This is a genomic window from Gardnerella sp. KA01001, from assembly GCF_049244025.1.
Taxonomy (GTDB): domain Bacteria; phylum Actinomycetota; class Actinomycetes; order Actinomycetales; family Bifidobacteriaceae; genus Bifidobacterium; species Bifidobacterium swidsinskii.
The window spans coordinates 519,042-576,712 of sequence record NZ_CP058366.1 but is presented as its reverse complement, the minus strand read 5'-3'; the positions used below and the strand labels follow the sequence as shown (position 1 = coordinate 576,712).

Genomic DNA, 57,671 nt, shown 5'->3' with positions numbered 1-57,671 from the left:
AGTAAGAACCCATCAGCAAAATTCTCTAGACAAAAAATCATCACACTAAACGATCACAAAACGATCAAGCGACTCCAACAAAAGGAGCCGGTTGAAATTGATAAAAGCAAAAAATCGAAACAAAAAAGTTTCGCATTTTACTCGCGTCCACTATCCAGTTCTCAAACCACCACAACACCACAAAACCCAAGCCAAACACTCAAAAGCATCAACCTGAAATCCTGTGAGTCAAGGACCGCAACCCCAAACAAAGGGGGGTGGCAATCCGGGAACCCAAAAGCATGCCCAACAAACTCATCAAAAACGTTAACTATTGTTTTCCACACCAGTAACCACACTCAACCGAGCGTGCACAAAAACTCCGTAGAAAGGAGGTGATCCAGCCGCACCTTCCGGTACGGCTACCTTGTTACGACTTAGTCCCAATCACGAGCCTCACCTTAGACGGCTCCATCCCAAAAGGGTTAGGCCACCGGCTTCGGGTGCTGCCCACTTTCATGACTTGACGGGCGGTGTGTACAAGGCCCGGGAACGCATTCACCGCGACGTTGCTGATTCGCGATTACTAGCGACTCCGCCTTCACGTAGTCGAGTTGCAGACTACGATCCGAACTGAGACCGGTTTTAAGGGATCCGCTCCATGTCACCATGTCGCATCCCGTTGTACCGGCCATTGTAGCATGCGTGAAGCCCTGGACGTAAGGGGCATGATGATCTGACGTCATCCCCACCTTCCTCCGAGTTAACCCCGGCGGTCCCCCGTGAGTTCCCGGCATAACCCGCTGGCAACACAGGGCGAGGGTTGCGCTCGTTGCGGGACTTAACCCAACATCTCACGACACGAGCTGACGACGACCATGCACCACCTGTGAACCTGCCCCGAAGGGAAACCACATCTCTGCAGTCGACAGGCACATGTCAAGCCCAGGTAAGGTTCTTCGCGTTGCATCGAATTAATCCGCATGCTCCGCCGCTTGTGCGGGCCCCCGTCAATTTCTTTGAGTTTTAGCCTTGCGGCCGTACTCCCCAGGCGGGACGCTTAACGCGTTAGCTCCGACACGGAACCCGTGGAATGGGCCCCACATCCAGCGTCCACCGTTTACGGCGTGGACTACCAGGGTATCTAATCCTGTTCGCTCCCCACGCTTTCGCTTCTCAGCGTCAGTAACAGCCCAGAGACCTGCCTTCGCCATTGGTGTTCTTCCCGATATCTACACATTCCACCGTTACACCGGGAATTCCAGTCTCCCCTACTGCACTCTAGCCCGCCCGTACCCGGCGCAGACCCACCGTTAAGCGATGGGCTTTCACACCAGACGCGACGAACCGCCTACAAGCTCTTTACGCCCAATAATTCCGGATAACGCTTGCGCCCTACGTATTACCGCGGCTGCTGGCACGTAGTTAGCCGGCGCTTATTCGAAAGGTACACTCACCCGAAAGCTTGCTCCCAATCAAAAGCGGTTTACAACCCGAAGGCCTTCATCCCGCACGCGGCGTCGCTGCGTCAGGGTTTCCCCCATTGCGCAATATTCCCCACTGCTGCCTCCCGTAGGAGTCTGGGCCGTATCTCAGTCCCAATGTGGCCGTCCGCCCTCTCAGGCCGGCTACCCGTCGAAGCCTAGGTGGGCCATTACCCCGCCTACAAGCTGATAGGACGCGACCCCATCCCATGCCACTAAACACTTTCCCAACAAGACATGCGTCAAGTTGGAGCATCCAGCATTACCACCCGTTTCCAAGAGCTATTCTGGAGCATGGGGCAGGTTGGTCACGCATTACTCACCCGTTCGCCACTCTCACCAACCAGCAAGCTGGTCAGATCCCGTTCGACTTGCATGTGTTAAGCACGCCGCCAGCGTTCATCCTGAGCCAGAATCGAACCCTCCACGAAAAAACTTCAATGAAGAGCCAACAAAAGGCTCCAATATTAAAAAGAAAAAGACGAGACATTCTTTAAGGAAAGAACATCCCAACAAAAACCTCACCACCATTTAACCATCTCTCAGGCACCCTGCAATCTGCAAGGCAGGCAATGAACTGGCAATAATTAACTAATAAGTAGTACAGACACGCTCTTGAGTTCTCAAACCACCACCACACCAGCCGGCTCATCAACCTCAACCGAGGAGAACCAGCCGCGCTGAGCAGCAAGAGATAAACTTACACCAACCCACGCTAAAACGCAAACCCACCAAAAACAAACACCCCAAAACCATTGAAAACAAGCCAAAACACCGGCGTGTCGAAAACCACGAAAAAACACCAAAAAAGCATGCTATCTGATATTGAATCTATAAAAACTTTTTAAAAAATAATAGATTTCTTAAAAAAATACACAAAAATAGGATAAAAATACGCAAAAAATCAATAACGCTCACGCATCAACACGCATATTAAAGATTTCTGCCAGACCTGCAATATCTGGCTCACCATATTTCGCAACCAATTGCATCCAACGATTAGCATTGTCTTCACCAAATCGCGCAGCCTTGCGACGATAAGAATCGACTGTCAAAAAACGAGGAGGTATCGATTTGCTGTTATATTTATCCGCAACCATAACAATTTCTTGCTCAACTGTTTGCGGAATATAGTCTTCAGCAGGAAGAGACAAATTTTGCGCAATAACTTGCTCTCGAGTTAAGCCAACTCCAGTATGATTGCGCGCAAATTGCGCAGCATCCTCACTAAAACCATTATCAATTAAATATTTATATCCGCGCAAGCCATGCAAAATATAATTCGGACCATCAAAGCGCAATATACCACCAGCGTTGCTACTGCCATCACTTTCAAGCACAAAATACGTGCCAATATCGTGCAACAATCCACCTATTAAAGCTGCGTATTCATCAATATACTGTTTTGGAGCTAAGCCACCACTAAGCGCAGGTAATATTGCATAACTATCTCCGACAAGCTCCTGAAGGCAATTTTTTGCTATTTCAGCACGCTTACGCAAAGTTTCACTCATTTGAGCAGCACGATTTTCAGCGGACAAAAGCATATTGCAATGATGAGCAATTTGCCAAGCAATTGTTGAGATTACAACACAATGACCGTGAATAAGCTCATAAGCAGCAGAAGATGGTGCAGTTGCACTATGCAATTTCTCTACTTCACCAAAATCAGGTAAATCAGCGAGTTTTATCGAGTTGCAATTAAGTATACTTTCTGCACCATTTTCCATTTTAAGGCTCTTCCTTAAGATTCTTACTTAAGATTATTTTTTGCACTCTTTTCAGTTGCTGCACTCTTTTCAGATTTCACACTATTCGCATCATTGGCACGAGCAGCATCCTCCACAGCCTGCACAACAGCATGCGTTACATTCGCTGCATCGATATTTGCCCCATCTTTATTAAGCTTCTCCACGCTAACTTTTTTTGTCTCTTTAATTGGAACTGGGCTAATTTTCCCAGTATTGGCAAGTTTTTCGTTAGCAAACATCACATTAGCAGCAGCAATATCTCGTGCGTTCATAACAGCAGTCTGCTCAGCATCAGTAGGTCTGATATCTTTCACAACGTGAATATTAGTTTCAAGCGCTGAGGCACCTTGCAAAGATTGAACTGCTCGCTGAGAACAGTCTTCACGCTTCAAACGCGGAGGTCTGCGAGTAGAAATAAACAACGGCTGCACTTCAACAACCGGATTGTAAGGAGCCAAACCAAACCATTTAACAGGCGTACCAGCAACATGTCTAATTGCATATTTCATCTTTAAAGATAACGCTCCACGCACAGAAATATTAGATTCCGGCATCAACGCTTTGTGCAACAGAACATATCGAATTGGTCCAATATCTGGATCTGCATCAACCTTCGGATACACGGATTTTTGCTGAGGAAGTTCGCCCGTGTGCGACAAGTCATGCATAATTTGGTGAAGATACGCTGGTATAGAAGGCGACACTTTAAATCCGAGTTTAATTTTTACGCGGAATAAGTAGTCCGTACCGAAATTCTCTACACAATACTCACGAGTAAACGGAGCGTCATCTGTTTCTACAGAAACAGCCCACCAAGCTCTAGCACGCTTTGGATGGTCGGCAAAAATAGAGAAGAAGATTCCAGTATCGAGACGCTTCATTTCACAATCGGAAGTCAAATACACAATATTGTCAGCGAAATACGGAATACGGAAATCTCCGTGCAACTTATCTAGCACAGGTAGGAAATCTTTCGGTTTCATGTGCAAACGTTGCGAACGCTCAATTTTAGTTCCATCTTTCCAAGTGACCATAATGATCAAAATTGAAACACCGAGCAGCATAGTAAACCAGCCACCGTGCATGAATTTCGCCATGGAAGCCACAAAGAACATCATCTCAATCATGAGGAATACGATTGCAAATATGAAGGCACCAAATCGCTTCTTCTGATACCACATGTGCACTGTAAGCAAAATAGTCGTAGCAAGCATAGTTAGAGTTAAAGCTAAACCGTATGCGCCAGAGATATGTTCAGAATCGCGGAATACTGCAAGAACCGTAATAGTGGCAACACACAGCACAACATTCACAACTGGAATATACAGCTGTCCACGAGTTCTAGCAGGATATCGCACTTGCAAATGTGGCATCCAATTTAGGCTTGTTGCCTCAGAAACCATTGTGTATGCGCCTGTAATCAGCGCTTGAGAAGCAATAATGCCAGCAGTAACCGAAAGAATAACGGCAACATATCGCACATTCGGTTCAAGCATTTGGAAGAACGGGTTCAAACCTTCTATTGACCATAATGCTTTATCGTTTTGATTTTTCAACATCCAAGCGCCTTGCCCAAAGTAATTCAGCAGCAAAGCAATTTTAATAAACGGCCAGGTTGCGTACACATTGCCTCTACCAACATGACCCATATCAGAATATAACGCTTCAGCACCGGTAGTAGAAAGGAAGATCACACCCATAACCGCTAATCCCTGCACATTATGCGTGCTAAACAGGAATTTTATGCCATAAATCGGGTTAAGTGCTTCAAAAATAGTCCAATCTTGGCCAATGTTCATGACACCAACCAGCGCAAGGAAAGCAAACCAAAGCATCACAACAATGCCAAATACTTTGCCAATTCGCTCGGTTCCGCGTTGCTGTACAGAGAAAAGTATGACGATTATAATAACCGTAATCATCATCGACAAATTCTCATTTTCTAAGAATATTGGCTTAAACACTGCAATAGTGCGCAAACCTTCAACTGCTGAAGAGATGGAAACTGCAGGAGTCAGCACAGAATCTGCCAAAAACGCGGCTCCACCAATCATTGCCGGTATTGCAAGCCACGCGCCTTTTTTACGTAGAAGCGAATATAAAGCAAAAATGCCGCCTTCGCCTTTGTTGTCTGTTCTCATTGCAACAAATACGTATTTTACGGTTGTAATTAATGTGATTGACCAGAACAGTAGCGAAAGCATTCCGTAGATAGTCGCGCGATTTATGTTTTGTAAGCCGCCTTGACCTGCTAAAAATGTTTGCGCAGTATAAAGCGGAGAAGTACCAATATCGCCATAGACAACGCCAAGAGCAACAATTGCCATTCCCAATGTAAAACGATCGGAACTGGTTTGCAATTTTGCCCACCATCTACCTAACGGACCTCGTACTGCACTAGCAACAAGCTTTTCTGCTTCTTTTACCTCTTGCGCTTGCTGCTGAGCTATTACTTTGCGCTCTTCGCGTGTTGTCGTTTTTTTTGACACCTGAGGAGCCTTAGTAAACGAGGCAGCTCGCAATATAGCATCCTTAGTACCTTTTAAGGATTTAGTGCTTTTCTCGGAATCTTTCGCGCCGTTGCGAGGATCCTTTGTACTATCGTTTGATGGTACAGTAGTGCGTGACTTAGTCATGCTTAATTGTTCCTCCATATATGAGGTTTCTTCTTGATGCCAACAAGAAGTCGCATAAACCTCACACCTCACAGTTTTATTTCCGTACTTGGATATTGTATACAACAATAGTGCATCGCGCAAAAAATATTAAAAAATCCTTGAAAATTAAGGATTTTATATTCCTAAAATTCGTAAATTTTTCGCGTATTTTCGCGTGTAACTTTCGCTGCTTGCAATAACGATATATTTAGAACTTCAGAAAGTGTTTCTAGCGTATAAGGAACCATATAAGGCGCGTTTGGCCGTCCACGATACGGCATTGGCGTTAAATAAGGCGCATCCGTTTCAACAGTTATATGGTCTTCGCCAATAATTCGCGCAGATTCGCGTAATTCATCATTGCCTTTGTAACTTATAGTTCCAGAAAAACTTGCGTACCAACCGTGCTCTTTCAATATTTCGGCTAAATCCACACCACCAGCATAACTGTGAAATACTGTTCGCTCAGGAGCGCCATCTTTTAGTAAGACTTTTACTACGTCTTCATGCGCATCACGATCGTGAATTTGTAAAGGTAAATTCAGCTCTTTTGCGAGCGCAATATGGTCGCGAAAAGCCTCTATTTGTGCTTCTCGCGCAGGCTCTCCCGTACGAAAGTAGTCTAAGCCAGTTTCGCCTATTGCCACTACTTCTTTTGGATGAGCAATTACTAGCGAGCGCAAATGTTGCATAGCTTCGTCAAATGGAATATCGTGATACGGCTTGTAAACTATTGGCAATCCGTCAGGACCTTTAGCTCCTTTGTGACCGTGTAATACTGCTTCGTTTGGGTGTATTGCTATTGCTGCGCGAACTGAATTTTCATGCGTTTGAGCAAACTTAATCGTCGGCTCCCAATCTGGATATTCACATCCGACTTCTAGCATGTGCGAAACGCCTGATGATTTTGCTTGAGCAACTAAGTCGTCTACAGTAGGTTCCGCTATTACATCGCGGCCTTTTTCTGCTAATTCTTGATTTAGATTATGCGCAAAATCCACAACGCTAAGCATGTGCGTATGATCGTCTGCAATTGTTATTCCTTCTTGTAGCAGATTTTCCCATACTGCAGATTGCGTTGCTAAAGCCGGCGCCCAATTATGTTCGCGATGATGTTTACTCATATTTTTAAGTCTACTCGCAAACTCAACTGTCAATTTTTATTGAATGATAAGTATTTATAAAACTGCTTTGCGAATTGCATCATATTGCGATTTTACAAGACGATAATACGCTCCTCTTGCCTCCATAAGCTCGTTATGAGTGCCTTTTTCAACAATTTCTCCATGATCGATTACACAAATCAAATCCGCATTCTCAATCGTCGAAAGCCTATGCGCTATTACAAAAGATGTGCGATTTTTAAGTAATTGAGCTAATCCTGCTTGTAATGCTTCTTCTGTACGAGTATCAATATTACTTGTTGCCTCATCTAGAATAAGAATTCGCGGATTCGCAAGCAATACTCGCGCAAACGATATAAGCTGACGCTGACCTGCAGAAAGAGTGGCTCCGCGCTCTTCAATTTCAGTATCGTATCCGTTCGGTAATCCTTCAATAAATTCGTGAGCATGAACTGCACGCGCTGCAATCTCAATTTCTTCATCAGTGGCATCGAGCTTTCCATAACGGATGTTCTCGCGTACGGTTCCACTGAAAATAAAACTATCTTGCAACATTACGCCCATTTGTTTTCTAAGAGATGCGAGCGTTACTGAACGTACATCGTACCCGTCTATAGTAATCGAGCCTTCTGAAACGTCGTAGAATCTAGAAAGAAGACTTACGAGAGTTGTTTTTCCTGCACCAGTAGGTCCCACAAGAGCTACAGTAGTGCCAGGATTAACATGCAAATCAACCAAGTTTAATATTGGCCTTCCATCTTCTTCGTAACGGAAAACAACGTCGTTTACGTCTACTTTTCCTTCGATTTGAGGCAATTGAATAGCATCTGGCTTATCTACGATATTTGGCTTAATTCGTAGAGTTTCAAAAATTCGTTCCAAATAAACTGAGCACGTTACAAGTTGCGTATAGAAGTTTCCAATATTTACTACTGGATCCCAGAAAGTAGTCGAATACCAAACAAATGCTATAAGTGTTCCCGTGCTCACGTTCATTGCACCTAAGTTTGCTATGCCAGAGTAATACAAAAGCGCTATTGCTGCAGTCTCAATAATTGAAGCACCAGGCCAAAGTAACATTTGCACTCTAACGTTTCGCATCCAAGCACTTCTTACTTCTGCTTGTTGCTCTTGGAAAGTAGCGTATGCTGTAGCTTCTCGCGCAAAAGTTTGCGTTGTTTTTACTCCTGCGATTGATTCGTGCAAATACGCATTTAAATTACTTTGTTTATTTGATAATTTTTTAGACGCTTTTCTTTGCAAAATTTGTAAAGTTCGCGTCCAAATTATAAATATTGGGAATAGCGCTAAGCTCCACAAAGCCATTCGCCAATCTATAACAAACATTGTTATTAATGTAATAATAAGCACAAAAACGTCGGAAAATACGTTAATTAAACCAGACGAAAGCGTGTCAGAAAGCGTATTGATGTAGTTTACGATGCGAATCAGAATTTTCCCATGCGGACGCGAATCAAAATAATCAAAAGATAATGATTGAACATGCGTAAAAATATCGCGTCGCATGTCTTTGATTATCATCTGGCCGATGCGCGTAATTGCTAAAGTTCTGTACGCTAAACCAAGCTCATACAATATAATGAGCAGTGCGAATACGGCAATAATTGTATATAAATAATTGACGTTTTTCTGAGACAATACAACGTCGATTAGCGTTTTCGTAATCATTGGCATCGCTGTCATAATGATGCTGCCGCTAATAACTACCATAATTACGAATAGAAGTTTAGTAGCATACGGCTTCATATATTTTCTAACGCGCATAAGTTCGTGCACGTTTATGTGTTCTTCTTGACCTTCGTCTTCACGATAAGTATTACGTTGTGCCATTTCTACTCCCCCTTCGTTTCGAATCCTGCAGACCTGCCAGTTTTAAAGCCAAGTTGCTTTCTATAGATCTCCCAATACCTCCCGTGCGCTGCAACAAGCTGAGCATGCGTGCCGCGTTCAATAATTTTCCCGTGATCTAGCACAACAATCATGTCTGCATCTTTAACGGATGAGATTCTGTGCGCAATAGTGATTATTGTGCGCGTGCCATCAAGCTTTTTCAGCTCCTGCTGAATATGCTCTTCCGTTTCCATATCTACAGCAGAAGTTGTATCGTCCATAATCAAGATTGCAGGATTATTTGCCAACGCTCTAGCTAAGCTCAAACGCTGCTTTTGCCCACCAGAAAGACCTACCCCACGCTCGCCTACTACTGTTTCATAGCCTTCTGGCATATCCATAATAAAATCGTCTGCTGCAGCAATTGTTGCCATCGTGCGAATGGTATTATCTAATTCCTTACAATTTTCTTTAGTTTGAGGTAATCCAAAACTAATATTTCCTGCAATAGTGTCCGAAAATAGGAATGTTTCCTGCGCAACTATGCTAACTTGGTTACGAACAGTTTCTAACGGCCATTCGCGCACGTCTTTTCCGTCAATTAAAACACGACCACGCGTAGGATCATAGAATCTTGCTATAAGACTTACGAGAGTTGATTTGCCGGAACCAGTTTCACCAAGAATACCCAGTTTGCTTCCAGCAGGAACGTCTAAATCAATATCTTTTAAGATTGGAGAGTCTTGATCGTCTGGGAATGAAAAATCAACATGCTCAAAAGTAATTTTACCTCTAATTTTAACGGTTTCGTCCGCTTCTTTTGGATGTCTAATATGCGATTCTTGCGTAAGAAGTTTGCGAATATTCACGCATCCTGCGTTAAAACGCTGCCAATCATTAATAAGCCAGCCCACCATTCGTACAGGCATGTGTAGCATCCAAAGGAAGCTATTAAAAGTGACGAATGCACCTAAAGTCATGTTGCCATTCAAAACAAGCCATCCGCCGAAACCAACTGTTATAAGCTCAAGCACAAAACCCATGCCATCGAGCCAAGGCATGTATTTTTGAGTATTTTTTGCAAGCGTAATATTGCAATTAAAGTAGTCTTCGTTGCACTTATCGAATTTCTTAGTTTCGTAATCCTCACGCACGAAAGCTTTTACTACGCGATTCCCCTCGATATTTTCTTCCACCATTGAATTCATGCGCGCAAAGGATTCACGAATTGCAAGGAATTTCGGTCTAGCTTTTTTGCCCATAATTTTTGCGAGCAGAAACAAAAATGGCGTAATTGACATAAGTGCTAAAGCGAGCTTCCACTGAATTGAAAACATTATAACCAGCGCTAGCACGAACATTACTACACAATCTAACGCCATATACGAAACCCAACTTAAAATATGACGAATCGCGTCAGTATCCGATGTCATACGACTCATAATGTCGCCTGTGCGCGTGTGATTAAAGTACGTAAAATCGAGAGAATGAAGCTTTTCGTACTCGTCGCTCACCAGGCGATACACGGCATTTTGACCAAACTTTTCCATTAAAAGCTGGTAAATATACCTTGAGCCAACGCGAACAATCATCATTGCTACCATCAAAACGCATACGCTTATAAGCAAATTATGCTGTTTGCCAATAATGATTTTGTCTACAATAAAGCCCGAAAGCAACGGCATTGTCATTGCCATCGTGTCATTGATAATAAATAGAAAAATAGCAAGCCAAACTTTCCACATGTCCGGCTTACAGTATTGCAATACCCAGCGCACGTTACTCGCATCTTTGCGTTTATTCGGATTGACGTACATGCGCCAGCTTCTCCTTTGTTTCCGATTTTGCTTTTTGAGACTTAATTTTAAATTTATACTATTTTCTCACATTAGCATACACAAAAAGATGTGGCGTGTAGCCAAAAGACTACACGCCACATGCTATAAGTTAAGCAATCAGCTTAGTAAACTTGCGCGAATTATCGCTACAAATTTACTTACTTCTGCCAGCCCATATCCTCTGGGTAGGTGCTTGCGTAACCAGCAGGGCCGTTGTTAGCAAAGCCCTTCTTGAACACCTGGTAAATAGGAGGAGCAGAAACTGGAAGAGTTCCGTAGAGTGCGAGAGCTGCAGACTCTGCCTTGTTTGCATAATCAGTCTGTTCCTTGTAATCGTAGGTCTTGCCAATCTTGTTGAGCATAGCATCAATCTTCTTATTGCCAACGAGACCGAGGTTGGAATCGCTATCAGACTTGTAAACCTGGCTTGCTGCAGACAAGAAGCTCAATGGAGATGTGGACTGCCATGCCAATGGAAGCACCTGGTACTCGTGCGAAGCAACAACCTCGGAGAACTTAGCAACAGCATGGTTCACAGTCTTGCACTTAATTCCAGCCTTCTTCATCATGGCCTGGAATGCGTTAGCAAGAGCTGCCTGAGTAGAATCATCGCCGAAGAAGGTGAAGGAAATCTCAAGAGTCTTGCCATTCTTGGCGTAGTAGCCATCCTTGCCCATCTTGTAACCAGCAGCTTCAAGGGTCTTCTTAGCGTTTTCGGTGTTGTACTTGCCGTCAGCAGGAAGATTGTTCTTGTAGCCAGCCTGGAACATGGAGAGAAGCTCAGAACCTGGCTGCTCGCTCTTCCAGTTCATGCCCTGGAACTGAATCTTGTTGTAGGTAGCAACGTCGAATGCCTGAACAACAGCCTTACGAACTGCAAGCTCGTTAAGTGGCTTGGACTTAGCGTTGAAGTTAAGCACGCGAACCTTGGTGCTGTAGCCGTAACGCAGCTGAGCGCCCTTAACGCTACGAGCAGACTTGATTGCGTCCTTAGAAGAAATGGTATCGGTTACAGCATCGATTTCACCGTTCTGGAAAGCGTTCAAAGCTGCAGTATCTTCCATACGCTTTACAACGACCTTATCGAGCTTTGCCTTCTTACCCCACCACTTTGGATTGCGGGTGAAAACAACCTGATTTTCGGTTGCGGATTCAATCTGGAATGGACCTGCACCCCACTCGTTGTGAGGATTGTTTACCCAACCCTGGTTGAAGGTCTTAACGTCACCGGCCTTTGGATGAACCAGTGGAGCGAAAAGCATTTCCCATGTTGCGCATGGCTTCTCATAAGTCACTATAACCTGCTTTGGAGTGGAACCTTGTTCAACACTCTTGATGCAGTCATAGCCTTCAGTACTTGGGACGGAGTATTCCTTGTTCTTTCCGTTCAAAGCCTGCCAAGTAGCCTTAAATGCGGTGTAATCAATATCAGTGCCGTCATTCCACTTGGCCTTTGGGTTCAAGTTGTACTGAACAACGAGTGGCTTATCGCTAACCTTCTTGACGGAAGTGATGTAGTCAGGGTTGTACTTAAGCTTTTCACCCTTAACGGTGTCATAAGCCATAAGATTTGGCTGGTAGAAGCCCCACAAAGTATTCATGTAACCAGAGTTACCGTCGTTAGAAGCGTAATTCCAGTTTGGACCGAGAACAGGAAGAGCAACGGTGTAAGTGCCGCCGTCCTTAACGTTGTCACGTGACTGTGGATTATCGTAACGCTTGTTGACATCTGGCATTGGAAGTTCGCCAGTGTAAGAAGTGTCAACACCAGCAGCTGGCTCTTCAGTCATACCTGCTTTACCAGCATTGTTAGTAGCACCGCCGCAAGCGCCGAGCAGCATTGCAACAGAAAGTGCAGCTGCGGCAAATACAGTCAGTTTACCTGCATTTGTATTTTTCATGATTCCTCTCATTCCCCGGATGATGTCCGTCTTCCGGTATGTTGTATGAGTATATACAACTCTATGACATTCGACAAATCGTTTTCACAAAATATTGATTTTTTTCTTTTCAACTTTATGAAAATTAGGCAAAAAAGAATAATTTATTATCTATAATGAGCAAAACAGAAAATTTTTTAGTTTATTTTGGCTAAAAAACAAAATATATTACGTTTTTTAAATTTATGTTACACAATAAAAAATCGCGCATGTTGTAATAAACATGCGCGACTAAGTAATTTATTCAGATTGATGAAGATTAACTAAAATCAACAAGTCATGAATTACCTAACATCGTCAAAATTATCTTCTTCAGAAAGAATAATACGCTTACGGTTCTTCTCAATTGTAGGATCCGGAATTGGCACAGCGCTAATCAAAGCCTGAGTGTAAGGGTGCTTTGGATTATCAAACACCTCATCCGTTTCACCAGATTCAACAATTCGACCGTGATACATAACAGCAATACGGCTAGAAATGTGACGAACCACAGCCATGTTGTGAGCCACGAACAAGTAAGCAACACCCAACTTGTCTTGCAAATCTTCAAGCAAGTTAATAATTCCAGCCTGAATAGAAACATCCAAAGCCGAAACTGGCTCATCAAGAAGCAAAAGCTTAGGATTCACAGCCAAAGCGCGAGCAATAGCGATACGCTGACGCTGACCGCCGGAGAACTGCGTTGGGAAGCGATCAACTTGATCAGGATTCAACTCAACCAATTGCATAAGCTCAGCAATACGCTGGCGAATTTCTTCCTTCGACTTCTTTTGCACGAGCAAAGGCTCGGCCAAAATATCGTAAACAAGCATACGAGGATCAAGCGAGCTCATTGGGTCCTGGAACACGTACTGAATCTTAGAACGAAGTTCGCGACGCTGCTCACGAGTCAACTTATCGTTCAACTCAGTACCAAAAACTGTAATAGAACCAGACTCAGGCTTCTTCAAGCCCATAATCTCCATCAAAGTCGTGGACTTACCAGAACCAGACTCGCCAACCAAAGCAACTGTTTCGCCTTCACGAACCTCAATACTCACACCATCAACCGCGCGAACTTCGCCAACCTTGCGTCGCAAGAAGCCACCGCTAGTAATTGGGAATGTTTTAACCAAGTTCTTAACATCCAAAACAACTTTTCGTTGTTCACGAGGAATGCCTTCAAACATTGGCTTAATTGGCTTTTCGGTTTCCGCATGAAGCAACGAGCGAACAGTTTCGCTTTCAGCTTCAAGACCCATCATTGTGCTGTCGTCGCCGCTTTCTTCTTCAGCCATAAGCATATCCATAGTCGGCTTAGAAATTGGAGTCAAACGACGAGTGCGCTTTTGATCAACGCGAGGAACAGCACCCAACAAGCCAATAGTGTACGGCTGAGTTGGGTGAGCAAAAATCTCTTCAACGCTATTATGCTCAACCAAATGACCCGCATACATAACAATAACTTCGTCTGCAACGCCAGCAATTACGCCCAAATCGTGAGTAATAAAAATCATTGCAGCGCCGGTTTCGCGCTGAGCTTTCTTCAAAACTTCCAAAACCTGAGCCTGAATAGTCACATCCAAAGCGGTAGTAGGCTCGTCGGCAATAATAATGTCAGGATTATTGGCAATAGCCATAGCGATCATCACGCGCTGGCGCATACCACCAGAAAACTCGTGGGGGAAAGCCTTCAAACGCTCAGCCGGCTTAGTAATACCAACCAAATCAAGCAATTCAATAGAACGCTCGCGAATCTGCTCTTCAGTCATGTCAGGATTATGAATAACCAAAGCTTCCTTAAGCTGATCACCAATAGAGAAAACAGGGGTTAAAGCAGAAAGAGGATCCTGGAAAACCATGGCAATATTCTTGCCACGAATCTTACTCATTTCTGCATCAGACTTAGTTAAAAGCTCCTCGCCCTTATACTTTACAGAGCCTTTAACGCTAGCGTTTTTATCCAGCAAGCCCATAACAGCCAAGGACGTAACCGACTTACCAGAACCGGACTCGCCAACGATACCAATAGTCTTTCCGCGGTACAAATCAAAATTCATTCCGCGCACAGCATGCACAGTACCAGCTTCAGAAGCGAAGCTAATTTGCAAGTCGCGTACTGAAAGCAACGGTTCGTTGTTTTGATCTTCCATCGTGGTTTCTTCCTTAATAGCGTTATTTGCAATATCAGTCATGTTTATCACTCCAAACGCTCGTTAGTCGGCCTTACCAACAGACCTAGAATATGGATCAATGGCATCACGCAAACCGTCACCAATAAGCTGCACGGAGAAGGTTAGCAAAACAAGCACTGCAGACGGCACCAAAAGCACCCACGGAGAAGTCTGCACAACGCTTTGGCCAGCATTAAGCAAAGTACCAAGAGAAGTATCCGGAGCCTTAATACCAAGGCCCAAGAAGCTCAAAGCAGTTTCGCCGTTAATCGCACCAATAACACCAAGAACCGTGTTAATAATCAATACAGAACCCAAGTTTGGAACCAAGTGGCGCACAATAATGCGGAACGAAGAAACGCCCTCGAACTTAGCTGCACGAACATACTCACGTTCGCGCAAGCTCAAAGTCAACGTACGAAGAGTACGAGCGTAACCAATCCAACCAAAAGCTGTTAAGCCAAATGCCAACCACAGCCAATCGCTACCACCACTAGAAGCACTAATGATTAAAGCAATCAGCAGGAAGGAAGGAACAATCAGCAGCATGTCCAAAAGCCACATACCAACCTGCTCAAACCATCCTTCGAAGTAAGAAATAGCAGTACCAACCAAAGCAGCAATAACTGTAATGGTAATAGAGCTAACAATACCAATGGAAAGTGAACGACCAAGTCCGCGCACAACCATTGCGTACATGTCTGAACCGCCTGGCGTAGTTCCCAGCCAATGCTCTGCAGAAGGAGGAGTTGCTAGAGAAGAAAAGTCTGGTTCGTCGTAGCTCCACTTTGAAATCTTTGAGCCAAACAAAGCAAAAAGAATCAAAATTACGAACATAACCAAGCCCACAACTGCAGACGGGCGACGGAAGAATCGACGCGTATAAAGCGTCATCTTACCAGTGCGCTTAAAGTTGCCCCAGGCACCAGCAGTAGCTTTTCTATCTGCAGCAGATTCTTGAGGTTTTGAAGATACATCTTTTTTATTCATATCAAATTCACCTACACTGTTCTGCTAGTTCAAACGAATACGTGGGTCGAGCCAAGCAGAGAAGATATCTGCAAGCAGAGCACCAACTAAGGTACATACAGCACCAAACGCTGCAATAGCAACAGAACCGTTAATATCGTTCTGCATAATGGTCTGAACGAAGTAGCTACCAAGACCGTTAATAGCAAACACGGTTTCAGTAATCACAGCACCCGTAAACACGCCTGCAATAGAGAAGGCGACGTCAACAGCTGTTGGAATCAAAGAAGTACGCAAAGCGTGGCGGCGAATAGCCAAATTCAAAGGTAAGCCCTTAGCGCGAGCCGTACGAACGTAATCAGCATTCATAGTATCGAGAAGATACGTGCGCTGCGTTAAATGATACCCAACCATGCCAGGAATTGTCATAACAATCGTCGGCAAAATCAAATGCTGAAGGAAGTCAAGAAGGAACATGAACGGGTCAGAACCCTGGTAAGAGTGCAAACCAGTAACGTAGAAAAGTCGCACGCCTGTTGCGTGGTTAATGCTAATAGCAGCAAGCACAACCATCAAACCCAAAACTGCTGCAGGAACAACCAACAGGAAGGTTGCGGTGGAATTAAGAACTCTATCTTGCCACTTGTACTGACGGATAGCAGTGTAAACACCAACGCTAACACCGAGAACAATGCCAAGAATTGTAGCGCCTGTAACCAGCTGAACAGATGCGCCAATACGAGACATAATTGCCGGACCAACTGGAGCTTGATCTGGGCTCAATCCCCAATCCCACTTAGTAAAAATGTTGTAAATCCAACGGCAATAACGAGTAAACACTGGAGTCTGGTCGTTAATATTTGCCAAATCCAAAGAACGGTTGATTGATGCAATAGGTGGATGCGGATGCCTAGACATGTAGTTCGAACGCGGTCTCATAAAAGCACTTGTCAAGAAATACGTCATGGATACGGCAACAAACAACATCACCACATAATTCAGGCATCGTTTAACGATGTATCGTATCATTGTGACTCTTTTCTACGACTAGCCATTTTTTACCTCCATTCGGCATCCATAAATCTTGTGATTTACAGTATTGCCGATCTAACACTCGACCTTGAAAAGGGCGTATTTGAATCAACCCTTGTCAATCCGGGACACATAATTAGTATATTTTTAGCCAAGCTATGTACAAAGAGACAAACAGAAAATATTTTTGCACAACACTTTTCTCAATACCCAAGGGAAAAATTTCGTATATATAAGTTACATTATACATATCTAAACATGCAAAAAAACGCAAAATATCAGTGATTTCTAGCTATATTTTTACACAAAGACATGTATTTTAAAATCAAAAAAGTATTTTTATACATACAAAATACGTTTTATAAGCAAATATAATAAATTCAAAATTTAATTACAAAAACTGAATATTTACCGAAAAAATTGTAGTTTTACTAAAATAATTAATAGTATTCAAGCAAATGCCGAAAATAGGCATAGACAAGAAACACACGCGAGACATTGAGCAGTATACAATATTTTTTATTCGTACTTTCAACTCTAAAAGGAGAATGAATAAGCTCATGGCTGAAAACGTCAAAGCCGTAACTCTGGAACATGTAAAAAATTATTCCAAACATTTTAACGAACAGCGCGCAAATCTTCTCGCCGCGAATGCAGCAGTAACAAATGGTGTGCTTAAAGCCGCAACAAGCTACCAAGGCAAGCGTGCTCTTCCTCGCGAATTCTCAATAGAATTAAAACAAGGCAGCATTACCAATCAGAAGCGCTCCGGACGCTGCTGGATGTTCGCCTCACTTAATACTTTGCGATACGAAGTAATGCATAAGTGGAATTTAGACGACTTTGAGTTTTCAGAAAGCTACCTATTCTTCTGGGACAAGATTGAAAAAGCAAACGCTTATTTGGAAAATGTGCTTTCAACACTTGATGAAGATGTTAATAGCCGACTTTTTGAGAGCATTAACTATGGTCCAATCGATGACGGCGGCTGGTGGCAAATGTTCGTCAACTTGGTAAACAAGTACGGACTTATGCCAAAGAGTGCATATCCAGATTCACAGAACTCAGTCGACTCTGATGCATTCGTACAATACATCAATACCAAGTTGCGCGAGTTTGCATACGAATTGCGTGAAGCTCATAAGAACGGAACTTCTTTGGAAGAATTGCGCGAAATGAAAGTTCGCGATTTGGAAACCGTTTATCGTATGACAACTATTGCCCTGGGTGAACCACCTGCACAGTTTGACTTCTTCGCACGAACTAAAGATGACGATGACGATAAGAAGGACGGCGAAAAAGACGAAACCAAGAAAGATGGCGAGAAAACCGGCAAAGCTGACAAGCCAAAAACCGGCAAAGATGAGCGTCCAATGATTTGTGAATACGGAATTACTCCACTTGAGTTCGCAAAGAAGTACGTTCCAGTTGACGTAAACGACTTCGTAACAATATGCAACGCACCTATGGAACGCACACCATTCAACAAGCTCTACCAATTTAAGTACAGCACCAACGTAGCTGAAACAAAGGAAATGGAATTTGTTAATGTGCCTCTCGATGTATTCAAAAAAGCAGCTGTAGACCAATTAAAAGATGGTCATCCAATCTGGTTTGCATGCGATTGCACGCAGTTCTCCTTGCGTGACAGTGGATTCTTCGATCCTGCAGTTGTGCGCGTAGATGAATTGTTTGACGTGAAGTTTACATTCGATAAAGCTCACGGCTTGGAATATATGGATTGCCCAGGAAATCACGCAATGACATTCACTGGCGTGAATCTTAACAAAGATGGCGAGCCAGATCGCTGGAAGATCGAGAACAGCTGGGGCAAGGATGCTGGCGAAGATGGCTATTATGTTGGCTCAGCAGAGTGGTTCGATCGTTATGTGAACGAAATAATCATCAACAAAAAGTACCTTGACAAAGAAACTTTAGCTGTATTGGATCAAGAACCAGTAATGCTTGAACCGTGGGCGCCACTTTCGAAGCGTTGCCGTTAAATCGTTACCATTAAAATTAAGTTTGGTAACTATGTGAGCGCAGATTGTTTTTGCAGTCTGCGCTTTTATTGTTGTTTTACTTTTTTCACAAATTAAAAAGAAGCCCGGCGGGAAGAGAAACCCGCCGGGGCAGAGAGAAAGAGAGAAGAAGGTTTCAATTATGGGGTTCGAAAACGAACCTCGCTAATGGCGAACCATTAACATATGTTAGTATAGCTAAACATTCGTCCAAAGAAAAGAGTTTTTCCTTAAAATTTCCTTAAAATATTTTCTTTTAGAGAACCATTTGCTATGTTCTTTAATTTTACAATTTATTTATTGAGAATTTCAACCTATTTCTCACTATTTTCCAAAGATTTTTTTGCTGCAGCAAGTCTTTCCGCCTCGACACGCTGACGCTCGGACAAAGCAGATGCAAAACGCTCAAGCTCCTCCTCAACTGCTTCTTTTGGAATCTTGGCAAAAATAGGACTTGGCTTAGGCACAGGCGTACCTGCTACCAACTCCTCACTCTCCCAAGGATGAACAGTTTCCCCCAAGCGATAATCGCCCGTAATAATCGGATACTTGAAGTCTGGATTATCCAAATCTTCAACTTCTTCAATATGAGGCAAAGGCGAGAATACGCCAGTGCCACCAAGTGCTTCCCAAACTTTTTGAGCTGCATGAGGCAAGAATGGCGCAAGCAGATGATTAGCATCCGAAACAGCCTGAGCTGCAACATGCAACACAGTACCAAGGCGATCCTCATCATCTTTAATTTTCCAAGGCTCAGTTGCAGAAATATATTTATTAATATCCGCAACTACTCGCATTGCTTCAGTAAGAGCATTCTTCTGACGATGACGCTCAATCAAACTACCAACCAAAGCAAAAGCATCAGAAGTTTGATCGAGAAGAGCGCGATCCATTGCAGTCATAGAATCTTCATCAAGAGGAGGAATTGCACCAAAGTTCTTATTAATAAGATTTGCCACACGATTGACAAGATTACCCCAGCTTGCAGCAAGTTCTTCGTTATTGTGACGAGCAAACTCAGCCCAAGTAAAATCAGCATCAGAATTTTCTGGACCCGCAATAGAAATGTAGTAACGCACAGCATCTACAGGGTAACGTGCCAAAATATCCTTCACATAAATCACGATTCCGCGCGAAGAGCTGAACTTCTTGCCTTCCATAGTCATGAACTCAGAAGCAACAACCTGTTCAGGCATGTTCAATGGGCCATAAATGCCAGCCTCACCACCTTTAGAACCAGCACCGTTGTAGGCAAGCATTTCCGAAGGCCAAATCTGAGAATGGAAAGTAATGTTATCTTTGCCCATGAAGTAGTATCCAGGAGACTTAGGATCACACCACCAATCACGCCAAGCGTCTGGCTTGCCTTGTCGACGAGCCCATTCAATAGATGCAGACAAGTAGCCAATAACAGCATCAAACCAAACATATAAACGCTTATTTGGATTATCAATCCATCCTTCAACAGGAACAGGAATGCCCCAATCAATATCGCGCGTAATAGCTCGCGGCTTTACTTCATTAAATAATCCAAGCGAGAAATTAATAACATTCGTGCGCCAACCTTCGCGAGAATGAAGCCAGTTAACATTCGCTTCAGCCAAAGCAGGCAAATCTAGGAAATAATGTTCAGTTTCTTCAAAGCGCGGAGTTTCACCATTAATTTTAGAAACTGGATTAATAAGCTCATCCGGATCAAGCTCGTTTCCACAAGCATCACATTGATCGCCACGAGCACCATCTGCGCCACACAATGGGCATGTGCCTTCAATATAACGATCTGGCAAAGTACGACCAGTGGAAGGAGAAATAGCAACCTTCTGAGTGCCCTTGTAAATATAGCCGTTCTTTAAGCACTGACGGAACATTTCTTGCACAACATGCTCGTGATTTGCAGTGGTAGTACGCGTGAACAAATCGTAGCTCAAACCTAAATCGCACAAATCCTTAGTAATCACACGATTATAACGATTAGCAAGCTCTTGTGCAGAAACGCCTTCCTTATCTGCTTCAACCAAAATAGGTGTACCGTGCTCATCCGTGCCAGACACCATTAATACGTCATTACCTTTCATGCGCTCGTAACGCGCATATACGTCTGATGGGACCCCGAAGCCTGCGACGTGACCAATATGACGAGGGCCGTTAGCATACGGCCAAGCAACATTCACCAAAATATGACTCATAGACAATTATTATCTTGTTCAACGCGGACAGTACATAAGAACATTGCAAAAAGAATCCCAAATATACGAGAAAAACACGCTGGATAACAAGCCTCACACGAGTTCATCCACATATCCACAAGTTATAAAACCAGCCTGGAATTGAAGCAAATATAAACATAATCTCAACTTATGCACTACGAAACTAATGCACTAGAAAACATGCACTAAAAAACAACAATATGCACAATACGAATCGTAAATAATCGCGCTGAAAAATAAATATGCAAAAAGAAAGGATTAAAGAAAATTGAAAAACCAACAAAATATGCGCAATTTATTGGATATTTGCGAAGAAACACAAACGCAATTCCCAGAATTACTTGACGACAACCATTTACCAGGTCCAATGTGCATGAAAAAACTTTCTCAAATTGGTGTATTCAATAGGCTTGATTTAAATGCAGGATATTCAAATAAGGCAGCTATTTCCACTCAAGGAAGAAGCAATATTGTGAGCAATCTTATGCCTACAGAAAGCATAGCCTGTTTATTTACTGCAGCATGGGTTTGGATAGGGGGTCATTTTCCTGAAAATATAGATGTTATTGATTATGGGCACAGAAGAAAAAAGCCGCACGGTCATGCGATTCGCGCATTTCGAAGACACTTAAACAATGAAGAATACGTAATACTTGGAAAAATTAGAATAACAACGCCAGAACGAACAATTTGCGATTTAGCGTACACTCCAAGCGAAAACGAAGAGCACGAACCTTATAGAAAAGATATTGCTCACCTATTGATATCTAAATACAGCATTGACTTGCGAAAATGCAAACGTACTATTGACGGAAACCCATATTTCCCAGGCTCAATACATGCAAGAAATTGGATACGAAACATTGCGAAAGAAGCAAACAAACCATGGAAATGAAGAACTCTTATGCAACTAAAACAAACAGCCCTCCAAAACCACCTATAATACTCACGCCATCTGTTGCTATCGACCCTGCAACAAAAATGGAAGTGCTATGGTACATCGCGCAAAAAATACCGGAACTTCGAAAATGGATTATTGCAAACCCTTCAGCAGACGCGCAAATTTTAGAATATATTTCTCAACAAGGTGGACCTGACGTTCGTTACAGTTTTGAAGTGCTATTTTCTGCGTATGACAGCAATGAATAGAAAGCAAAAAATAGTAGCAAAAGCAGAAATCTTATTTTTGATCAGGTTTATGCTCAAGACAAGACGCATAAACTTGCTTACGATTAGCAAAAGATCCGTCAGCAAACGGATGCTCTTTTACTACTTTTGTAATTGCTTCTTTTATGCGCAAACCTTCGGATTCTGCACATTCAAGCGAAAGCTTTGCAAGAGCATCAATGCTTAAATCTGTGCTTTCAGACTGCACTTCTTCACCACTTGCACCACCGATAACTAAAACTATTTCACCTCGAGGAGGATCCGCTAAAACACCATCGTGAATACTTTGCACAGTTCCACGACGAATTTCCTCAAAATCTTTTGTAAGTTCACGGCATAACGCCATTGGACGATTAGAACCAAGTACTGCCAATATGTCTTCCATTGCTTCTGCAATACGATGTGGAGCCTCATAAAATACTATTGTTCGTCGCTCGGCTTTAAGTGAGCGCAAATGCTGTTGACGCTCACCAGATTTACGAGGCAAAAAGCCTTCATAACAGAAGCGATCGGTTGGCAATCCAGAAAGAGCAAGCGCATCTAAAACTGCACTAGGACCAGGCGCGCAAGTAACAGGCAAATCTCGCTCTATTGCACGTCGAACAACAGCAAGACCCGGGTCGTTAATGGTAGGCATACCTGCGTCTGAAACAACAAGAACAGTGCTACCCTGCTCAACTTTGTCTAGCAAGCCATCTGCCTTATTTCGCTCATTATGATCGTGGTATGCGATTACGCTACCAGAAACATGCACACCAAGGCGATTCGCTAAATCATAAAGCCTACGCGTGTCTTCAGCAGCAACAATATCAGCAGTTTCAAGAAGATTAATTAATCGTGCAGAAGCGTCTGCCATATTCCCAATAGGCGTAGCAGCTAAAACAACTTTACCTAAACTATCTTCTTCGTTACACATCTTGAATCTCCTTATAAAACTTCTTAAAACTCTACACGAATTTATAAAAGAACGCACTTACAAAGCGAGGTATTTGATTAGAATTATGCTTAGTGTAATTGCAATATAAGCGAAACGAAAAGAGACACTATGAAGATTATAAATCAGAAAATAAAAAGTATAGATGGAAGCGATGCGCAGCTTATTGGGTATATTTTAGACGATAATTTAGATAGCAAAGGCTTGCAAAACCGTCCTGCAATTCTAATTTTGCCAGGCGGTGGCTTCTTGCGCGTATCGAATCGTGAGGCAGAGCCTGTTGCCATGAAGTTTGCTGCAGAAGGATTCCACACTTTTGTGTTGCGATACTCGCTTACTCCAAGCACATACCCAACTCAGCTTTTAGAAGCAGCAGAAGCGATGAGCTTAATTCGCAAAAACGCAAAAGAATGGCACGTAGATGCGCAAAAAGTTGCAATTATTGGATTCTCCGCTGGAGGGCATGTGGCTGCAAACCTTGCAACTAGCGTTAGCGACGAAGTTGAGGAAGCAAACGGGTATGCTGCTGATGACGTGCGACCAAATGCTCTTATGCTCGCATATCCTGTTATTTCTGCTGGGGAATATGCGCATAAGCCAACGTTCGATCGTCTATTTGGAGAAGTTAGCAACGACGAAGAGCGAACTGAACTTGTCAATAAACTTTCGCTGGAAAATCACGTGGATCGTAAAACTCCACCTGTATTTGTATGGCAAACCATTACTGATCAAACAGTTCCAGTAGAAAATTCAATAATGTTTGTGAACGCTTGCGTTGAAGCTGGAGTAAGTGTTGAAGCGCACCTGTTCCCTAAAGGACCTCACGGCTTAGCTTTGGCAGTTAAAGAAACAGCAAAACGCGACGAAAACGGAAATGTGCTTACTGAATTTGTTCAGCCAGAAGTTCAGCAGTGGGTTAAGCTTGCTTGCGATTGGTTGCATCGCACTTTTGCGTAATTTAACTTCAACTCTCCCGCGTTTGTTCCCTTTTTAACCCATTTGGTAAACAAAGCAAAAACAAAACGTCGCCCACACACCATGATTGATATGTCGACGACGTTTTGTTACTTGCTATTAATAAGTAATTTTAATTAATCTCAATATTTAAGAGAAAATCACACTATTAATATTTCACACTATTTTTGGCATTGGAGTAGTTAGTGAAGATGTGAGATTTACTTGCACAACTCCAGCTCCAGCGTGAACTTCCACTTTCTTCAATGTCACAGTGCGAGAATCTTCAGGTGCATGATCATCGTCAGTCATAGTTGCTGGCGACTTTACAGCAACAAGCGCGAGGTCATCGAAAACAACTCCAGAATTTGCACACAAATTCTGCGCTTCTTTCAATGAATCAGCAAAACCTGCTTTATCGATCACACGCTCAGTAGGAACACCGTAAGCTTCTGCGCACAGCAAGTTAATTCGCTCCCTAAGCGTCTTTCCACGCCTACTTTCTGGAACTTTCGTTTCAACATCATCAGTTATTGCAGACACAAAATCGTCCAGCTGATTTGCCAAACCATCGCCACCATCGCGGAATAAATTGCCAACAATCGGCTTTCTGAATCCTAAAGACTTAGCTTGTTCCAACAATTCAGGAACTTGATTATCTTCACCTTCCCACAAATTAATCAACGGGAACGTAGGGATATTAAGAGATTCCAAACGAGAAACATGGAATGGGTAACGCCAAGCCAAAGTTTCGTCATCTCGCCAAGTAGTTGCGCGAGTAACTACAACTGCAGCAGCAGGCCACTTTGCACCAAACTCGCGAGCAGCAATATCTAACCACTTTTGAGCACCAGCATCCGTACCATAACCTGCTTCTACAACCACAACATCATGCTCAGCGCAAGCCATTTCAACACTTACAAGGCTTGGAATACCAAGCGAAACGTTCGCAAACGGGCCACAATGAACGTAAATTGGAGAACCATTAATCGTCTCAGTTTTAGCAGGCTTTACAGCGTCGGCAAGAATATTGGTGATTCGCCACAAATCCACAAACTCGCCAAACTGAACAGACTTACCGTCTTTTGTGCCAGCAATCATTGAAGAAACACGATGAGAAATCTCGTCCATACTGCGCGACAACACTACGATTTGCATGAGCTCGCAAGTTGGCGTCAAAACGACGCGCTCAGGAACAGTCCCCTTGCCAAAATCAACAGCAATGCTTCGCAAAGATCGCGAAGGAACTTCGCTAACTCGAGGAACTAAAATAGTATCAAGGGCACCCTCGTCGACTGCTTTTTCCGCAAACGACACAAGCAAATTCTGCGCGCAAGCAATAGCAGCCATTTCACCACACAAACCCCAGTCAATCAACTCAGGGTGAGAAAGCGAAGACTTACCGCCACCACTTGCACCACCTTTAGAACCAGCAGCTGTAATGCCCATGCTTGGCTGACGAAGAACTGCAGCTGCGTCCACACCTCGCTCACGCAAAGCATCAACCAACGCAATAGTTGTAGTCGTTTTACCTTCTCCGCGAGAAGCTTTCAAAGGAGTATCAGCAGTAACAAGCAGAACTTTACCGCGCTTCCTAGGCTCCTCTGGATGTTGCTTTAAATAATCCAAGTACCCAAAGGCATCAATTTTTTTAACCAAACCGAATGTTGTAGTGTATGAATCAAGAATGCTCATGTACCCCTCTTTCATAGGCATATTGGCACAACTATGCATGCGGATAATGTTAATTACATGATTCATACTATACGATTGTTTGTTCGCAGCATAGGCACCACACGCAATATCTATACGCGCTATTAGCAACGTCTATAGCAAAATAACAAAAGATAACAAAAATGCCTTCCACATGAAATAAAAAGTTCATTTCTTAGGAAGGCATCTGAGTTATTAAATTATTTTCGTAAGTTTTTCCATATCAATTACGAGAAAACTTATTTAATTGCATTTCAGTGATCAGAACGATTAAAACCATTCTTCATACGCATGCTAGTGATGTACAGCACCGTGTCAAGCAAAGAATCGGTTTCTTTCTTCAACTTTGCCGCCATATCGTCATTTGCTTCAGCCAAAGCCTCACGCACTTTATCGTTGCGAAGCTCGGCAATAATAGCTTCGGGATCGCGAACTAAATCATCGTAATCTTCGCCTTCATCACCTTCACGTTCTGGCTCGTAATCAGCCAAATCAACGCCAAGAATATCTGCCACGGCAGCATCCGTAGACTTGACCATTGCGTGACCAAGGGAACCGACAACTTCTTGGTAGCGCTCAATCGCGTTTGCAGTGTCGTTAAATGCGGCATCCGCAAGAGCAGCAATAATGCGATTCTCCCAATAGAAGTTTTCGCTTGTTACGCGAGTAGTCGTATCTTCCAAATACTTTGGAGTGCGATTTACGTTTGGATAGAACGGAATCAAAGAATTGAAAGGATTAGAACCGTAAGTAATCCACTGAATTGCACGCATTGCTTCCGGCATGTAAGGGCGGATTTGCATTACAGCAAGCTCGCTTTGACGGTTAATGCCGATTGGACGCAGCATATGACGAGTATACTCATCTCCAAGCTTGCCGTAAGGATCATACTCAGTACCCTGATAGTGAGAGCTCAAAACGTACTTAACGTCTTCAATTGTTACCTTGCGCTCAGGCTGGCGAGCCCAAGGAATATCGTTGCTGTCCGGACGATGATCAGCGTCTTTACCATCCCACACTTCGTCATACGGATTCAAGAAGCGCTCCATGAACCATGCGCGAGGAGTGTTGTACACGTGGTCAGCATCCGAATGAGAGCCAAAAGCATCACGAGGGTTAAACGGAGAAGCGTTTTCCACCGACAAATCCAAGTGATTTTCTTCAATAAATTCAAGCAAATCAGCCGAGCACATATGCTCTTCTTGAAGATCAAAAGCATCATCTAAATCGAACTCGTCAATTCCAAGCTGGTTTGGCATAACAACATAAGCTTCATCCGGCACACGCTTAGCAATCCAATGATGACCACCGACAGTTTCAAACCACCAAATCTCGTTCACATCCGAAAATGCAACGCCATTCATCTCATAAGTGCCGTACTTTTCAAGCAATGCGCCCAAACGCTCAACACCTTCGCGAGCGCTACGAATATAAGGCAAAACAAGCGTTAAGAAGTCTTCTTCACCAATTCCACCCGGCACTTCCGGCTTATAGTCAGCATCCCCAACTTTGCCTTGCGCTTTTTGAAGCTCAACCATTGGATCTGCGCCTAACACACGCTCGTTGGATGTAAGCGTTTCAGTTGCGCTCATTGCAACGTTTGCTTCGTTAACGCCAGCTTCTCCCCAAATTCCTTCGCGCAAGTCTGCGTTTGGCACGCTTGTGTATTGCATTGGATTATCCGGCAACTCAACTGTTACGTGGCTAAGAACAGACTTATAAACGCGAGGTTGATCTTCCGGCTTTACTACCACTAAGCGCTTTGGATTAAATTCGCCATTTGCGGAGTCTTCGTTACGCGCAATAAGCGTAGATCCGTCGTAGCTTGCTTTTCGACCAACAAGAATTGTTGTGCATGCCATATTTGCATCCTCTGTTTTTAGATTTTATATTTTATTTTTAGATTTATTACTGTTTGATTCTAACGCTTAGGCGTTAACTGCTGACCTAATTGGTTGCCCTCGTGCTTGCGTTTAGGCTTTACCAGTAAGGAACATGCCATCAGCATCTACACCTGAAGTTACGTTTCTTACTTCACGCAACAATTCATTCATATAGAATCCCGGTTTAAGGTTTGGCAAAGGCTTTTCTGTACCAAAAACTTCAAACATGTATTCGTGATCTTTATCAGGAGGCTGCGGGCCGTTGTAACGCATAGTAATTGCTGGATCAGTGCAACCAATAAATCTGCTTGCTTGCGAGTTACGTCCTTGAAGCGCTTCTGGAATCATAGAAGTCATCGTGCGAGAAAAATCTTCCGGTATTTGCAAAGCGTGAGAATCGTTAAAATCAAACATTAACGCTTCAACAGGCACGTTTGCAGCAGTCCAGTGAATCCACTCAAAACCGCATACCGGTATTGCGTCGTCGTCAACAAAACGCCAATGCAAATAATGCACGAAAGATGGCAATTTATCTATATAAAATGGAAACGAAACTACTGGAATTCCATTGATTTTATTCTGCTCCGGCGCAGCTTTAGAATAATCGTCTGGAACAGTAGTGAAATCTGTAGAAATATTCATAATTTAAGTATCTACCATTACACAACACTAATCAACTGCGCGAGTAACAAATAAACGCAAACGTTCACGTAATTTAATTGTTCAAGCAGATTGTGACGCTCAAGCAAAAAACACTACAGAAACAACGCTAACTGCATAATTTGACGGTCAATATAAAACGTGCGCCCAGAAAAATCTAAACTGGGCGCATTAACTAAAATGTAATTTTTTACCGTACTCTATTTATTTTGTAACAGCCTCCTCATGAGTTTCAGCAGCCTTAGCTGCCATAGCTGCTTTCTTAGCAGCACGCTCTTGCTTCTTAATTTCTTCAATGAACTCAGCATGCTTTACTGCAGGAAGCCAGCCAGTGTTAACAACCTTAACCTGCCATACCCAAGCCAAGGCAAACAGAATAACAGCAACAATAATCAAGCTTATAGCACCAACGCCAGCACCGAGGTGAGCGAAGTTACCCACAACAGTACCAATCCAACCAAAGTCAGCATCGCCGAAGGTGGAGTTTGCCAAGCCGAAGGAACCCATAACAGTAAGCAATACTGCTGGAAGGAATGTAATAATTAAACCGTTAATAAAACCACCGAGAATAGCACCACGACGACCACCGGTTGCATTACCAAACACGCCTGCACCACCACCATCGAAGAAGTGAGGCACCATTCCTGGGAGAATCAATGCCAATCCCCAAGCTGGACCCATCCAAATTGCAATAAGTCCGAGAGCTACAAGACCTCCAACGAAGGAAGACAAGAAGCCAATAAGAGAAGCATTAGCACCGTATGGGAATACGATTGGAATATCCAATGCTGGACGAGCGCCTGGAACGACCTTGTTAGCAATACCCTGGAATGCAGGAACCAATTCACCTAAAATAATACGAACGCCGTAGAGGATGACACTAACACCAATTCCAAATTGCAAAGCCTGAGCAAAAGCCGCCATGTAGAAGGCACTATAGTCCGTAGGATGAGACGCGAAAATCTTGAAGAGTTCCTTTACTGGCAACACAACCGAAGCCCACACTGCGAATACCAAATACAGCACAACCATCAACAAAGTCGTGGAGACCATTGAATCACGCAAGAAGCTCAATCCCTTAGGGAAGTTGATATCTTCAGTAGACTTAGACTTCTTACCAACAGCAGCACCAACAGCACCAGAAACAATGTAACTTAAGGAGTTAAAGTGACCAATCGAGAGCTTATCGCTACCAGTAATACGGTTCATAAAAGGCTGCGCAAAAGCTGGCAGAACAACCATAACCGTTGCCATAATGACAGAGCCGACAATAACAATAAGCAACTGGTTGCTTGCGCCAAAACCAACGGAAAGAACTAGAGCCAAAAGCATAGACATGAACACCATGTGGTGACCAGTCAAGAATATGTACTTCAGAGGAGTAAAGCGTGCAGCAAGAAGCATAAGAACGAAGCTGAGCACAATAATGTACGCAGAAGTAGCACCGTACTGACCTGCAGCCTGAGCAGTAATAACCTCATTTGTAGGTACAACACCATGAGCACCAGTAGACTTCAAAACCAAGTCGCCAAATGGAGCAAGGGCGCCAACAACAACGCCAGCACCTGCACCCAAAATGAGGTAACCCATAGCAGCCTTTAAGCCGCCTGCAATCACCTGTCCTGCACTACGCTTGAGTGCGATAAGACCGATTGCTGCAATAATACCAATCAAATAAGCCGGCACATTCAAAATCTGCTGACTTATGAAATTTAAAACCTGAACTACAATGTTCATCTTATTTCCTTCTTTTTATTTAGAAAAAGCGAATAGCGCATGAAATAACAGTATGACTATGCCAAAGCAGTAAGCACGTAATCAGCATAATCAAACGTTTATTTGTTACACATAATTTATGCGTAACGCTCAAGCACACCCTTCACCTCTTCAACATCCATGAAATTTTCAATTGTTTCTACAGGAGTGGTAGTGCCCTCAAGCTCTGGAGCAAGCTGAGGAGAAGTGAGCACAAGATCATTCATATTGGCAGTACCTTTTGCACTTCCAGCATCGGAAGTAGTAACTGTAACATCAAGACCTAAGTCTGCTGCCGCAGCCTCAACATTGATTTTTAAAAGTACAGACGTGCCAATGCCGTTTCCGCATACACATAGAATATTCATAGATAACCTCTTTCGTTGAGTTGTATTTTTTTAATTTTGCAAAATTAGCTAATTCTTTAGTATTTAACTTTTAAGAATTGCGCGAATTTCTTTAGCGTTTTTTGCTTGCGCAAGTTCTCTAGTCTTCACAGGATTAGACAAAGCTGCAGCAACCGCGGACATAACGCCAATATGCTCATTTTCATCGTGACCTGCAAGACCAATTACTAAAGAGACCGGATCGTTGGCAGTGTTACCAAATTTAACGGGCGTACTTAAACGAATCCAGCTCAAACCACTTTTTAACACTGCTTCCGACGGGCGCGAATGCGCCAAAGCCAAGCCTGGGGCAATAACAATATACGGACCCATTTTTTCAACTGTTTCAATCATCTGATCCGTATATTCATCAGTAGTAAAGCCAGACTCCTTCAAAGCATTGCCCGCAAGACAAATAGCATCACGCCAATCTTTCGCTGCAATATCAAGGTTTACTGCAGAATCCGGGAGAAGCTCATCAATATCAGCACTCATATTTTCTCTTTTCTAAGCATGTTAATTATTCTTGATTATTTCTGATTGGTAATCGAATTTTTAATGTTCTTCGTAACGATCATATTTTGAATTACTCCCTTGGCTTATTCTTGCATGATTGAGTGGTAGAACTTTCCAGCTAAAGCCTCATGAGCTTTAGCTTTAGCTTCATCAAATGTAGTTTGAGCAAGTTCTGCTCGAACATCGTCCAAAGCAACTGGCGTCATAGAAAGCGAGTTAATACCGAGACCTGTAAGAACAATCGCTAAGTCTGGATCTGCTGCAGCTTCTCCACACACTCCGACTGGCATACCATGTGCGTTACCAGCGTCTGCAATCATTTTGATCGCGCGCAACACTGCAGGGTGCCAAGCAGTTTGATAATTAGAAACAGACCCAAGGGTTCTATCTGCTGCAAGAGTGTATTGCGTCAAATCATTCGTTCCGATAGATACAAAATCAGCAACTTGAGCAACCTCCTCGGCAACAAGAGCGATAGAAGGCACCTCTGCCATAATGCCAACCTTTTTAAGACCTTTAGATTTACCAAGTTTTACAAAATATGCTGCTTCATGTTCGTCTGAAACCATTGGAGCCATCACCCATAAGTCAGCATTCGTCACAGCATCAGCACGAGATAATGCCTCCAGCTGACCATCTAGAACATCCATATGCTGTCTTAGAGTACGCAAACCTCGAAGTCCGAGGGCAGGATTTGGTTCATCTTCAGGAGTCAAGAATGGTAACGGTTTATCTGCTCCAGCATCAAGCAATCGAATAACAACTTTCTTGCCTTCAAACTGAGATAGTAACTCTGTATAAGATTCTGTTTGTTCTTCTATACTAGGCGGTTGCTCGTTACCAATAAACAGAAATTCCGTTCGGAATAGACCTACTCCTTCTGCTCCATACTCATGAGCAGTTACGGCATCTGAGGGCTTTCCTACATTTGCCAAAAGAGGAATCAAATGACCATCTTTTGTACTTCCAGGCAATCCACGCAATTCACGAGCGCGGCTTAAACGCTCACGAGACTCTTTAACATGCGCGATCTCTTCTTCACTAGGACTGCTTATAACATGACCATTAACGGCATCTACTACAACAATTTGATGATTCTTCAGCTGAGAGGCATCGTGTGCTCCAACAACAGCAACAATTCCACGAGCACGAGCAAGAATAGCAGTGTGACTTGTAGGACCACCATCAAGAGTGACAATTGCCTGAACCTTGCTTAAATCAAGTGAAGCTGTATCAGCAGGTGAAAGATCCCTAGCAACCAGCACAAAAGGCGAATCACTTTCCGGCACCCCAGGAGCTTCAACACCAATCAAAGATGCAATAACACGCTGGCCAACATCATGCAAATCTCCTGCACGCTCAGCCATGTAACCACCAAGATTACGCAACATGTCTTCAAATTGTGCGAACCCTTCCCAAGTGGCACGTTCCGCTGTTTTCCCCTTATCAATACCAGATTCAATTGCACTTATTAACGCTGGATCCGATGCCATCTGTGCAAGAGCTTGCATAATTGGTGCTGCTTTTCGAGTCCCCTCATCCTTTGCTTCAAGAGCCTCACTTGCACGATGGTTTAGGTCTTTATTTACTTCATTTAAAGCATTTTTAACAGCCTTTTTTGCATCCTCAGCCAACACACTAACAGCACGAGGAGAATCCTCTGGCTCATGCAAAGCAGGTGCCATACACAATACTTCACCATATGCCATCGAGCGCCCAATGCCAACACCAGTGATTACCATACTTAAAACCCTCCTTTAGGTTTAGAAACTTTATTACGGCCGCAACGCCGCATAAGCATTTCTTGTAGGTAAACGTTTCTTACTAATGAAACTATACACCATTAAAAACGTTGTTACAACAAGTGAAAACGTTTTCTGTATTTTTCAATTAATTATGCTACACTTAATGTTGAAAATAGCAAACAAAAAAACCTTAAGAAAAAAAATATGGTTTGCTTTTATATGAAAAATAAAAATAAAAGCAGAATTTGTTAATTATTATTCAAAGGAGAAAAAATGGCAATTGCAACTCGTACTGTTACTATTGAAGACCCAGTTGGAATACATGCTCGCCCAGCGTCAGAATTTTCTCAAGCCGCGATGTCCTCAAATTGCATTGTAACGATTGCGAAAGGCGAAGGTACCCCTGTAAGTGCGAATAGCATTCTTTCAATTATGGGATTGGGTATTACTAAAGGAGATTCAATCACAATTACCGTTGATGGTGAAGACGCTGAAAATGTAGCTAACAATCTTGTCGATGTAGTCACGAAAGGCGAATAATATAAATAAATAAGTGTACATAAACTGACAAATAAATAATATTCAATTTGCGGTGCTGTTTACCAATAATTACAGCACCGCACTTATTCGGGGGCAAATATGACAAATCAAACTAATCAAAACGCCTCCATAACTCATGTAGCAGCTCTTGCAAAAGTTTCAATTGCAACAGTATCTCGTGTACTTTCTGGTAGACGAGCCAAAGATGACGATATTGCAAAACGCGTAAGAAAAGCTGCAGAGCAGCTTAATTATTCAGTAAATTATGCAGCAAGCGCATTAAGAAGTGACACAACTAATACAATCGGCGTAGTAATAGGCACAAGCAACGTAGATGATTCATTCAGTGTAAATATGCTTTCTGCATTGGATGAAGCAGCTCATGAAATAGATAAAATACTTCTTGTTGGAACTGGAAAAGACGCAGAAGCTCAAGAAGAACGCATAGAAGAGCTTATCGGTCATAATGTTGACAGTCTTATTGTCATGCCATCTAACAATAGTGATTTAACAAAAACACTTGAAAACTACGTTGACAATCTTCCCATTGTGCAAATTGGTGGCACTGCTACTTCATTCCACGTCAATTGGGTTGGCATGGATCAAGAATCAATGATGGAAGCTGCTTTAATACATCTTTCGCATCACGATGCCCATAATATTGCTTATTTAAGTGGAAATGTTGACTCCACACAAAGCGCAAACCTATTTGCCAATTTTCAGACTGCTGCAAGCCGATTAAGTTTACTTTCTGAGCCAGATTGGACAACTTTTGGAGAACTTACTTATCAACGTGGATTCAAGGATACAATGCGGCTTTTTTCTGATTCTACTGCTAAGCAATCTCGCAAACCAGACGCTGTTATTTGCGCAAATGACGCTGTCGCACTTGGAGCACTTCTAGCTTTAGATGAGCTTTCTTTGCAAGTTCCGCAGGATGTTCTCGTAATAGGTTACGGAGATAGCAGACAGGCAGAAATATCTGAACCAAAGCTTTCTTCAATCCGTCCTCCGTACCAGCAAATTGCACGCGAAGCAATCCGCCTAACCGCTGTCAACAAATCAGAGCAACATTGGTTACCTGCACATATGGAGTTTAGACCAGAAATCATGCGACGCGAATCAACAAATTCACCAAGAATAGGCACAAGCGATATGTCACTTCCGTGGAGGATATGATACTTTTGCATTTTATTGACTTTGCAAAAGTGAGCAAAATAGCGCTTCAAAAACAAGAGTTGCGTTACCATTTCTCGAAAGCCGACGACGAGCAGTAGCAATACTGTCAACGCAATCCAAGGCTCTACTTGCTGTCATGCTTTGTGCCAACTGGACAATTCTAGACTTGTATTCCTGATTTATAATTGGCGAAGACTTTTGCGCGTCGTTAATAACAACTAAAACGTCTCTATACACGCTATCGATTGCGTCAAGAGAACGGCATAACACGTCACGGCTTACACGAGTTACTTTACGTTTTACATCATCCTTTTTTCCAATTGCATTGTAGTTTGCGCGCAATTTGGGCGGAATGCGATCCTCATCGCCTAATCCGTTAATTCTGCGAAATTCTTTTTGTTGATCCTCAACATTTCGCTGAACCTCATCTTCTGCTTGTGCTTTTGCATCGTCAATAAGCATTGCAGCAAGCATAATTGCGTCGGCAGCATCATGCATACGAAGCAATCCTGCAACAAGCTCATCTCGCCTACTTAAAGCACGCTCATCGCTTGCGTAAATAAAAGCAGTTGCTATATTTCCTTGAGAAAGCCTGGCTGCACGACTCGCTAGCTTATTATCCGCATCCGTTTTTTTAGTAAGATATTCTGCTATAGACTGCTCGTTTGGAGTAGCTAATTGCACAAGTTGCGTACGCGAACGAATTGTTGGAAGCACATCCATAACACTTGAAGCGCATAAAAGCCAAATCGTATGCTCACTTGGCTCTTCAATCTCTTTAAGAAGAACGTTCGTGCTACGTTCCAACATTCGGTCAACATCTTCAATAATTATGATTCGCCAAGGAGCAGTGCTAGGCATCTGCTCAGAAATCCCAATTGCCTCACGCACATCGTCAATGCTAAGAGTTACGCCTTTTGTTGCAAGCGTATGCACATCAGGATGCGATCCTGCTAAAACTTCTTTGGCAGTTTTACTAAGCTCACCTTCGCCACTAATTCCATCACTGCCTTCTCCATGATCCGGACTTTCGAGAGCTGCAGCGAAAGCGCGCGCAACTTGCGCACTACCGAAGCCAGCAGATCCGCAAATCAGCCAAGATTGCGCTATTTTGCTAGCGTCCGCACAAGCAATGTTTCGCAATCGCGAAACTACCTGTTCTTGCCCAATAACGCTATCCCACACACTCATCGCTTCACCCCCTGCATAGCTTCTCTACTTCTTCACTTTATAAAGTTCGCCATTTTATTTAGTTTCAATTTCTTCAATTAAGTTATGTACGTCTTGCACAATAAGTTCAAATAATGATTTCGCCGAGAACGTTGCGTCTAATACGCGATAACGATCTGCAGACTCCTGCGCTAAATCTAAAAATGCTTCTCTAGTGCGACGAGCGAAATCTATTCCAGCTGATTCCATGCGATCTTGCTCGCGATGCAAACGCTTAAAAGCATCTTCCGGTTGCATATCTAGCAAATAAGTGCGATTAGGCCATAGCGAATCCGTTGCCCACTCACTTAAAGTTCGCACATCATCCTTAGTCAATTCGCGACCGCCTGCTTGGTAAGCAAGCGAAGAATCAATATAACGATCCGTTATTACTACTGCACCACGGCTAAGTGCCGGGCGAATCACTTGCGCAACATGCTGTGCACGATCCGCAGCAAAAAGCAAAGCTTCTGTTCTGGCAGATACACTCGTGCCATGCAACAGTATTTCGCGCAAAGTTTTACCCAACTGCGTACCGCCAGGCTCACGCGTCACTACAACTTCTCGCCCCAAAGATTGCAAATGATCTTTAAGAGCCTCAACTTGCGTAGTTTTGCCAACGCCATCAATGCCCTCGAAAGAAATAAATAAACCTTTATTTGCATAAGATTGCTCACTTCTGCAGCCGCAGTTTCCTCCGCAAGCGCAGCCACCAGAAAAATCGTCATTCTTAGATGCCATATTTTTTTGACTCCATATGCAAGGTCTATTTAATCTTTAGATTTTATTCTATGCTTTTTTAGCGGTAGATTTCTTTGAAGTAGTCTTCTTTGTAGAAGTTTTCTTTGCGATAGATTTTTTCGCAGTAGACTTCTTTTCAGAAGATTTTGCAGTGCTCTTAGTCGCGCGCTTTTTGCGTTTTACGGGACCTGCGGCGCGCTTTTGCGCCAAAAGTGCAAACGCATCCTGCGGATCAATCGATTCAGGCGTATACTGCTTTGGCAAAGTGCGATTCGTTTCACCATCAGTAATATAAGCTCCGTAGAAACCATCCTTAATCACTACTGGCTTTCCAGTTTCAGGATCTGCGCCAAGCTCACGAAGAGGCGGCTTGGCGGCACCACGAGTACGCTTAACGTACTTTGGTTGCGCAAATAAATCTTTCGCTTCTTGCAAAGTAACAGTAAAAATAGCATCTTCACTAGAAAGGGATCGCGTATCCGGCTTAGATTCCACAGTTTCTCCAGCAGAAGTATCTACAGCAGAATATGTTTTAGTTAAATATGGACCGTAACGACCATTATTTGCTTCGATACGAGCTAGTTTTACAACGCCTTCGGCATCAACTTCTTCATACTCACCAACCAAACGTGGCAAATTCAAGAGTTGCAACGCTTCTTGCAAAGTCAAAGTCGCTGGATCCATGGTTTTAAACAAAGAAGCCATTTTTGGACGAGCTTTAGAAGCCTTAGAAGACTTAGAATCTTCCGCGTTATCCTGCTCTTCTACCAGTGCCACGTACGGACCAAAACGACCATTGCGCACTTCTACGTTCCCACCCGTTTCTGGATCTACTCCAAGCACACGTGGACCTTCAGCATTATTCTCAAGCAATTCTCGAGCAGCATCAACAGTTAACTCATCTGGAGCTAAAGTTTCTGGCAAAGAAGCATGACGAGGGTTGCCTTCAGCATCAAGATTCTTAATGTCTTCCAAGTACGGACCATAGCGTCCAATACGCACATGCAAACCATCGCCAATGTCTATGGTATTTATTTCACGCGCATCAATTTCACCAAGCTCTGCAACCTGCTGTTGCAAACCAATATGAGCTTCATCAGCAGAATTAGCAGCACCCTCACCGGAACCGAAATAGAATCTAGTTAGCCAATCGCGACCGGTTTCTTCACCATGCGCAATTCTGTCCAAACCATTTTCCATATCAGCAGTAAACGCGTAATCAACATACTTTGGGAAATTCGCTTCCAAAAGTTTAATTACAGCAAAAGCAAGCCAAGAAGGAATTAACGCACGTCCACGCTCATACACGTATCCGCGATCAATAATTGTAGAAATAATCGTTGCGTAAGTAGAAGGGCGTCCTATTTCCTTAGCTTCCAAAGTTTTAACTAAAGAAGCTTCAGTATATCTTGCAGGAGACTGAGTTTCGTGAGAATCCGCACTAACACTTTTAGCTTCAAGAACATCCCCAGCTTGCATTTGAGGAAGTGCCTTATCGCTTTCACCTTCAGTTGCATGAGCATTGCCAAAAACCTTCATAAAACCAGCAAAAGTAATTACTGTTCCAGAAGCTTGGAACAAAGCTTCTCCATATTCTCCAGCAGAAGCATTTAACTTAACAGTTGCTGTAAAACCTGTAGCATCAGCCATTTGTGACGCAAGGGTTCGTTGCCAAATAAGCGTATACAATTTTAGCTGATCCGCAGGTAATTTATCTGCAAGCTCGTCCGGGCTTAAGAAACGCGCTCCAGCAGGGCGAATACATTCATGAGCTTCCTGCGCTCCTGCAGACGTAGTTGCGTACTGCTTAGGAGATTGCGAAACATATTCGTCGCCAAATGCTGCACGAGCAGCACTACGCGCAGCTTCGATAGCTTCTTTGGAAAGCGTTACGGAATCCGTACGCATGTAAGTGATATAGCCGTTTTCGTATAGAGATTGTGCAGCTCGCATAGTTTGGCGAGAGCTCATTGAAAGTCGGTTTCCAGCAGTTTGCTGCAAAGTTGATGTAGTAAAAGGTGGCAAAGGACGACGACGATACGGCTTCGTTTCCATAGAGTCAACTACAAAATCTGAATTCTCAAGAGCTTTAGAAAGCTTAGATGCAAAATCAGCATCAACATGCAAAGCTTTTTGTGATTCATCTTTTGTAGAGACCAACTCACCTTTTGAATTGAAATCTTTAGAACCAGCCAAACGACGACCAGAAAGCTCGCTCATGCGCGCTTCAAAATCAACATTTTCGCCATCTGAGCCTTTAGAACTTAAAACCGCGCTAATATCCCAGTAAGACGCCTTAGTAAACGCCATACGCTCGCGTTCGCGCTCAACAATCAACCTAGTAGCAACAGACTGCACGCGTCCAGCAGAAAGACCAGGACCAACTTTCCTCCACAAAACAGGAGAAAGCTCATATCCATACAAACGGTCTAACACACGACGAGTTTCTTGCGCATCAACCATATTGTCGTCAACATTTCGAGTATTACTAAGCGAGGCTTGAATTGCATCCTTAGTAATCTCATGAAACACCATACGCTTTACTGGCACAGTTGGCTTCAACGCTTCTACCAAGTGCCACGCAATAGCTTCACCTTCGCGATCCTCATCAGTTGCCAGATATAATTCGTCAGCTTTTGCGAGCGCAGACTTTAAATCGGAAACAGTTTTCTTTTTATCTGAGCCAACTACGTAATATGGCGCAAAACCATGATCGACATCTACACCAAACTTGCCAAACGCTGCTTTGCGTGAGGCTGGAACTTGGCTTGGCTGAGCGAGATCGCGAATATGCCCAACTGAAGCCATGACGGTGTAGCCATTTCCTAAATACCCGCCAATTTTTCGCGCTTTCGTGGGAGACTCCACAATGACTAGCTTATTCTGTGCTGCCATATTCGCTCCTTTCCTAACACAATCGAACATATAATTCCGAACTATATGTTTCACGCTAACTGTATCGCAACTTAAGTTATACGTCTATTACATTCCACCTCGGTGGATAAAAGCAGATAGAGTAGACAATATTACTTAGAAGCAGATGGCGGCGTCGGCGGAGCGCCTACTAATCCAAGCCTACTCAACGGCGAAGCTGTAGAGTGACGCATTACCATAATTACGCCAAAAACAAGCAAAGACACGCCTATAATCAGCCAATAAGTTGCTACATAAGATACGCTTGCAGCCCATTGAGCAAAAATATCAACACCAGGAAGAATTTGCCATATTAAATAAAGTGCATACAAACACGCCAACACACCAATCGTAATCATAGAGCTTCCTACAATTTGAACGCTAATTGAGGAACGTCGATAAGCTGGCATATCCATTCCACTACTGCGAGTGCATGCGAGCATAATAAGCGTTACAGCACCAACGATAAGTAATGACATAAGAACGTCAGAAACTCTATGCCAATGCGCTGCAACCAACGAAAGTTCCACAAGAACGCTTATAAAAGCTGCAGCTACCGCTGCCCATGCGCGCCAAACACGCGAAACTGCGCAAATAAGCAACGCACATGATGCAGTAATAAGTAAGGTATGACCTGAAGGTGCTGAATTTGCAGACAAATATTCAATACTTATAAGCATTGGGCGCGGAAGAATTTTTTTCAATGGTTCAGCAGCAGCCGAAAGAATAATAATTCCAGCACATTGACCAAGAAGCCACCAACGTTTACGAATACAAACTACTATGAGTGAAACAAGAGCAATTATTATGCTAGTAACTATAACAACCATAGAAACGCTTATAGGTCGCAAACAAAATGCAAGCCAAGATGGCGTACCATGAGAACCAAATCCATCAATTACCATTTCTTCATAGCTTTGACCAAGTACTGTTTGCACACTAATAAACCATATGAACGCAGCAGAAGCCAAGAAAACAATTGCAATAGCAACACACCACAATATGGTAGATATTCTAGGACGCTTTACAAGCTGACCAAGCTGATCAATATCATCTGCATCTGATAGAGAATCTTTAGAAGATAACTGATTAGTCGAATACGACAAATCGGACGAGCCAGACAAATCAGACAAATCAGATTGACGCTTAGTTTGTTTCACAAACTGTTTTACAGACTGTTTAGAAGATTTTTCTTCATTATTTTCTGGAAATAAAGGCGATATTTTTTCGTCATTATCTTCAGATGAGATTGGAGAAAATGGCGTAATAGTATTAATCGAATCCAAAGGATGCGAATAGTCACCACCTTCACTGTTGCGATTAACATCTTGCGAAGTTCCACCTACCGGCAGCGCATCATTTTTCTCAGCAGAATCATCATGCTGATTGTCAATGCTATTGGATTGAATTCCTGCAAATTCTTCACTCATACTTTAGACTTTACGACAGTATTTACGACCGCGCTAGTTTTACGCATAATAAAACCTCCGCGCACCCACCAGAGGCCACTTACCCTTGCTGCATTTCTGCCCTGGGGGGATTGGGTGACTTAGTGCCACACGGAGGCTCTATCTATATTACACGATTTTCGCTACATGTCGAGTAGTAATAAATTATGCGCGCCACACGCTCTTGCCGTGCTCTTTTGCAAATTCAGTATCTTCATCAAGCTGAGACTCGTTAGCTTCAACATCACCAGCAATATAGCGTTCAACTAATTGACGAGCTTCACTATCTTCATGCTGAACTGCAGGAGACTTCATAAAATATGAACTTGGAGCCAAAACCGGACCAGAAAGCTTGCGATCCAAAGCAATTTTTGCGGCTCGAACAGCATCGATAACAATTCCGGCAGAATTTGGAGAATCCCAAACCTCAAGCTTGTACTCCAAATTCAAAGGAACATCACCAAAAGTAGTACCTTCCAAACGCACGAAAGCAAACTTGCGATCATCCAACCAAGCTACGTAGTCAGAAGGCCCAATATGAACATTATGCTCATCCATTTCATGAGGCACGATTGAAGTTACTGCACGAGTCTTAGAAATCTTTTTGGACTCAAGTCTTGAACGCTGAAGCATGTTCATAAAGTCCATGTTTCCACCAACATTCAGCTGATACGTGCGATCCAAGCGCACACCGCGATCCTCAAAAAGTCGAGCCATAACGCGGTGAGTAATAGTTGCACCTACCTGACTTTTAATGTCATCGCCAATAATAGGAACTCCAGCATCACGGAATTTTTGCGCCCACTCAGGATCAGAAGCAATGAAGACTGGCAGACAGTTTACAAATGCGCATCCAGCTTCCATTGCAGCAGTTGCATAAGCTTTATCGGCTTGCTCAGATCCTACTGGAAGATAAGAAACAAGCACATCCACATGCTTATCTCGCAAAACTTGAGCAACGTCAACAGGTTCAGCTTCGGACTCATCGATCATTTCACGGTAATAATCACCTAAGCCGTCATAAGTTGGACCACGCAATACTTCTACACCCAAATTTGGTACATCAGCAAAACGAATTGTGTTATTTTGTGAAGCGCCAATTGCTTCACTTAAATCATGCCCAACCTTTAGAGAATCAACATCAAACGCCGTAACAAACTCAATATCGCGCACACGATACTGACCAAATACAGCGTGCATCAACCCTGGAATTTTCTCACCGTCATCAGCGTTTTTGTAATATTCAACGCCCTGAACCAGCGACGAAGCACAATTGCCGACACCGGCAATGGCAACGCGGATGCTCATATAGACTCCTTGCCCTGCAAAATAAGCGACATTACATTATGCCGCACCATACACATTTCATAATACTATTGCTTTAACAAATATGTACTAATATTCAATATTTTTAATCTTTTCTAAACAAAAACATGCTGTTTTGTAGAAAAATTCAACACCGGACGCTACGGTGGAATGTATGGTTGCACGTAAAGATGGAAGACGAGCGTTTACTTCGCATGAGAAAGCTACTCGAAGCATATCGTCACAATCACAAAAAAATACGAATATGCCTTCATCTGTCCCACCACGCGGACAAGAATCATATCGTCCAAATTCGTATTCTTTTGAATCAAACAAAAGCAGCCGTAATTCAAGATTCGAACGTTCTCGCGCAGCAACACGCAGAAGGCGTCGTAGAACTTGGCGAGGCAGACATCCTATTATTTTTTGGGCGCTTATCGTTATTTTTGTGCCAATTTTGCTAGGCACAATTGTTTTTGCTTATCTGTATGCAACTACAGACATACCGGCACCAGACAAAGTTGCTATGGCAGATAAGACGAAAGTGTATTATTCAGATGGCAAAACTGAATTAGGTTCGTTCGCTGAGCAAAATCGCGAAATTATCAATTGTTCAGTACTACCTAAATATGTTGGTAAAGCAATAGTTGCTTCAGAAAATCGTTCCTTCTACCACGATGGCGGAATAGATTTTAAAGGAATTGGACGCGCACTACTTCATAACATCACAAAGCACGGGCGTTGGGGCGGCTCAACTATTACGCAACAATATGCGGAAAGATATTATCTCGGTGAAACAAAAACTTATTTTGGAAAACTAAAAGAAGCTATTTTAGCTTTGAAAATTGCGCAAACTCAAGATAAAAATACAGTACTTTGCAATTATATGAATACTATTTACTTGGGTAGAGGAGCATACGGAATTCAAGCTGCAGCCAAAGCATATTTCGGCATAGAAGCAAAAGATTTGTCACTTTCGCAAGCTGCACTTTTAGCAGGTATTATTCCAGCACCAAGTAGCTGGGATCCTGCAATTGGTCCAAAAGAAGCAGGCATTCGTTTTAAGCGCGTGTTACGCATTATGAAAGAAGATGGCTACATTACAGCCTCTCAGGCAGCGCAAGCAAAAATGCCTAAAACTATTACTCAGACGACTCAAAACATTTACGCAGGTCAACAAGGTTACTTATTGCATATGGTTCGCGATGAGTTAACTAGGAATGGCGCTTTTACACAGGAAGATCTCGACAGTGGTGGATATCGCATTATTACTACTATCGATAAAGCTAAGCAAGATTTAATGTTCAAAGTTGCAAGTCCTTCTCAAGATGGACGAGGAATTGTGCCAGAAGGACTGCAAGTTGGCGGAATTTCAATAAATGCAAAAGATGGTTCAATCATTTCCGTTTACGCAGGAGACGATTATCTAAAGAAACAGCTTAATAACGCCACACAGGCACTTTATGAGCCAGGCTCTACTATGAAGCCTTTTGCACTTATGGGAGCAATTCAGGCTGGCACTAGCTTGGATACGATGTTCAATGGCAATTCTCCACGCAAGTTTGATGGGATCGATAAACCTGTTGGAAACTTTGCAAACATGAGCTATGGCACCATTAACTTATACAATGCAACTGCAAATTCTGTGAACACAGTGTATATGGATTTGCAAAGTAAACTTGGCGCTAAAAAAGTTGCTCATACCGCAGTTATGGCAGGCTTAAATCCTGAACGAGTCAATGGTAAGAATCCGTTTACTGTGCTCGGAAACGATTCTGTACATGTAAGCGAAATTGCGCGCGCATATGCAACATTTGCAAACCAAGGAAGACGCCCAGATTTGCATATTGTTGCCAGCGTAAAAAATCCTGACGGTAAAGAGTTCTACCGTGCACCAACAGCTGGAAAGCAAGTATTCTCACCAGCCGATGCCGCTCTAGCTACAAAAGCAATGATTGGCGTAGTGCAACATGGTACAGCAACTGAAGCTCGCGCTGTAGGTAGAGAAATTGCAGGAAAGTCTGGAACAGCAAACGATGAAACTGCTGGTAGCTTTGTAGGATTTACGCCAAATATTGTTACCGCATTTGCCATATGGAATCCAGACGCAAAAGGTAGCCCACAAGTAATTAAACCGTTCCACGGATATCTTGGCGGAAGCGACTACCCTGTACACTTGTTTACAAGATACATGCGTCAAGCGGTAATAGGAACCCCGAATACTAAATTCCCTGAAGCAAAAGACACAGGCAAAATTGGCGGACCTGATGGAAAATGGGGATTAGGCGAACAACACACATTCACGCACGCAAAAACTGAGAATGAAGATAAGGATAAAAACAAGGACAAAGATAAAGACAAGGACAACGACAACGATTTAGACCTTGATAGCCAGCTGTATGGTCGTGACGATTCATCATCGGGCGGCGTTGGCAGTTACGATAATAATTCTGGCGGTCATGGTTATGACAATAACTATGACACAACTGGAGGAAACTAGTAAATCAACTGTAACTAATTTACAAACAGATATGCGAATAGCTATCTAAATAAATAACTAAATAGTTTATTAATTAGTTTTGCTTGTTTGTTAATTAGTTTCGACTCAAAACAATGTTCTCAAGCATTTTAGCAGTCACATTTTCATAACCGTTAAGTTCTGCGTGATGCTTGCTTTCAGATATGTTTGCGCGCGAAAAACCTGTTTGTGCAATTACAGTTGCTCCGGAATTAATTGCGGCAGTAAGACCAGATAGAGAATCTTCTATGGCAATGCAATTAGCCATCTGCTTTGCAACTTCCTCGTCCGTACCCTCAATGCCAACCATTTTTCCTGCAGCAAGATATGGCTCAGCACTAGGCTTCGGTTTAAATCCATCATCTCCACACACATACCCAGCGAAAGCGCCTTCTGGAGCGTGATTCACAATATTTTCAACCAAACAACGCGGCGAATTACTCACCAAAATTGAAGGAATGCCAGCATCCGTAAGGCTTTTAAGTACGTCTAAAACTCCTGGAACCCATGGCACGGATTCAGCTTCACGAGCAGCAACGTAATCAACCATACCTTTGCCGATTTCTTCTACAGTAAGTTTTGTACCGCTTGGAATCATTTTATTGGCAACAGTTTCAAGGGATCCGCCGGAACATTCCCAAGCTAAATCTTCATCCCAGTAACCACCGTATTTTTTTACTAAATAAAATTCCGACTCATGCCAATACGGCTCGGAATCTATAAGAGTGCCATCCATGTCCCAAAAAACTGCACGCAACACATGTTTTTCTTCACTAGAGTTAAGAGTACTTACACACACATTCGTCGTCTGTTCAGCCATTCACAATCCTTTATATTGCATATATTTGCTTTAGCTTTTGTAGCGCATTATTTCGCACTAATTTTGTATTACTTTTCGCACTATTAATTCTTCTCGCTAATTTCTCACTTAAGCACAATAAGTAGCCATGCCTACGTTACTATATGCTCCACGCTCTCCACAACACCACAGATTTTTCATCCAAAGACTTTCGATTTTTATAATTACTGTTATAGCTTTCTGAAGAATACGACGAAGGTAACGCTCGTCTCTCTGCAAGAATATCCCGCCTCCAGCGACGCGCATTGCGAGAACGCTGCATTTCCACAATGTCACCATCTGCATTTGCAGCAAAAATATTGCGCTCTGAAGACTCTGCAGAATCAAGCAAATGCCTTACTTGTCTTTTCAGCTGTCGATTTTCTTCTTGCAAATCAAGTATTTGCATGATGCCAGCAAGATTAATGCCTTCATTTTGGCTTAAATGCTGAGTTTGCACAATCCTGTCTATATCTCGCAAAGAATAACGGCGAGCGCCACCTTCAGTTCTATGCGGCATTATTAAATGAAGCCGATCATACTGTCGTAAAGTTTGCGGGTGCGTATTGGTTAGGCGTGCCACATGGCTTACGGTAAATATTGGCAAATCAAGAACGAATCCTACTTCATCTGCCCCGTCAAGCGTTGCAGTACCACGCACTAAAGCAACTGCACACATTTCATACAGTGCTTTAGTTTCACGCGTTATTGGTGTCATAGCACGCCTTCCTTTGCCTTTTTTAGTATGTTTAAAGCACTGTTACAAGCAATTCAACAGTGTTTAACCTACTAAATTATCGTTAACTTAGTTTTGTCTTAATTTTTTAATTTCTTCAGCATAAGTTTCGCCAGCAGTTTTATCAAATTCTTTTGCAACGCGTCTAAGAGACATGCTCGAACGCTTTGGCAAACGAATCTGCACAACGCCAACAAAATCGCCATTTTTCCCCGGCACTCCAGCACCTTCTATACGAACTTCATCGCCGCTTGAAACACAAGCTGGAACTTTGAAAGTAACAGGGTTGCCGTCTAGGTCGTTTATACTAACTTTTGCACCATGCACTGCTTCACTTAACGTTAGCGGCAATGTAGAAATCAAATCGTCGCCTCGCAAAGTAAATTTATCTGATGCTTCTACTTGAACATGCAAGTACAAGTCACCTGCAGCACCACCGAACTTGCCTGGCTTGCCTTTTCCTTTCAAACGAATTTTCTGTCCGGTTTTTACACCAGCTGGAATATGCGTTTTAAAAGTTTCACCAGCCGCACGCAACGATACTGTAGCGCCTTTAAAAGCTTGCTTAAATGTGAGCTTTATATCGGTTGTTATATCTTCGCCAACTTCAGGCACATCAGCTTCCTGCGGTTGAGAATACCTCTCACCACCAAAGCCACTCATACCTTGGAATCCTGCTGAATTTTGAGAGCGCTGACCTCCACCAAACATGGAGAAAATGTCGCTCATATTTGGTCCAGCACCGTTGGATGTAAAGCGAATGCGCGAACCGTTTCCACCCATGCCACCCATGCTGCCCATGCCATAGCCGCCGTTGAACATAGAGAAAATGTCCGAGAAGCTCGACGCATCGAAACCACCAGCACCACCTGCTCCTCCAGCGAAACGAGCACCACCAGCACCAAATTGGCGGATAGCATCATAACGTTGACGAGTTTGACTATCTTTTAGTACGTCATAAGCTTCAGAAACATCCTTAAATTTTTCTTCAGCTTCTTTTGTTTTGTTTAAATCAGGGTGATATTTACGAGCAAGTTTGCGATACGCTTTGGTAATCGTTGCCTCATCTGCGTCTTTGGAGACACCGAGAACCTTATAAAAATCCTTAGCTAACCATTCATTTTCAGCCATTTGTGCCTCCTTTCTTCACAAGCACATTGGCTATTTCGCTTTTGACCAAATATAGTCTGCTCGTGCCAACTCTTATGAGTCAGCACGAGCAAGTTATGCAATAAAGTCACGACTAAGAGTTTCGTTAGTCATTACTTGGCGAAGAGACGACCACACGAGCGGCGCGAATAACGCGATCTCCTATTCGATATCCTGCTTCAACTACAGCATCAACAGTTTCTTTTGTAGCGTCTGGATCTGGCCTGTGCAAAATTGCATCATGCTTGGTCGGGTCAAAATCTTCGCCCTTCTCACCAAACTTTTCCACACCAAACTTTTCAAAAGCTTTATCTATCTTAGTTGCAACAGCCTTGAATGAATCATCCATTTCGCTATGCTCGCGAATGCGGTCAATGTCATCCAATGCCGGAAGCAATGCTGTCAGCACGTCAATAATTCCATGCTGTCTGAAACGATCCTGCTCTTTGGCAGAACGATTTCTGAAGTTTATAAACTCAGCACGCTCTCGCTGTAACGCTTCCAAGTACTCTGCAGCTTCTTTCTTAGCTTTACCTAAGGGAGTTAAACTGCCGCTATCCGCGTCTTGGCTGTCTTTCGATTCTGAGGATTCAGTGGAATTCGCTGTATCCTCAGAATTTGCGGAATCCGCAGAAACGTTAGCATCAGCTTGTGCATCAGCTTTCGTTTCTGCAGGATTTGCATCTTCAGCAGCTTTCGATGAAGATTGCGCAGACGATTTCGCAGAATCACCTGTAGCTTTTACATCCAGCGAGTCAGCATCTTCCATATCTTGCAAATATTCGTTGGCGTTAAAGTCGGACATTACTTGTTGTCCTTATCGCCCTTGTCGTCGTCCACCACTTCGGCGTCAACTACATCATCATCCTTAGCTGCAGAGCCAGCCTGAGCGCCAGCAGCAGACTGAGTACCAGCCTCGGCGCCAGCAGCACCTTGAGCACCAGCGGCACCTTGCTGAGCGTAAAGCTGCTGACCAATCTTCTGAGCAGAAGTCATTAATTCGCTTTGAGCAGACTTAATCTTCTCAACGTCGTCACCCTTCAAAGCTTCCTTCAAAGCATTAACCTTTTCGGTAACTTCCTTGGAGATTTCGTCGGAAAGCTTGTCTTTATTGTCGTTCACAAGCTTTTCAGTCTGGTAAGCAAAGGCTTCTGCTTGGTTGCGAACTTCAGCTTCTTCCTTACGCTTCTTATCTTCAGCTTCGTGAGCTTCAGCTTCCTTCACCATGCGGTCAATTTCGTCCTTTGGCAAACCGGAACCACCAGTAATAGTCATAGACTGTTCCTTACCAGTGCCCTTATCCTTAGCGGAAACATGCACAATGCCGTTAGCGTCAATATCGAAAGTGACTTCAATCTGAGGAACGCCACGAGGAGCTGGAGCAATACCAGTCAACTCAAAAGTGCCAAGAGGCTTGTTATCGCGAGCAAACTCACGCTCACCCTGGTAAACCTGAATCAACACGGATGGCTGATTGTCTTCAGCAGTGGAGAATACTTCCGAGCGCTTCGTCGGAATTGCAGTGTTGCGGTCAATAAGCTTTGTCATAATTCCACCCTTGGTTTCAATACCCAAGGAAAGTGGAGTTACATCAATAAGCAGAACGTCTTTGCGGTCTCCCTTAATAACGCCCGACTGCACGGCTGCACCAACGGCCACGACTTCATCTGGGTTCACGGACTGGTTAGCTTCCTTACCGCCAGTAAGTTCCTTCACCAAATCCTTCACAGCTGGCATACGAGTAGAGCCACCAACAAGAACCACGTGATCAATCTGGCTTACTGAAATTCCAGCGTCAGAAAGAACGTTGTTAAATGGCGTACGGCAGCGGCCGAGCAAGTCGGAAGTCATTTCCTCAAAGTGAGCACGAGTCAAAGTCTCATCCAAATGCACTGGAGTGCCGTCAGGAGTCATTGCCAAGTACTGCATAGAAATTGAGGTGGAAGTAGAAGAGCTAAGCTCCTTCTTTGCCTGCTCAGCAGCTTCCTTCAAGCGCTGCAAAGCAATCTTATCCTTGCTCAAATCAACGCCATACTTGTTCTTAACTTCGTCAACAAGCCAGTCGATAATCTTCTGATCCCAGTCGTCGCCACCCAAGTGGTTATCGCCATTAGTTGCTTGCACCTGAATTGTGGAGAATCCGTCATCATCCTTACCAATTTCAAGCAAGGACACATCGAAAGTACCGCCACCCAAGTCGAATACCAAAATGCGCTCGTCTTCCTTGCCCTTTTCGAGGCCGTAAGCCAAAGCTGCAGCAGTTGGTTCGTTAATAATACGAAGCACGTTCAAGCCTGCAATCTTACCTGCATCCTTAGTTGCCTGACGCTGAGCATCGTTGAAGTAAGCTGGGCATGTAATAACGGCATCGGTTACCGGCTCGCCCAAGTAAGCTTCAGCATCGCGCTTCAACTTCATTAAAACCTGTGCAGAAATCTCTTGTGGAGTCCACTTCTTGCCGTCGATATCAACAGTCCAATCAGTGCCCATATGACGCTTTACTGAGCTAATCGTGCGATCAACGTTTGTTACAGCCTGACGCTTAGCAACTTCACCAACCAAGATTTCGCCGGATTTGCTGAATGCCACAACAGATGGCGTGGTACGTGCGCCTTCAGCGTTCACAATAACGGTTGGGCTGCCACCTTCAAGAGTAGCAATGCAAGAGTTGGTTGTTCCCAAATCAATACCTACTGCGCGTCCCATAATTTCTCCTTAACTAGGTATTGCACCTTTTGTGCAATTACGCTTTCCTTCAAGTTTTGCAGTTACGTGAGCTGAGCTTTATTTAGATTCCTTATTGGAAACTAGGTAAATCACCAGCTTTTTTACTTTCCAAAACTTGAGTCTACTACACTCAACTTGTAAAAGTCAACTTTTATTCCCAAAAATTACAAAAAACTTTATACAACTAGACTCAAGTTTTGCAATTTAAGCAAAATTAAGGGGAAATTCTGCAAAATTCAGTAGCATTCACGCGCTGAACTTAAAACGACGCAAAGAATTATCCAGAGCATTGTAGCGCGCCAAAACACCAATAAGCGGCGTGCCAATACCGGTTATGAGTTTGATTGCTTCAGTTGCCATCATTGCGCCAACAATAGCTGCAGTCGCGCCCAATACTGCCGATTTTGGCACTTTTTCTTTAGGCGGAGGACAAGGGTACAAGTCGCGCAATCCTGGTCCCTCCCCAGGCATAAAAACGCTTACTTGACCTTCATAATAAAGCACCGATCCGTAAACTTCTGGCGTACCAGCACTCCAAGCAGCATCCGCAATCAAAAAGCGAGTAGCAAAATTATCGCAACCATCAATTATTAAGTCGTGACTTTCTACAAGTTGCTTTGCGTTGTCTTCATTAAATCTATCTACAAGGTTGATTTTTAAACCCGGAGATAACGCTTGCAGACGCTTAGCCGCAAGTTGCGCTTTAGATTTGCCACACTGATCGACAGTATATAAAGTCTGCCTTTGCAAATTAGAAAGCTCAACAACATCGTCATCACAAATCGTAATTTCGCCAACTCCTGCTGCAGCAAGCGAAAGCAAGCATGGCGAACCAAGTCCACCTGCTCCGACCATGCAGATTTTCGCATCGCGAAGTAACTGCTGATGTTCATGCGTAAAGCCCGGCAGGAGCAAGTGGCGGCTAGTGCGTTCCACCTCAAGCTCCTGCAGGTTGTCGTAAATTTTATTAATCGTCATGTTGAATAATATGCCGAAAAATTACAGTACAAAATTTACAGTACAGAATCAGCCCAAGCGCGACCTTCAACAGGCGAAGAAGCGAGCGCATGTTCACGCTTAGGAATACGGCCAGCATCGTGAGCAAGCTTTCCAGCAGTTACAGCAGCAGCCATTGCACGACCCATCTTCACTGGGTCTGGACAGCGAGTTACAGCGCTTGCAAGAAGCACACCAGAGCAGCCAATTTCGAAAGCTTTAACAACATCGGAAGCAGTGCCAACGCCGGCATCCAAAATCACAGGAACGCCAGCTTCCTTGCATTCTTGGACAATCAGCTCAATATTTCGAGGATTCAAAATACCAAGACCAGTTCCAATTGGAGCACCACCAGGCATAACAGCCTTCACACCAAGCGAAACCAAGCGACGAGCCACAATCGGGTCGTCATTCGTGTAGCAAAGAACGCTAAAGCCTTCTTCAATAAGCTTTTCTGCAGCAAGTAATACTTCACGAGTATCTGGAAGTAAAGTATCGTCGTCTGCAATCACTTCGAGCTTAATCCAATCAGTTCCAAGCGATTCACGAGCCATTTTTGCTGTAAGCACAGCGTCATGCGCAGTTTTGCAACCAGCAGTATTTGGCAAAACGTTAATATTGTGACGCTGCAACATGCCGTAAATATCCACGCCTGTTTTTGCGTGACGGCGCATTGCAACCGTGGCCACTTCCGCACCTGAAGCTACAAGTGACTTTTCCATAATGTCAATGCTCGTCATGCCGCCAGTGCCAAGCAAAAGCCTTGAATGTAAAGTCTTACCGCAAAGCTGCCAAGTATCGGCACTTTCTTCTGTATTATTTTCTGTCATTTTAAGCCTTTTATTTAAATTTTTTTGAAACTATACTCAAATTATTTGAAATCAGCCGCCTTGAACTGCGCTAAGAATCTCGATTTGATTACCATCACATATGACGGCTGATTCCCATTGTGCGCGAGAAAGCACATCGTCGCCAATTGCGACCGCTATACCAAGTCCTGCATCCGAACCATAACGTTGCGCAATAAGCTGAGCAACAGTTAATCCGTCTTGCGCTTCAACAATTTCACCATTGACTACGATTTGCATAATCTAACCTTTACTAACTAAAAGCTGAATTACTAAAAGTACTTTCTGCATCACACTTACGTCTATATTTGAACGCTTCACACAATTCGCAGCGGAATATAACGAATTCACTGGAATTAGCGATTAAAAGCGAGCAGGATTGCAGCTTTCCAAGAAGCCCTTTTCCTTCTCGGTCAATTCTTGCTCAAGCACAAGCTTTGTAGTCAAAGAAGAACCCAAAGCGGTGAGCAAAATGCCGTGACGGAAGTAACCAGTGGAAATCGTGGTATGCGTCTTAGGATCAATACCAATGAATGGCAAATCGTCCGGAGTTCCAGGGCGACCGCCAGCGGTAACCTCAGTAATCGAGCATTCCTGAATGCCAGGAAGCACGCTTGCAGCATCGCGAAGTAAGTCGAGTACGCCACCAACCTTTGGAATATCGCGGTCATCTTCGCGAGAAGTAGCGCCAAGCACAAGCTCGCCTGTTTCCTTAGCGCGAGGAACCAAATAAACTGGACGATCATGCACAAATCCACGAACCACAGAGCTCAAAATTGGGCGCAAAGGCTCTGGAATAGTCATACGAATCATATCGCCCCACACAGCGCGAAGCTTAAGCTGAGGAAGCATATCCTTAGCACCCAAGCCGGATGCCAAAACTGTGTCTGGACCCAAATCGTCTGGAGTGCTTGCGCGACGCTCAATAACAACACCGCGCTTTTCGAGTGCATCAATCATTGCTGCAGTGAAAAGACGAGGGTTGATTTGATGGTCGTCCGGCACGCTTACAGCGCCAGCAATAGTTGGCGAAAGAGCAGGCTCAATCTCACGAAGCTTACTCACAGAAATATGCTCAGCTCTACGGCCGTAACGATGCTGCAAGTTTAGCAACTCGTTTACGTGCTCGTTATCTGCAGCGTCACCGCCAATTACGTAAGAGCCGCACTCTAAGTAGCCAGTTGGCTTATCGGTGTACTTTGCAACCGAATCAACCAATTCCTTATACATAGTTGCAGACTCAAACATAAGAGGATACAACGCTTCTTGCTGATATTGCATTTCTGCGGTAGGAGCTAACATGCCAGCAGCATGGTGAGAAGCGCCCGAGACTGGATCTGGATCAATTATGCTAACTTTTACGCCAGCTTCCGTAAGTCTCCACGCTGTTGCTAAACCAATAATACCTGCACCAATAATACGAATATTTCGCATAATACTCCTTCCCTACGGCGGCATTACCCGCATCAGGTTTACGGTCGGCTTTCGCCCTCTCAGCCTGTATAGAACAAGCTCCCGCGTTTCGTAGCTTTGACTTTCAAAACTGCGATTGTAAAGCTGTAATATTGCCAACTTTAGCGATATTACAAACGCTACAGATAGACGCAACGAAAATATGTGATTTTCGTCACACTACCGTGCAGTATTCTAGCACTTCTGTGAAAAATTGGTTAATTGAGATGGCATGTCAAATCGCAAAACTAAGCAATTTCGTTACTGACGCAGTACGGTTTCTGCGCGAGTAACGTATAACTCCGTTTTTTCGTTACTGGCGCAGACAGCGCTCGCGCGGATTACGCTCGCGCGCGAAACTCGCGTTGGAAGTCCACTGGACTTCCAACTTAAGCGAGTTTCCGCTCCGAGTTGCCTTCGCGCGCTACGCTCTATGCGCTCAGGCAGGTCGTCGCGCTCGCGCTGACGGAATTACTCAACCGAGCGCAGCAAAATCTCCTCAAGCGCGTGCTTTACCGAAACAGGCAGTGTGCAACGCCATTGCGCCCACTTAACTACGGAAGGCTGGTCGGTTGCGTAAGCGTTAAGCATATCAACGCTGTTGCGATACTTTTCTGCTTCCGATTCGTTCTCGTATTCAAGAGTTGAGATTTCAGCAATAGCACTTGCACTTCCGCCAGAATCTCGCACTGCATCAAAAGCCATTTCCTTGCCTCTGTACGGCACTTGCGCTTGAAGCAGGAATCGGTAAGCGTCGCCAACTTTAGGGTCGGCAGCGATTTGCAATCCACCGTCAACAATTACGCAAACTTCCGAACGAGCTGGCACGTCTTTCACAGAAACCGACAAGCTCAAAGTCGCCTCTTCGCCTTCGTAAGAAACCGCAAACTCGCTTGCGTTAAGCTCTCGGCTCCCAACAAACACGCGCGCGTGAGCAAAATCTATGCAAGCAACTCCTCTAAATACAACGTTCCAGTTGCGTTTTTGCGGCACAGATTCTACGGCAGCATCACATCCTGCAACACCGGAAATAATAAATTGCGAAGAACCATTGCCGTCTCGCCACACAAAATTCATACGCGTATTAGCAGTATTTCCAGCAGACGCGGCAGCAAAATCGCCGTTATCTTCTCGCATCACAAATTCGCCGTCAGCTCCAGGGAATGCAAGAACTCGCAAAGCCCGCGGATTTTCAATGCTATTAACAGATTCAGCGGTCTCAGCACTACGCTCGCAATCTGCAACTTCCGGCAAAACTTGCAGAGGCACAATCGCTCCAGCGCGCGCAAAAGCCGGCACGCGGTCAAGTGAGCGCCACGCTTCAAATCTGCGGCCATTCCAGCCGCGAGACACATACCTGCGTCCGTCAAACAAATCGTACCAATCGCCTTCCGGCAACCAAACTCCAGCACATCCGCGCAAAGCAGCCGCGTCGTTAGGCGAAACAATCGGCGATACTATAAGCTCGCTTCCAAAACGGTACTCGTTAGGAATTTCGTAAGCCATTCCAACTTCCGGCGACTGCCAGTACATTGGCTCAATAATCGGCCTGCCATCAAAAGCCGCGCGATAATTCATCGTATAAACGTATGGCAAAAGTTCCGCGCGCAAACGAAGCATTTTCACCATTGCTTCGCGAGTCTCCCGAGGGAAATTCCACGGCTCTTTTCCAGCGAATGGCGAGCAAGTAGAGTGCAAACGATTAATAGGACTAAACGCGCCGAAAGCGTACCATCGCGCTTCCAACTCGTTATTTCTAACGCCAAGCATGTGTCCGCCAATATCGTGACTCCACCATCCGTAGCCAATATTGGAAGCTGTAGAAGTGAAGTAAGTTTGGAAAGCAAGCGAATCCCAAGTAGTAACGGTATCTCCCGAGAATCCAACTGGGTAGCGATGCGAACCAGGGCCAGCATAACGAGAGAACGTAATAGGCCATCGACCTTCGCGCGCAGCGTCCTCATAATGCATGTGGTTCAGCATCCAAAGAGGATCCAAGCCAGGCTCGCGCGTAACTCCCCCCTGCTGCCAGTCAATCCACCAAAATCGCACGCCTTCATCTTCCATACGATGATGCATGTTGAAGTAAGCCTTCACAAACTGCGGATTCGTTAAATCAAATTCCACAGCTTTGCCGCTTGCCGGATCAATGCCAGCATCTTGCGCAACTTGCGGATAATCTTTTTCAAACGCACGCACGCCGTCGCGCGGATGCAAGTTCAAAGTTGGAGACAATCCAGCAGCGTTAAGTTTACGCAAAAAAGCACGATGATCCGGGAAAAGTTCCTCGTTCCACGTATAGCCCGTCCAACCGGATCCATACTTCGGATCAACATCAGTAACATGCCAATCCATGTCAATAACAGCCGTGCTAAAAGGTATGCCTTCGCGCTTAAAACGATTATGCAATTGCAAATATTCGTCTTGACGGTAGCGATAGTAGCGGCTCCACCAATTGCTTAGCGCAAAACGTGGCAGCAGCGGCTGAGCGCCCGTAAGCTTATAAAAGTCTTGAATTGCTTGAATGTAGTGGTGCCCGTAGCCGAAGAAGTATAAGTCTTTATATCTTCCTGATTGCTCGCTAACTTTTTGCGCACGCGACTTAACCCAAGCCCCATACGGGTTTGGTTTGCCATTTATTTCCTCAGCTGGCACAATTTCGCAAGTTGCAGAATCGTCTAAAACAGACCATCCGTCGCGCGAAAGTATTCCTTTACCAAGTTTTACTGGGCCGTTCGCCTGATCCAAAGTTCTAAAAGTTCCAAGAAGATTTCCCGGGCAGTCGTCGCCGTAATGCCACGTGTTAAATTGAGTACACGGCACTCCGCGCACAACAATACTTAATCCTTCTTTACTAAAAGCTTCGCAATTATAAGTAAGATGCAGCTTTTCAGTTTCGACTTCCAGCCATCCGTTTTCGTTTTTGCGCGCACTAAACTGCGGCTGAGTATCCGAGCTTTTCTGTGCAAAATTGCGACAGATTACAGTTTGCGTAGGATTGTCAACAAACTTTCCGTCGTCACTCCACTCAAGACGAATAAGCGAATCTGTAATAACCGTAATTCGCCACTTTTCGCCCTTAATTACCTGACTATCCTGCGCCTTTGCATTTGAATCAGTTGCGTACTTATAAAAAATTCCCAACTTGGAAGAGTCCATACTACTGCACATCTCTGCTGTTACCTTGCAACTTTGCTTATTAACAATTTTATGTATTATTTTATGTATTATTTTGTTTGCTTACAACTTATAACTTTAATGAATGTATACTGCAAACACTGACGCAATGATCAACATCAGCGGATACCACGCATACATAACACAACGGAACGTCGTCGAGTTTTTAGGACCATCACCATAAGGGCTACGATAATGCAACACAGCTACACCAATACCAGGTGTAAGCATCGACATAGCGCCGAACATTCCTGCAGTCATCTCCATAGTAATTTCGCGCTTTTTTAATAATTCAAAAAGAAGTACGAAAATAAGCAAAGTTACGCCGCCGAAGAAAATTCCATGCTGCACAAAAACTTTTCCTATCAAATTCCAAAGAAGACCCGCAATGATAAGCACGGTAATAGCAAAACCTTTACTAAATCCGCTTAAACGTTCCCTAATTGTATCTATACTCGAAAGTACGAATAGGGAAATAACCATTGCAAATACAGGATTTTGCGAACGCATGTCGAACAAACATTTTGAATTCACCAAATCGTATGGAACTTCGCAAACCACTGCTAAAATCAGCAATCTCAACATGTAAAGATTCAAATTATGCGTGTTATGGTATCCGCGTACTAGTATCCACGCATACCATGGCACTGCAGTCCAGCTTATAAATTCACAAACTAATATGACTGTCAATGCAAACATATTATTGGTTACTGTTCCGCCGAACATTCGTGCAATTACTGTGTTACTAAATGCACCTAGCATAAGCATAAAAGCGCCGAGCATTTTGAGTTTATTGAGCGTGATTCCAGTTTTTATGTTACGGTCAGCACGAATTGGTTTGCCGTTTGCATCAAGCATTTCCTTATTCGCGTTACCGCTATCACGCATTATTGCTTTACCACTATTAATACTCATTGCACGTCCTTGTTTATTTGCGCATACCTAGTTTATATAAACTTTATCCGTAGTCGCGTATCTACCTAACCTGTAATTTACATTCCAAACACTGCAAAACTTTGAGCGCCGAGTGTTAAGCAATCACCATCAACTGATATTTCTCCAATTTTCAGTAATGGATTGTAAGCAGATTCTTGCGTAAGATTCGCTAATGCTTCTAATGAAACTGTTTCACTATTTACACCTGGGTTCATAACCACAATGCTTCGTTCCACAGCT

Annotated in this window: 43 protein-coding genes, 1 rRNA gene and 1 other RNA gene (1 of these 45 only partly in view); 7 read left to right on the top strand and 38 right to left on the bottom strand. The window is 43.6% G+C overall.

Annotation, left to right across the window (positions count from 1 at the left end):
• Window positions 1-367: 367 nt before the first annotated feature.
• The 11 genes from HXT59_RS02525 to HXT59_RS02475 all read right to left on the bottom strand — a co-directional run bounded on the left by HXT59_RS02525 (window position 368) and on the right by HXT59_RS02475 (window position 16,775).
• Window positions 368-1,894: ribosomal RNA gene (locus tag HXT59_RS02525) — 16S ribosomal RNA — on the bottom strand.
• Between the two features lie 192 nt (window positions 1,895-2,086).
• Entirely contained in the window at window positions 2,087-2,233 is a 147-nt protein-coding gene (locus HXT59_RS02520; RefSeq protein WP_162861153.1) for a hypothetical protein, read from the bottom strand.
• A gap of 144 nt (window positions 2,234-2,377) precedes the next feature.
• Window positions 2,378-3,193, bottom strand: a complete 816-nt coding sequence (locus HXT59_RS02515) for an HD domain-containing protein (protein ID WP_004107986.1) — start codon at window positions 3,191-3,193, stop codon at window positions 2,378-2,380.
• 23 nt (window positions 3,194-3,216) lie between these two features.
• Window positions 3,217-5,850, bottom strand: coding sequence for a KUP/HAK/KT family potassium transporter (locus HXT59_RS02510; RefSeq protein WP_415685023.1), 2,634 nt, complete (start codon window positions 5,848-5,850; stop codon window positions 3,217-3,219).
• A 164-nt stretch (window positions 5,851-6,014) separates the two neighbouring features.
• A complete protein-coding gene (locus HXT59_RS02505; RefSeq protein WP_033888403.1) occupies window positions 6,015-6,995 on the bottom strand; it encodes a TatD family hydrolase in 981 nt (326 codons plus the stop codon).
• Window positions 6,996-7,049: 54 nt separating this feature from the next.
• Entirely contained in the window at window positions 7,050-8,846 is a 1,797-nt protein-coding gene (locus tag HXT59_RS02500; RefSeq protein WP_004107992.1) for an ABC transporter ATP-binding protein, read from the bottom strand.
• Window positions 8,847-8,848: 2 nt separating this feature from the next.
• Entirely contained in the window at window positions 8,849-10,663 is a 1,815-nt protein-coding gene (locus tag HXT59_RS02495; RefSeq protein WP_033888404.1) for an ABC transporter ATP-binding protein, read from the bottom strand.
• Window positions 10,664-10,842: 179 nt separating this feature from the next.
• Window positions 10,843-12,585: an ABC transporter family substrate-binding protein gene (locus tag HXT59_RS02490; protein ID WP_064622146.1), complete on the bottom strand. Its 1,743-nt coding sequence runs from the start codon at window positions 12,583-12,585 to the stop codon at window positions 10,843-10,845.
• Window positions 12,586-12,908: 323 nt separating this feature from the next.
• The gene (locus HXT59_RS02485; RefSeq protein WP_064621661.1) at window positions 12,909-14,798 is read right to left on the bottom strand and encodes an ABC transporter ATP-binding protein; all 1,890 of its coding nucleotides are present in this window, start codon (window positions 14,796-14,798) and stop codon (window positions 12,909-12,911) included.
• 21 nt (window positions 14,799-14,819) lie between these two features.
• Window positions 14,820-15,767, bottom strand: a complete 948-nt coding sequence (locus HXT59_RS02480; RefSeq protein ID WP_064621662.1) for an ABC transporter permease — start codon at window positions 15,765-15,767, stop codon at window positions 14,820-14,822.
• Window positions 15,768-15,791: 24 nt separating this feature from the next.
• Window positions 15,792-16,775 (bottom strand): ABC transporter permease, encoded by a 984-nt coding sequence (locus tag HXT59_RS02475; RefSeq protein WP_033888405.1) that lies wholly within the window; start codon window positions 16,773-16,775, stop codon window positions 15,792-15,794.
• Between the two features lie 563 nt (window positions 16,776-17,338).
• Between HXT59_RS02475 and HXT59_RS02470 the strand changes: the two genes are divergently transcribed.
• Window positions 17,339-18,781, top strand: a complete 1,443-nt coding sequence (locus HXT59_RS02470) for an aminopeptidase C (protein ID WP_102703489.1) — start codon at window positions 17,339-17,341, stop codon at window positions 18,779-18,781.
• Window positions 18,782-19,113: 332 nt separating this feature from the next.
• Here HXT59_RS02470 and metG read toward each other — a convergent pair whose 3' ends face one another.
• The gene (gene metG, locus HXT59_RS02465; RefSeq protein ID WP_004108005.1) at window positions 19,114-20,985 is read right to left on the bottom strand and encodes a methionine--tRNA ligase; all 1,872 of its coding nucleotides are present in this window, start codon (window positions 20,983-20,985) and stop codon (window positions 19,114-19,116) included.
• Between the two features lie 289 nt (window positions 20,986-21,274).
• On the opposite strand from metG, the gene HXT59_RS02460 reads away from it, so the two are divergent.
• Both HXT59_RS02460 and HXT59_RS02455 read left to right on the top strand, forming a co-directional pair.
• A complete protein-coding gene (locus tag HXT59_RS02460) occupies window positions 21,275-21,901 on the top strand; it encodes a hypothetical protein (protein WP_012914503.1) in 627 nt (208 codons plus the stop codon).
• The gene (locus HXT59_RS02455; RefSeq protein WP_004108011.1) at window positions 21,892-22,155 is read left to right on the top strand and encodes a hypothetical protein; all 264 of its coding nucleotides are present in this window, start codon (window positions 21,892-21,894) and stop codon (window positions 22,153-22,155) included. Before HXT59_RS02460 ends, HXT59_RS02455 begins: the two co-directional genes overlap by 10 nt.
• A 31-nt stretch (window positions 22,156-22,186) precedes the next feature.
• On the opposite strand, the gene rsmI is transcribed toward HXT59_RS02455, so the two are convergent.
• Window positions 22,187-23,089 (bottom strand): 16S rRNA (cytidine(1402)-2'-O)-methyltransferase, encoded by a 903-nt coding sequence (gene rsmI / locus HXT59_RS02450; RefSeq protein WP_421784014.1) that lies wholly within the window; start codon window positions 23,087-23,089, stop codon window positions 22,187-22,189.
• Between the two features lie 129 nt (window positions 23,090-23,218).
• Between rsmI and HXT59_RS02445 the strand changes: the two genes are divergently transcribed.
• Window positions 23,219-24,064: an alpha/beta hydrolase gene (locus HXT59_RS02445; RefSeq protein ID WP_421784012.1), complete on the top strand. Its 846-nt coding sequence runs from the start codon at window positions 23,219-23,221 to the stop codon at window positions 24,062-24,064.
• Between the two features lie 174 nt (window positions 24,065-24,238).
• Here the strand turns inward: HXT59_RS02445 and HXT59_RS02440 are convergent, their stop codons facing one another.
• The 7 genes from HXT59_RS02440 to ptsP form a co-directional block, all read right to left on the bottom strand.
• On the bottom strand, window positions 24,239-25,756 hold the full coding sequence (locus HXT59_RS02440; RefSeq protein WP_004108022.1) for a formate--tetrahydrofolate ligase: 1,518 nt from the start codon (window positions 25,754-25,756) through the stop codon (window positions 24,239-24,241).
• A gap of 272 nt (window positions 25,757-26,028) precedes the next feature.
• On the bottom strand, window positions 26,029-27,636 hold the full coding sequence (locus tag HXT59_RS02435) for a C69 family dipeptidase (protein ID WP_004108025.1): 1,608 nt from the start codon (window positions 27,634-27,636) through the stop codon (window positions 26,029-26,031).
• A 111-nt stretch (window positions 27,637-27,747) separates the two neighbouring features.
• Entirely contained in the window at window positions 27,748-28,299 is a 552-nt protein-coding gene (locus HXT59_RS02430; protein ID WP_004108030.1) for a YbhB/YbcL family Raf kinase inhibitor-like protein, read from the bottom strand.
• A gap of 222 nt (window positions 28,300-28,521) precedes the next feature.
• Window positions 28,522-30,054: a PTS ascorbate transporter subunit IIC gene (locus HXT59_RS02425; protein ID WP_012914509.1), complete on the bottom strand. Its 1,533-nt coding sequence runs from the start codon at window positions 30,052-30,054 to the stop codon at window positions 28,522-28,524.
• A 116-nt stretch (window positions 30,055-30,170) separates the two neighbouring features.
• On the bottom strand, window positions 30,171-30,440 hold the full coding sequence (locus tag HXT59_RS02420; protein WP_004104746.1) for a PTS sugar transporter subunit IIB: 270 nt from the start codon (window positions 30,438-30,440) through the stop codon (window positions 30,171-30,173).
• 63 nt (window positions 30,441-30,503) lie between these two features.
• The gene (locus tag HXT59_RS02415) at window positions 30,504-30,953 is read right to left on the bottom strand and encodes a PTS sugar transporter subunit IIA (RefSeq protein ID WP_004108034.1); all 450 of its coding nucleotides are present in this window, start codon (window positions 30,951-30,953) and stop codon (window positions 30,504-30,506) included.
• A 104-nt stretch (window positions 30,954-31,057) separates the two neighbouring features.
• Window positions 31,058-32,716, bottom strand: coding sequence for a phosphoenolpyruvate--protein phosphotransferase (gene ptsP / locus HXT59_RS02410; protein WP_033888406.1), 1,659 nt, complete (start codon window positions 32,714-32,716; stop codon window positions 31,058-31,060).
• Window positions 32,717-32,992: 276 nt separating this feature from the next.
• Here ptsP and HXT59_RS02405 point away from each other — a divergent pair, with 276 nt between their 5' ends.
• Both HXT59_RS02405 and HXT59_RS02400 read left to right on the top strand, forming a co-directional pair.
• The gene (locus HXT59_RS02405) at window positions 32,993-33,259 is read left to right on the top strand and encodes an HPr family phosphocarrier protein (RefSeq protein WP_004108039.1); all 267 of its coding nucleotides are present in this window, start codon (window positions 32,993-32,995) and stop codon (window positions 33,257-33,259) included.
• A 99-nt stretch (window positions 33,260-33,358) separates the two neighbouring features.
• A complete protein-coding gene (locus tag HXT59_RS02400; protein ID WP_004108041.1) occupies window positions 33,359-34,438 on the top strand; it encodes a LacI family DNA-binding transcriptional regulator in 1,080 nt (359 codons plus the stop codon).
• Window positions 34,439-34,450: 12 nt separating this feature from the next.
• Here HXT59_RS02400 and HXT59_RS02395 read toward each other — a convergent pair whose 3' ends face one another.
• The 6 genes from HXT59_RS02395 to HXT59_RS02370 form a co-directional block, all read right to left on the bottom strand.
• Window positions 34,451-35,629 (bottom strand): DNA polymerase III subunit delta', encoded by a 1,179-nt coding sequence (locus tag HXT59_RS02395; RefSeq protein WP_064621982.1) that lies wholly within the window; start codon window positions 35,627-35,629, stop codon window positions 34,451-34,453.
• 54 nt (window positions 35,630-35,683) lie between these two features.
• Entirely contained in the window at window positions 35,684-36,388 is a 705-nt protein-coding gene (tmk, locus tag HXT59_RS02390; protein ID WP_064621984.1) for a dTMP kinase, read from the bottom strand.
• 48 nt (window positions 36,389-36,436) lie between these two features.
• Window positions 36,437-39,283 carry a type I DNA topoisomerase gene (topA, locus tag HXT59_RS02385; protein WP_033888407.1) on the bottom strand — a complete coding sequence of 949 codons (2,847 nt, stop codon included), beginning with the start codon at window positions 39,281-39,283 and terminating at the stop codon, window positions 36,437-36,439.
• Window positions 39,284-39,414: 131 nt separating this feature from the next.
• Window positions 39,415-40,731 carry a phosphatase PAP2 family protein gene (locus HXT59_RS02380; protein WP_076003094.1) on the bottom strand — a complete coding sequence of 439 codons (1,317 nt, stop codon included), beginning with the start codon at window positions 40,729-40,731 and terminating at the stop codon, window positions 39,415-39,417.
• A gap of 45 nt (window positions 40,732-40,776) precedes the next feature.
• An RNA gene (gene ffs / locus HXT59_RS02375) (signal recognition particle sRNA small type) lies at window positions 40,777-40,873 on the bottom strand.
• A gap of 41 nt (window positions 40,874-40,914) precedes the next feature.
• Window positions 40,915-42,057 carry an inositol-3-phosphate synthase gene (locus HXT59_RS02370; protein WP_033888408.1) on the bottom strand — a complete coding sequence of 381 codons (1,143 nt, stop codon included), beginning with the start codon at window positions 42,055-42,057 and terminating at the stop codon, window positions 40,915-40,917.
• Between the two features lie 172 nt (window positions 42,058-42,229).
• Here HXT59_RS02370 and HXT59_RS02365 point away from each other — a divergent pair, with 172 nt between their 5' ends.
• Window positions 42,230-44,554, top strand: a complete 2,325-nt coding sequence (locus HXT59_RS02365; RefSeq protein WP_076003095.1) for a transglycosylase domain-containing protein — start codon at window positions 42,230-42,232, stop codon at window positions 44,552-44,554.
• A gap of 94 nt (window positions 44,555-44,648) precedes the next feature.
• Here the strand turns inward: HXT59_RS02365 and HXT59_RS02360 are convergent, their stop codons facing one another.
• The 12 genes from HXT59_RS02360 to HXT59_RS02305 all read right to left on the bottom strand — a co-directional run.
• On the bottom strand, window positions 44,649-45,392 hold the full coding sequence (locus tag HXT59_RS02360; protein WP_004108086.1) for an HAD family hydrolase: 744 nt from the start codon (window positions 45,390-45,392) through the stop codon (window positions 44,649-44,651).
• A 139-nt stretch (window positions 45,393-45,531) separates the two neighbouring features.
• On the bottom strand, window positions 45,532-46,128 hold the full coding sequence (locus tag HXT59_RS02355) for a heat shock protein transcriptional repressor HspR (protein WP_004108108.1): 597 nt from the start codon (window positions 46,126-46,128) through the stop codon (window positions 45,532-45,534).
• Window positions 46,129-46,215: 87 nt separating this feature from the next.
• The gene (locus tag HXT59_RS02350) at window positions 46,216-47,277 is read right to left on the bottom strand and encodes a DnaJ C-terminal domain-containing protein (RefSeq protein WP_116440689.1); all 1,062 of its coding nucleotides are present in this window, start codon (window positions 47,275-47,277) and stop codon (window positions 46,216-46,218) included.
• Window positions 47,278-47,401: 124 nt separating this feature from the next.
• Window positions 47,402-48,100, bottom strand: a complete 699-nt coding sequence (gene grpE / locus HXT59_RS02345; protein WP_004108116.1) for a nucleotide exchange factor GrpE — start codon at window positions 48,098-48,100, stop codon at window positions 47,402-47,404.
• Complete coding sequence (gene dnaK, locus HXT59_RS02340) at window positions 48,100-50,001, bottom strand: molecular chaperone DnaK (RefSeq protein ID WP_004108125.1); 1,902 nt, start codon at window positions 49,999-50,001, stop codon at window positions 48,100-48,102. The genes grpE and dnaK overlap by 1 nt, the downstream gene beginning before the upstream one ends.
• A gap of 267 nt (window positions 50,002-50,268) precedes the next feature.
• Window positions 50,269-51,000: a HesA/MoeB/ThiF family protein gene (locus HXT59_RS02335; RefSeq protein ID WP_033888410.1), complete on the bottom strand. Its 732-nt coding sequence runs from the start codon at window positions 50,998-51,000 to the stop codon at window positions 50,269-50,271.
• A 35-nt stretch (window positions 51,001-51,035) separates the two neighbouring features.
• The gene (locus tag HXT59_RS02330; RefSeq protein WP_004104776.1) at window positions 51,036-51,848 is read right to left on the bottom strand and encodes a thiazole synthase; all 813 of its coding nucleotides are present in this window, start codon (window positions 51,846-51,848) and stop codon (window positions 51,036-51,038) included.
• A 51-nt stretch (window positions 51,849-51,899) separates the two neighbouring features.
• Window positions 51,900-52,106, bottom strand: a complete 207-nt coding sequence (gene thiS, locus HXT59_RS02325; RefSeq protein ID WP_004108127.1) for a sulfur carrier protein ThiS — start codon at window positions 52,104-52,106, stop codon at window positions 51,900-51,902.
• A gap of 123 nt (window positions 52,107-52,229) precedes the next feature.
• The gene (gene thiO, locus HXT59_RS02320; RefSeq protein WP_004104781.1) at window positions 52,230-53,300 is read right to left on the bottom strand and encodes a glycine oxidase ThiO; all 1,071 of its coding nucleotides are present in this window, start codon (window positions 53,298-53,300) and stop codon (window positions 52,230-52,232) included.
• A gap of 489 nt (window positions 53,301-53,789) precedes the next feature.
• Complete coding sequence (locus HXT59_RS02315) at window positions 53,790-56,477, bottom strand: TIM-barrel domain-containing protein (protein WP_421784009.1); 2,688 nt, start codon at window positions 56,475-56,477, stop codon at window positions 53,790-53,792.
• A gap of 96 nt (window positions 56,478-56,573) precedes the next feature.
• The gene (locus HXT59_RS02310) at window positions 56,574-57,410 is read right to left on the bottom strand and encodes a TraX family protein (protein WP_004108130.1); all 837 of its coding nucleotides are present in this window, start codon (window positions 57,408-57,410) and stop codon (window positions 56,574-56,576) included.
• Window positions 57,411-57,487: 77 nt separating this feature from the next.
• On the bottom strand, window positions 57,488-57,671 hold the 3' portion of the coding sequence (locus HXT59_RS02305) for an alpha-amylase family glycosyl hydrolase (RefSeq protein ID WP_004108132.1). Its footprint extends 1,517 nt past the window's final position; 184 of the gene's 1,701 nt are visible here — the last part of the coding sequence; its start codon lies off the right edge, out of view; its stop codon occupies window positions 57,488-57,490.

Bases quoted from the DNA above. Each gene is read 5' to 3' on its own strand.
- HXT59_RS02515 (WP_004107986.1), bottom strand. From the start codon at position 3,193: ATGGAAAATGGTGCAGAAAGTATACTTAATTGCAACTCGATAAAACTC.
- HXT59_RS02510 (WP_415685023.1), bottom strand. From the start codon at position 5,850: ATGACTAAGTCACGCACTACTGTACCATCAAACGATAGTACAAAGGAT.
- HXT59_RS02505 (WP_033888403.1), bottom strand. From the start codon at position 6,995: ATGAGTAAACATCATCGCGAACATAATTGGGCGCCGGCTTTAGCAACG.
- HXT59_RS02500 (WP_004107992.1), bottom strand. From the start codon at position 8,846: ATGGCACAACGTAATACTTATCGTGAAGACGAAGGTCAAGAAGAACAC.
- HXT59_RS02495 (WP_033888404.1), bottom strand. From the start codon at position 10,663: ATGTACGTCAATCCGAATAAACGCAAAGATGCGAGTAACGTGCGCTGG.
- HXT59_RS02490 (WP_064622146.1), bottom strand. From the start codon at position 12,585: ATGAAAAATACAAATGCAGGTAAACTGACTGTATTTGCCGCAGCTGCA.
- HXT59_RS02485 (WP_064621661.1), bottom strand. From the start codon at position 14,798: ATGACTGATATTGCAAATAACGCTATTAAGGAAGAAACCACGATGGAA.
- HXT59_RS02480 (WP_064621662.1), bottom strand. From the start codon at position 15,767: ATGAATAAAAAAGATGTATCTTCAAAACCTCAAGAATCTGCTGCAGAT.
- HXT59_RS02475 (WP_033888405.1), bottom strand. From the start codon at position 16,775: ATGATACGATACATCGTTAAACGATGCCTGAATTATGTGGTGATGTTG.
- HXT59_RS02470 (WP_102703489.1), top strand. From the start codon at position 17,339: ATGGCTGAAAACGTCAAAGCCGTAACTCTGGAACATGTAAAAAATTAT.
- metG (WP_004108005.1), bottom strand. From the start codon at position 20,985: ATGAGTCATATTTTGGTGAATGTTGCTTGGCCGTATGCTAACGGCCCT.
- HXT59_RS02455 (WP_004108011.1), top strand. From the start codon at position 21,892: ATGGAAATGAAGAACTCTTATGCAACTAAAACAAACAGCCCTCCAAAA.
- rsmI (WP_421784014.1), bottom strand. From the start codon at position 23,089: ATGTGTAACGAAGAAGATAGTTTAGGTAAAGTTGTTTTAGCTGCTACG.
- HXT59_RS02445 (WP_421784012.1), top strand. From the start codon at position 23,219: ATGAAGATTATAAATCAGAAAATAAAAAGTATAGATGGAAGCGATGCG.
- HXT59_RS02440 (WP_004108022.1), bottom strand. From the start codon at position 25,756: ATGAGCATTCTTGATTCATACACTACAACATTCGGTTTGGTTAAAAAA.
- HXT59_RS02435 (WP_004108025.1), bottom strand. From the start codon at position 27,636: ATGGCATGCACAACAATTCTTGTTGGTCGAAAAGCAAGCTACGACGGA.
- HXT59_RS02430 (WP_004108030.1), bottom strand. From the start codon at position 28,299: ATGAATATTTCTACAGATTTCACTACTGTTCCAGACGATTATTCTAAA.
- HXT59_RS02425 (WP_012914509.1), bottom strand. From the start codon at position 30,054: ATGAACATTGTAGTTCAGGTTTTAAATTTCATAAGTCAGCAGATTTTG.
- HXT59_RS02420 (WP_004104746.1), bottom strand. From the start codon at position 30,440: ATGAATATTCTATGTGTATGCGGAAACGGCATTGGCACGTCTGTACTT.
- HXT59_RS02415 (WP_004108034.1), bottom strand. From the start codon at position 30,953: ATGAGTGCTGATATTGATGAGCTTCTCCCGGATTCTGCAGTAAACCTT.
- ptsP (WP_033888406.1), bottom strand. From the start codon at position 32,716: ATGGTAATCACTGGTGTTGGCATTGGGCGCTCGATGGCATATGGTGAA.
- HXT59_RS02405 (WP_004108039.1), top strand. From the start codon at position 32,993: ATGGCAATTGCAACTCGTACTGTTACTATTGAAGACCCAGTTGGAATA.
- HXT59_RS02400 (WP_004108041.1), top strand. From the start codon at position 33,359: ATGACAAATCAAACTAATCAAAACGCCTCCATAACTCATGTAGCAGCT.
- HXT59_RS02395 (WP_064621982.1), bottom strand. From the start codon at position 35,629: ATGAGTGTGTGGGATAGCGTTATTGGGCAAGAACAGGTAGTTTCGCGA.
- tmk (WP_064621984.1), bottom strand. From the start codon at position 36,388: ATGGCATCTAAGAATGACGATTTTTCTGGTGGCTGCGCTTGCGGAGGA.
- topA (WP_033888407.1), bottom strand. From the start codon at position 39,283: ATGGCAGCACAGAATAAGCTAGTCATTGTGGAGTCTCCCACGAAAGCG.
- HXT59_RS02380 (WP_076003094.1), bottom strand. From the start codon at position 40,731: ATGAGTGAAGAATTTGCAGGAATTCAATCCAATAGCATTGACAATCAG.
- HXT59_RS02370 (WP_033888408.1), bottom strand. From the start codon at position 42,057: ATGAGCATCCGCGTTGCCATTGCCGGTGTCGGCAATTGTGCTTCGTCG.
- HXT59_RS02365 (WP_076003095.1), top strand. From the start codon at position 42,230: ATGGTTGCACGTAAAGATGGAAGACGAGCGTTTACTTCGCATGAGAAA.
- HXT59_RS02360 (WP_004108086.1), bottom strand. From the start codon at position 45,392: ATGGCTGAACAGACGACGAATGTGTGTGTAAGTACTCTTAACTCTAGT.
- HXT59_RS02355 (WP_004108108.1), bottom strand. From the start codon at position 46,128: ATGACACCAATAACGCGTGAAACTAAAGCACTGTATGAAATGTGTGCA.
- HXT59_RS02350 (WP_116440689.1), bottom strand. From the start codon at position 47,277: ATGGCTGAAAATGAATGGTTAGCTAAGGATTTTTATAAGGTTCTCGGT.
- grpE (WP_004108116.1), bottom strand. From the start codon at position 48,100: ATGTCCGACTTTAACGCCAACGAATATTTGCAAGATATGGAAGATGCT.
- dnaK (WP_004108125.1), bottom strand. From the start codon at position 50,001: ATGGGACGCGCAGTAGGTATTGATTTGGGAACAACCAACTCTTGCATT.
- HXT59_RS02335 (WP_033888410.1), bottom strand. From the start codon at position 51,000: ATGACGATTAATAAAATTTACGACAACCTGCAGGAGCTTGAGGTGGAA.
- HXT59_RS02330 (WP_004104776.1), bottom strand. From the start codon at position 51,848: ATGACAGAAAATAATACAGAAGAAAGTGCCGATACTTGGCAGCTTTGC.
- thiS (WP_004108127.1), bottom strand. From the start codon at position 52,106: ATGCAAATCGTAGTCAATGGTGAAATTGTTGAAGCGCAAGACGGATTA.
- thiO (WP_004104781.1), bottom strand. From the start codon at position 53,300: ATGCGAAATATTCGTATTATTGGTGCAGGTATTATTGGTTTAGCAACA.
- HXT59_RS02315 (WP_421784009.1), bottom strand. From the start codon at position 56,477: ATGGACTCTTCCAAGTTGGGAATTTTTTATAAGTACGCAACTGATTCA.
- HXT59_RS02310 (WP_004108130.1), bottom strand. From the start codon at position 57,410: ATGAGTATTAATAGTGGTAAAGCAATAATGCGTGATAGCGGTAACGCG.